The following is a 56,125-nucleotide window of genomic DNA, read 5'->3' on the forward strand; positions in this document are numbered from 1 at the left end:
TCGAGGGCTTCTCCCGCGACGACGTCGACGCCTACGCGCTGCGCAGCCAGCAGAAGGCCGCCGCGGCGTGGTCGGGCGGCTACTTCGCCAAGTCGGTGGTGCCGGTGCGCGACCAGAACGGTCTCGTCATCCTCGACCACGACGAGCACATGCGGCCCGACCACGCCGCGGCGGCCTTCTGCTGGCTGCGCAGCGCGTAGGCGTCGACGTCGTCGCGGGAGAAGCCCTCGATGGTGGCGATCAGGTCGGCGCCGATGCCCTGGGGCACGAAGCCGATCTGATAGTTGGTCTCGGGGTCGGTCGCCCAGGCGCCGCCGTCGGAGCCCATCGGCACCCGGCTCATCGACTCGACACCGCCGGCCAGCACCAGGTCGTCCCAGCCGGACCGGACCTTCTGGGCGGCGGTGTTGACGGCCTCGAGGCCGGAGGCGCAGAACCGGTTGAGCTGCACGCCGCCGGTGGTCTCCGGCAGGCCGGCGGCCAGCACCGCGGTGCGGGCGATGTCGCCGCCCTGGTCACCGACCGGGGACACAACGCCCAGGATCATGTCGCTGATCAGGTTCTCGTCCAGGTCCGGGAACCGCCGGCGCAGCTCGTCCACCAGGCCCACGACCAGGTTGAGCGGCTTGACCTCGTTCAGCGAACCGTTGCGCTGCTTGCCCCGCGGGGTGCGGATGGCCTCATAGATAAAAGCTTCTTCGGACATGACGACTTCCTGTTCTGACGAATAGGGTTCGAATCCGTCTTCGAGATAGATTCCGCCCCACCCTAACAGGGTCCCCGGCCAACCTGTTGGTTGGGCAAGATCGCGCAGCTCAGAGGCACCGAGTGACGCACGCCACGCGTCGGCTCACGGGGTCGGGCGGCCGCCCCGGCCGAACGTGCAACTACGTTCACGCTCGGCGACGAGTGTGCGCCTAACTTCACGCTGGCTGGTGGGCGTCCCGGGCACTGGCCGTGGCCGGCCACGCCTAAGCTCGACCATCATGACGGTGGAGCGACTGCGCCCCTACGCGACCACGGTGTTCGCCGAGATGTCGGCGCTGGCCGCGCGCATCGGAGCGGTGAACCTGGGCCAGGGGTTTCCCGACGAGGACGGCCCCCCGGCCATGCTCAAGGCCGCCCAGGAGGCCATCGCCGACGGCGTCAACCAGTACCCCCCGGGCATCGGCATCGCGCCGCTGCGCCACGCCATCGCCGCCCAGCGCCGGCGCCGCTACGGCATCGACTACGACCCCGACACCGAGGTGCTGGTGACGGTCGGGGCGACCGAGGCCATCGCCTCGGCGGTGATCGGCCTGGTCGAACCGGGCTCCGAGGTCCTGCTGATCGAGCCGTTCTACGACTCCTACTCGCCGGTGGTGGCGATGGCCTCCGCGCAACGGGTGGCCGTGCCCCTGGTTCCCCACGGTCGCGGCTTCGCCCTGGACGCCGACGCGCTGCGCCGGGCGGTCACGCCTCGGACTCGGGCGCTGATCGTCAACTCACCGCACAACCCGACCGGCACGGTGCTGCGTGCCGAAGAGTTGGCGGCCATCGCCGAGGTGGCGGTCGCGGCCGACCTGCTGGTGATCACCGACGAGGTCTACGAGCATCTGGTATTCGACCGCCACCGACACGTGCCGCTGGCTGGCTTCGACGGCATGGCCGAGCGCACCATCACCATCTCCAGCGCGGCCAAGATGTTCAACTGCACCGGCTGGAAGATCGGATGGGCTTGCGGCCCAGCGCATCTGATCGCCGGGATGCGCGCGGCCAAACAGTACCTGAGCTATGTCGGCGGCGCGCCGTTCCAGCCGGCGGTGGCGCTGGCCCTGGACACGGAGGACGCATGGGTGGACGACCTGCGCGCCACGCTGCAGGCCAGACGCGATCGGCTGGCCGCCGGGCTGATCGACGTCGGGTTCGAGGTGCACGACAGCGCCGGCACGTACTTCCTGTGCGCCGATCCGCGTCCGCTGGGATACGACGACAGCAGCGAGTTCTGCGCGGCGTTGCCGGAAAAGGTTGGCGTTGCCGCGATCCCGATGTCGGCGTTCTGTGACCCCGCTGCGGCGAGCGGTCCGGCCGACGTGTGGAATCACTTGGTGCGCTTCACCTTCTGTAAACGTGACGACACGCTCGACGAGGCGATCAAGCGGCTGGCCGCGCTGAAAGACGCCGGTTAGCCGGCCGTTCCCATCACGCGCTTACGCAGACCCTCCAGCGCGGCGTGCAGGATTTTCTTGCGGGCCCGGGCGATCCAGAACTCCGGTAGCGGCGCCCACGGTTCGACGGTGATGGTGAAGCGCACCCTGGTCTTGTCCACGCCCAGCCGGCTCAGGTTGTACTCGCCGTGCTGACCGTGCTGCTGCGCCGTCTTCCGGGCGTCCCACACCATCCAGTCTGGGCCCCAATGGTATTCGAGCAATTCCGTGTCGTGGATGCCGGTCACCGAGATCGTGACCTTCACGTGGTGGGGGCGGCCGTCGGGATGCTTGTCGACGACCTCGACCCGCTTGTGGACCGACGACCACGAGGGCACGGCATCCATATCGGCGAGCGCCTCCATGATGACTTCCGGAGGCGCGTCGATGATGATTTCCGACGATGCTTGAACGGCCACTACTACTAAGTTAACGCCAGCGCAGCCACCGGCGAAGGCTATTCGGTCCCGGGGGACTCCCTGTCGCCCGAGACCAGGTCGCGCAACCCCTTCATGGAGGCGTCGAGAACGCTCTCGGCGGCCCGTCGCACGATGAACGCGGGCATGGGCCGGCCGGGTTCGACGGTGATGTCGAAACGCACCCGAGTCTGGTCGATCCCTTCGGGTTTGAGGGTGTATTCGACGTGCTGCCCATGCTGCTGCGAGGTTCCCGTGGCGTCGTAGACGACCCAATCGGGACCCCAGTGATATTCCAGGACCTCCTTGTCGACCAGCCCGAGAATCTTGATGGTGGTCTTGACATGGTGCGGCCGGCCGTCGGGATAACGGTCGATCACTTCGACGTGTTTGTGCAGCGGCGACCACGATGACAGGACGCCGACATCTGTCAGCGCCTCCATGACCACTTCTGGCGGCGCGTTGACGACGAATTCCCGTGATGCTTTTACGGCCACTGAAGATCAACTTAGCAACGCCGATCCCGCTGCGGACGGATTCGGCGTAACCAGTTCCCTACCAGTTGATTTCGGCAAGCGGCGTGGTTTTCGCCGGCGGCGGTCCGACCGGTCCGGCCGGGGTCCGCGAAAAGCGTGGGGCGGGCGCGGCCTGGTCGGCGCCATGGGCGGTGATCACCGTGGACCGCGCCCGCAAGTGCTCGTCGGTGGCGGCCTCGCTCCACGTCAGCACTGCGGTGACGCACGCGTCGGTGCCGGCGAACGTCTGTGCCCACTCGTCGCGCGTGCGCCCGGCGAACCGCCGGGTGAAGATCTCGCGCATCCGCGGATAGGAAGCTTTGTCGTGTTGGGCCGGCACGTCATCGGGTGACAGGCCAAGCCCATCGAGCAACGCCGCGAAGAATTGCGGCTCGATGGCGCCGACGGCCACGTACTTACCGTCGGCGGTCTCGTAGCAGCCATAGAACGGGGCGCCACCGTCGAGCAGAAACGATTCGCGCCGGTCGCGCAGTGCCCCAGTGGACTTCATGGTCCACATCATCTGGGACAGCAGGCTGACACCGTCGACCATCGCCGCGTCGATCACCTGCCCGGTGCCCGTGCGTTCGCGTTCGTAGAGGGCGGCCGCGATGCCGATCACCACCAGCATCGAGCCGCCGCCGAAGTCGGCGACCAGGTTCAGCGGCGGCATCGGTGGCCGGTCGGCATATCCCAGCGCCGACAGCGCACCGGTCTGCGCCAGGTAGTTGATGTCATGCCCGGCGGTCGCGGCCAGCGGCCCGTCCTGGCCCCAGCCGGTCATCCGGGCGTAGATCAGCCGCGGGTTGAGTGCCGCGCAGTCGTCGGGCCCGATGCCGAGCCGCTCGCAGGTTCCGGGCCGGAAGCAGTCCAGCAGCACGTCGGCCTTGGCGGCCAGGCCCAGCAGCGCCTGCGGCTGCGCCTTGACGTCCAGGTCGACGATCCGCTTGCCGCGATGCAGCAGATCACGACCCTCGGCTGGCATAGCGATCGCCACGCCTGTTTGGTGGCGACCCGCTTCGCCCGGCTTCGCCGCGCTCGCGATCGCCACGCCGCCCGGCCGGCGCACCCGCACCACGTCCGCACCCAGGTCGGCGAGCAGCATTCCCGCGTGCGGCCCGGGACCGATGCCGCCGAGTTCGATGACGCGCACCCCCGCCAGCGGCCCGCCACCGCCCACGGCGGCTAGTTACCCTTCTTCAGCTGGAGCACCCGCTCGCGCAGCGCCTTGGTCGCCGAATCGATGGTTCCCTTCACGGCACGCTTGAGCACGAAGCCCGGCAGCGGCACGTTCGGGTCGGCCAGCAACTCGAACTTGACCAGGGTCCCCTCGCCCTGCGGCACCAGGGTGTACTTTCCGTCCTGCGCCTTCTGCTGCGAGGAGCTGACCAGCTTCCAGCTCACCACGTTGTCGCCCCAGGTGTAGGCCACCACCTGTTCATCGGTGATCCCGGCGACCTTGACCTTCATCCGCACTTGGCGGGGGCGCCCGTCGTCGCCGGTGTCGAGGATCTCCGCACTCTGATGCGGCTCCGACCAGTCGGGCATCGCTTCGAAGTCGGCGATGACGTCCAGAATCTCCTCGGGACTGGCTTCGATGACGATGTCGCGGGATTCTTTGAGTGCCATGGCCCGCACGATACTGGCACCGCGTCTCACCCGGAACGGATTGAACTTCGAGCGTACCGTCGTGCCTGTGACTGATGCCGCGACCGATACCGCATACACCGTCGGTGACTACCTGTTGGACCGTCTCGCCGAGCTCGGCGTCTCGGAGATCTTCGGTGTTCCCGGCGATTACAACCTGGAATTCCTCGACCACATCATCGCCCATCCCCGCATCCGCTGGGTCGGCAACGCCAACGAGCTCAACGCCGGCTACGCCGCCGACGGATACGGTCGCCTGCGCGGAATGTCGGCTTTGGTAACGACATTCGGCGTCGGCGAGCTCTCGGCGGCCAACGCGATCGCGGGCAGCTACGCCGAACAGGTACCTGTCGTGCACATCGTCGGCGGCCCGTCCAAGGACGCCCAGGGCACCCGCCGGGCGCTGCACCATTCGCTCGGCGACGGGGACTTCGAGCACTTCTTCCGGGTCAGCCGCGAAATCACCTGCGCCCAAACTAATCTCATGCCCGCGACGGCCCGCCGCGAGATCGACCGGGTGTTGTCGGAGGTGCGTGAGCAGAAGCGCCCCGGCTACATCCTGCTGTCCACCGACGTGGCGCGCTTCCCCACCGAGCCGCCGGAGGCGCCGTTGACCCGCTACACCGGGGGCACCAGTCCCCGCGCGCTGGCCATGTTCGTCGAGGCGGCGAGCGCACTCATCGGCGACCACCAGGTCACGGTGCTCGCCGACCTGCTGGTGCACCGGCTGCAGGCGATCAAGGAACTCGAGGCGCTGCTGGCCGCCGACGTGGTGCCGCACGCCACGTTGATGTGGGGCAAGAGCCTGCTCGACGAGAGCTCACCCAACTTCCTGGGCATCTACGCCGGGTCGGCCAGCGCGCCGGCGGTGCGCGCCGCGATCGAGGACGCGCCCGTGCTGGTGACCGCCGGCGTCGTGTTCACCGACATGGTCAGCGGCTTCTTCAGCCAGCGCATCGACCCGGCCCGGACCATCGATGTGGGCCAGTATCAGAGCAGCGTGGCCGGGGAAGTCTTCGCGCCGTTGGAAATGGGCGCCGCGCTCGACGCGCTGGCCACCATCGTGGCCCGGCGCGGGGTCTCGTCGCCGCCGGTGGTCTCGCCGCCCGCCGAGCCGCTGCCGCCGCCCCCGCCCCGCGACGAACCGCTGACCCAGAAGATGTTGTGGGACCGCCTGTGTGTGGCCCTCACACCGGGCAACGTGGTGCTCGCCGACCAGGGCACCTCCTTCTACGGCATGGCCGACCACCGGCTGCCGCAGGGCGTGACGTTCATCGGTCAACCACTATGGGGCTCAATCGGTTACACGTTGCCCGCCGCGCTCGGGGCGGCCGTGGCGCACCCGGACCGCAGGACGGTGTTGATTATCGGCGACGGCGCGGCGCAACTGACCGTCCAGGAGCTGGGCGCCTTTTCGCGCGAGGGCCTGACCCCCGTCATCGTGGTGGTCAACAACGACGGCTACACGATCGAGCGGGCGATCCACGGCCAGACCGCGCCCTATAACGACATCGTGAGCTGGCAGTGGACGGACGTTCCCCGGGCGCTGGGCGTCACCGACCACTTGTCGTTCCGGGTGCAGACCTACGGCGAGCTCGACGACGCCCTGACCGCAGCGGCGCAGCACCAGGACCGCATGGTGTTCGTCGAGGTGATATTGCCACGGCTCGAAATCCCCAACCTGCTCGTCGACCTCGTCCGACCGACGTCACCGGACGGCAGCCCCCGGCGCTGACGGCCTAGCGCGACGAGTTCGGCGTTCGCTCCGGGCTGGAGGAGCGCAGGATGGCCTGCACCGTGCGCCGGCAGCGACCGCAGTCGGCGCCCGCCCCACAGGCCTGGGCGACTTCCTTGGTCGTCGACGCCCCGCATTCCACGGCCTCGGTCACGGTTTGGCTGGTGACGCCGTTACACAGGCATACGAACACCGGCGAGCCCTCAGTCCGCCCCGATGCGCATCATGTCGAAGAATCGGCCGACGAACAGCGGCGGGTAGGCACCGATGCCCGCGCCGGACATCCATTGCGCCGCGGCATCGGGGTGGTCGATCCAGCGCCGCGCGCTTTCCTCGTCGGGAAACTCCTGCAGGATCAGCACCTCGTGATCGTCGTCGAAAGCCTGGAATACCCACGTCTTTCGGATTCCGGCGGTGGTGAATCTGTCTATCGCCGTGCCGACTTCGGAGGTCAGCAGGGACACGTCGTTGACCGACGCGATGGCGGCCACCACGACGCCCGGTGCCGCAGGGGTTTTCGGTGGCTGCGCGATGAACCTGTCGACGATCTCGCCGGCGAAGACCGCGGGTATGTCCTCGACGCCGGCCTCGTCGAACCAGTCGAAGAAGACCCGGGAGCGCAACAGCTCCACGATCGGCTCCCTGCTGTGGACGCCGATCATCACCAACACCCGCCCGTGGTCATGTGTCGAGGTGTAGACGAGCACATGGTGTGCACCGATGTCGGCCAGGGCGGCCTTATTGCGTTCCAGCAGCGGCCAGACCCGGGTCGGGTCGGGGACGCGATAATCCGACGCGATCACCATTGAATGAATGTCGCCGTTGTTCACCGCAGTTGGTCCTTCATCACTTTCCCTGTGGCGTTGAGTGGAAGTGAATCAAGGAACTCTACCGCGCGCGGCACTTTGAACCCGGCCATCCGGTCCCGGCACCAGCCGATCAGCTCTTCGGCGCTGACATCGGCATTACGGACCACGAAAGCCTTGCCCACCTGGCCCATCCGCTCATCGGGGACACCGATGACGGCCGCCTGCGCGACGGCCGGGTGGCTGAGCAGGAAGCCCTCGATCTCGGCCGGGTAGGCGTTGAATCCACCGACGATGAACATGTCCTTTTTCCGGCCGACGATGCGCAGCCGACCGGCCTCGGTGAATTCCCCTAGATCCCCGGTGTGCAGCCACCCCTCGCCGTCGATCGCTTGGGCGGTGGCCTCCGGTTCGTCGAGGTACCCCTGCATGACTCCGTAGCCGCGGACCAGCACTTCGCCGTCGTCGGCGATGCGCACCTCGACCCCGTCGCACGGCACGCCCGCGGTGGTGGCCACATCCTCGAAGGAGTCGCCCGGCAGCGAAAGGGTGACGTTGCCGGCTTCGGTCAGGCCGTAACCCGTCATCAACGTCTGGAAGGGCAGCTCGTCGTGGATGCGCCGCACCAGCTCGACGGGAATGTCCGCGGCGCCGGTCACCCCCGCACGCAACGACGACAGCTTGGACTTGTCCCCCACCGTCAGCAACGAGTGATACAGCGTAGGCGGTCCGGGAAGCATTGTAATACGTTCGCGTTCAATGAGGTTCACGACGATGTCGACGTCGAACACCGCGACGGGCAGCATCGTCGCACCGCGCAGGAAAGAGGTCACCAGGCCGGCCTTGAGCCCGAAGGTGTGGAAGTACGGGTTGATCTGGAGATAGCGGTCGCCCGCGCGCAGGTCCGCGAGCGTCGCCCACTCCTCGTACATGCGCAGCGTCTGGCCGTGATTCAGCATTGCGCCCTTCGGGCGCCCGGTGGTGCCCGAGGTGAAGATGATGTCCGAGGTATCGGTGCCGCGCACCGGACGCTCGAACGGTGAACCGCTGGACAGGAAGTCGGACTTCAGGTCGATGACCGGCACCCCGGCGGGGGCGGTGTAATCCTGGTTCAGAAAGCCCTTCTGGACCAGGACCGCCTTCACCTTGCTGCGGCCGATGATGTCACCGGCCTCTTCGGTCTTGAACCGGGTGTTGACCGGGACGAGCACACCGCCCGCGGTGAGCAACCCGAACGCGGCGATGATCCACTCGGCCGAATTCGGTGCCCAGATCGCGACCCGGTCGCCCTTTTCGATGCCGAGGTCAGCGAAAGCGCCTGCGGCGCAACGAATTCGCTTGACGACTTCGGCGAAAGTCAAACGCAGCGGACCGTCGACGACTGCTTCCGCATCGCCGAAGCGGTCCGCTGCGCTCAAGACCATCTCGGGGATGGTCTGCCATGCCTGGTTTGGCCGGTCGGTCACACCGTGACGAGCCGACCGAGGTTGCCGCCCATGATCTTGGCCTGGTCGTCAACGGACAGGTGCGACAGCGCGTTGACGTAGTACGTCGGCTCCGCCAGGCCCTCCGGGTGCGGCCAGTCCGAGCCGTACAAGACCTGATCCACACCGACGAGGCTGATCAGGTCGTCGATGCCGTCCTCGAAGAACGGGCTGACGTGGATCCGGTTCTTGACCGTCTCGACGGGGTCGCTCGGGAAGGCCTCCGGGGCCTTCCGGAAGACCTCGGCCAGGCCGTCGAGCAGCGGGGTCATCCACTTCGAACCGGCCTCGACGATCGCGACCTTCAGCTTCGGGTGGCGGTAGAGCGCGCCGTGGATCACCCACGAGCCCACCGCATCCTGGATCGGGCGCCATTCGTTGAGAATGTTCATCGCATTCGTCTGGAACGGCAGCATTTCCTGTTCGGCGCCGTCCCACTCGGAGGTGTAGCGCGAGTAGCCGCTGTCGCTGGAGTGCATGCCGACCAGCACGTCGTGCTCGACGACCCTTTCCCAGAACGGGTCGAACTCGGGCACCGCGAACGACCGCGGGCCGCGGAAGCCGGGGACGGGAGCCGGGCGGATCAAAATGGCGCGGGCGCCGCGCTTGACCGCCCACTCCAGTTCCTCGATCGCCTTCTCCACGATCGGCAGCGTGATGACCGGCGTGGTGAAGATGCGGTTCTGGTAGTTGAAGCCCCAGACCTCGTCGAGCCACTCGTTCAACGCGTGAACCAGGACGTGGATGGCGACCGGGTCGTCGCGCAGCCGCTCCTCGAGCAGGCTGGCCAGCGTCGGGAACATCAGCGTGCGGTCCAGGCCCAGCTCGTTCATCTTCTCCAGCCGCGGGCCGGGTTCGAAGAACGCCGGTATCGCGCGCATCGGCTCGCCGAACAGTTCGCGCTTGGATTTGCCGTCCGGGTTACCGAACTTGAAGTACTCCTCCCAGGCACCCGGCCGGGCGACGACCTCGAAGGTCGGGTTGGGAATGTAGTTGCTGATTTGGCCGCGGATGGCGATCTTCGTCCGCCCGTTGACCTGCACGTACTGGACATAGTCCTTGTACGCCTTGGGCAAGAACTTGGTCAGCGCTTCCGGCGGCTCGTACAGATGGTTGTCCGCGTCAAAGATCGGAAACGGGACGTCTTCCCGGTGCGACAACTGCCCCATGAAATCCTCCTTCTTGATTTGTGAGAATACTATTCTCTACAGGCGCCTAACCGCAACGTGCCCCCGCCGAACCGCTGTTCGACGAGGTCAGCACGACACGTAGATCTTGTAGGTGGCGGTGGCCGGTTCCCCGGGCTTGTCGGTCTTGTAGCCGTTGGCGGTGCCGCTGACGGTGAATTTGTCGCCCGTCATGCTCATGTCGCCGGTCCCGTCGCCGCCCCGGGAGTACATCCCGGTGAAGCCGCCCACATTCTGGATGTGCACCGACTCGACCGTCGCCGGTTGCGCGCTCTCGTCGACGATGAGCTTGGCGCCGGCAAAATCGCTACCGATGTCGATGGTCCGGGTCCATTCGCGTTGACCGCACTTGACGATATGAAAATTCCGGTCGTTGCCGTTGACGGTGACGGATGCCGTGCCGGCGAGTTGGGTCGGCGGTCGCGACGTGCACGCCGCGACCAAGGTAATGGTCAGGACCGCAGTGGCGGCCGCGATGGGACTCCGCACCGAGTCACCTCAATTCTCGCCGGCGAAAGTTCGTGGGCTGCAGCGATGATGTTATTCTCGCGAAAAGAGAATGCCAATATCGGGTTCTTGCCGAGGAGCGATAACAAGAACATGGTGGACCTGGAGATCGACGACGGGTTGGCCGTGGTCACCATCGACCGCCCGCACGCGCGCAACGCCATTGGCCTGGACACCATGGACCAGCTGGAGAAGGCGCTCGACGCGGCGGCGGATGCGCAGGCGCTGGTGATCAAGGGCGGCGGGGACAAGGCCTTCGTCTCCGGCGGTGACCTCAAGGAACTGAGCGCGCTGCGGACCGAGGAGGACGCCGCGGCGATGGCCCGGCGGATGCGGTCCATCTGCGACCAGCTGGCGGACTTCCCCGCCCCCGTCATCGCCGCGCTCAACGGTCACGCGCTCGGGGGCGGCGCCGAAGTCGCGGTCGCCGCCGACATCCGGGTGGCCGCCGACGACATCAAGATCGCCTTCAACCAGGTGCAGCTGGAGATCATGCCGGCCTGGGGCGGAGCCGAGCGGCTGGCCGCGCTGGTCGGAAAGAGCAAGGCGCTGCTGTTGGCCGGTTCGGGAACCGCCCTCGGCGCGGCCGAGGCCGAGCGGATCGGCCTGGTGGACCGGGTGCTGCCCCGCGCCGTCTTCGACTCACCCGACGAAGGATGGCGAGCGGTCGCGAGGTCGCTGGCCCGCCGCCCGGCGACGGAGATAAAGCGCGTAATCCGCGGAGTTTCTCCTGATGAGGCGATAGCATCCTTTGCGCGACTATGGGTTGCCGACCCACACTGGCAGGCCGCAGAACGGGTCATGAACCGCAACACCAAACCGCGCCCGGCAGCCGGAGGAGCGTCATGACCATGAACTTGAAGACGGTGCTGGGCGTCGGCCCCGCCATCTCGTTGGCCTGTCTGTTGGCCGCGGCGGGAGTGCTGGCGGGAAGCGGGCGGGCACACGCCGATGACCCCGTCATGCATCACGTCAGGTACACCGTCACCGCGCAGAATCCGATTTACACCAGCATCTATTACCTGGACCATCAGCCGGCCAAGTTCTCCGATTACAGCCACAACCCCTATTCGTTCACGCCACACGTCGACGTCGACCTCGCCCCGGGCAAACCGTGGGGCTTCGATCTGGACATGTCGGACCCCGATCATTACGCCATGGTCGTGGCGAGCACGGGCACGGAGCCCGGCACGCCGGGGCTTCACTGTGAGCTGGCGGTAGACGGCGCCGTCGTCGTATCCAAGGACGGCCCCAAAGGCGTGCTCTGCTCGCTGCGTAACTGGTGAACCAGCCAGGTCTCCGGCACACCCTCGATCGGTTGCGGTTCGCCTTCCAGGCGGCGCAGGTAGTTTTCGACCAACTCCACCGTCTCGGCATGGCCGGCGGACATGCCGATCGCCTGCTCGAGCACCAGAAAGCGCGAGAGGCTGCTCATCAGCACCGTCCACACCACCGGGGGGATGTCGATGTCCTGGCCCTCGTCTTGAATCCTGGAGCCGTAGCGCTCCAGCGCCGTCGCCACCGCTTGGCGCTGGTCTTCGCGGAAACGCTCTGCGTAATAAGCGATTTCGGCCCGCATGTCCTTACGGTGGTTGGCCAGCGCCATGAATTCCATGGAAATCCGGGTGAAGGCGGGGTCGGTGCCGAATCGCCACAGCGCCCACAGCGGCTGTGGCAACTTCAGCATTTGCGCGTGCGCCTCAAGGGCCTCTTCGGCCCGGCGGCGGAACACCTCGAGGAACAGCTCTTCCATGGTGCGGAAGTAGTAGTGCACCAGCTGGGGTTTCAATCCCGCCCGGCCCGCCAGCCGGCGCGACGTCACCGCGGCATACCCCTCTTCGAGCATCAGCTGCTCGGCAGCATCGAGCAACAGACCACGGTTTTTCGCGTCCGGCGCCCCGATCCTGCGGGCCGATGTCATGTCCCTGCTCCGTACTGTGTGCCATCCCGTGCCGACCACACGGATCGTATCGTGGCGCGGCGTTGCGATCTTGACCCTGACATTACCGCCATGCTAAGCAGGTGCTCAGCATATTTTCGATCTCGTAATCACGCGGCGATACCGCTTGCCCCGGTACACCACCGGTTAACCCAGCCCAGGGGGACGCACTGAAGATGAGCAACTTCGAGACGATTGACTTCTTCACCGATCCGACTTTGGTCCCGGATCCGCATCCGTACTTCGACTACCTGCGGAGCCAAAACCCCGTGCTGCGGCTGCCGCACTACGGCGTCGTCGCCGTCACCGGCTATGACGAGGCCTGCGAGATCTACAAGGACCCCGACACCTTCTCCAACATCGTCGCGCTCGGGGGGCCGTTCCCGCCGCTGCCCTTCACGCCCGAAGGCGACGACATCAGCGCCCAGATCGATGCGCACCGCAGCTCCTTCCCGATGAACGAGCACATGGTCACGATGGACCCGCCGGACCACACCAAGGCCCGGTCGGTGCTCGCCAAGCTGCTGACCCCGAGCCGGCTCAAGCAGAACGAGGAGTTCATGTGGCGCCTCGCCGACCGTCAGCTCGACGAGTTCCTCGGCATCGGTGAGTGCGAGTTCATCGCCGAATACTCCAAGCCGTTCGCCACTTTGGTGATCGCCGACCTGCTCGGGGTGCCGGAGGAAGACCACAAGGAGTTCCGCACCGTCCTGGGCGCCGACCGGCCGGGCGCGCGGGTGGGCGCGCTGGACCACGAATCGGTGGGCATCAACCCCCTCGAGTGGCTCGACGACAAGTTCTGTCACTACATCGAGGATCGGCGCCGTGAGCCGCGCGGCGACGTGCTGACCTTCCTGGCCGAAGCGAAGTACCCGGACGGGTCGACGCCCCCGGTGATAGAGGTGGTCCGCTCGGCGACCTTCCTCTTCGCCGCGGGGCAGGAAACCACGGCCAAGCTGCTCAGCGCCGCCCTGCAGGTGCTCGGTGACCGGCCCGACATCCAGCAACAGTTGCGGGACGACCGCAGCCTGATTCCCGGGTTCATCGAGGAGTCGCTGCGCATGGACAGCCCGGTGAAGAGCGACTCACGCCTGGCCCGCAAGGCCACCAGCATCGGCGGTGTCGACATCCCCGCCGGCACCGTGGTCATGATCCTGCCGGGCGCCGCCAACCGCGACCCGCGCCGCTTCGACAACCCGCACGAATTCGACCTGCGCCGCAAGAACGTTCGCGAACACATGGCGTTCGCCCGCGGTGTGCACTCGTGTCCCGGCGGTCCGCTCGCCCGCGTCGAGGGCCGTGTCTCGATCGAGCGGATCCTGGACCGCATGCCGCACATCGAAATCAACGAAGCCCATCACGGGCCGGCCACCGAGCGCCGCTACAGCTACGAGCCGACGTACATCCTGCGGGGCCTCAGCGAACTGCACCTGACGTTCACCACCGCCGACGCGGTCGCGCCGGTCGCCTAGGGGTTCGACGCTCGCGAGCGCTACCGGACCTGCAGTCCCACGAAGTAACTGCCGAGCAAGACCACCGCGATCAGCACCACCCACGCGTCGGTGAGTCGGCACAGCAGGACCGGGGCGTCTCGCACCTCCATGAACTCGCGAAAGATGATGCGCACCTTGACCAGTGCGATGACGATGACGCTCGACGTGACCACGGCGCTGGACTTCAGCAATCCGCCGGCGGAGTGGTCGATCCCCAGATAGGCCAGCGTCAACGCGGCCAGGATCACCCAGACCAACAACAGCCTCTTGTTGAGTTTCACTGGGCTCACCTCACCACGTAGAGCAGCGCAAAGATCAGCACCCACAGGAAATCGATGGTGTGCCAATAGGTTGCGCAGGTTTCGACAAGGTTTTGGTCCCGCCGCGCCGGGCTCAGAAGTTGGTAGACGATGACGCCGAGCACGACGAAGCCGATCAGCAGGTGCACGAAGTGGATGCCGGTGAGGAAGAAATAGAACATGAAGAAGTCGTTGCTGTCGATGCCGTTTCCGGCGTGGACCAGTCGCGCCCACTCGAGCACCTTGAACGACAGGAAGACTGCGCCGAATGCGGCCGTGATGAAGACATCCCGGAGCGCCGGCCGGTAGGCGCCGGCGCGCGCCGACTGCACACACCGCGCCACCGACCATGAGCTGAGCAACAACACCAATGTGTTCAAGACCCCGACGCGCAGGTCGAGCTGAGCCTGTGAATGCAGGAACAGCTCGGGGTTGCGGCCGCGGGAGAACAGGTAGAAGCCGAAATACGCGGTGAACACCAGGGTTTCGAACAGGACGAACGCCCACATGTCGGGCTGGCCCGGCACAGCCCTCGCGCGCGCCGGCTTGCCGGCCAGGCCGGTCACTGCGCCACCGGACCCTTGGCCGGCAGGTCCGGCAGCACGCCGGTCCCGAAGTCTTCGCGGCGGATCATCTGGAACAGCATGACGATGAACGTGACCTGGTAGATGCCGAACACCACCATGTCGAGCCACCACGCGATCTCGCCATCCCACGCGAACACGCCGCGCCGGAAGATCCAGCACGGCGCCACGACCACCTCGGTCAGCGCGTTGCACAGGTTGAGATAGCCGAACCACTTGGGAAATACCCGATTCTTGTCGAGCAGGATCGCCACCATCCAGATGAGCGAGCCGATCAGAAACACCCCCATCGTTCCGTCAAAAGACAGGAACGCGAAGTCATACAGCCAGCCGATCACCCGGGGATCGCGGTCCGGTCGCAGCGTGCCGACGATCAGCGCGATGTTGAGCAGCAGCATGCCGGGTACCGCGCTGAGCGAGTAGATGAGCAGATACGAGTAAGCGAACGCCCGGCTGACCGACATGCGCCGCATCGAATAGGCGATGAGGGCGTTGTTGACCGCGATCATGCCGCTGATGGCGAAGATGACGCCGAAGCCGACGGGTATGCCGAGGCGACGTTCGGCGAACCAGTGGACCTGTGTCGCGAGATCCCAGGTGGGTTCCGGCGGCGGCTGGACCTGCGCCACGATGAAGAACATGGGGAAGAAGAGGCCGTAGAACACCATGAGCACCCCCCACGCCAGCCACAGCTCTCGCTTGGGGTCGCGGCGCAGGTGCCAGCCGATCCGGTGATGCAGCGGGCCCGGGGGCGGCGTGGCCGGGGACGGCGGCGGTGTGATCACCGCGCTCATGCGGTAGCCAATTCCGTTGGGCGATCACGGCTGTCGGCCCGCTCGCGGTAAACGGCTCGACCCAGGACAACACCCATCACGATGATCCACAGGGCAATGGCGGCGTTTTTCACCCAGAACGACAGCAAGCCGTCCCACGCCAGCGGGCCGGTCAACGCCACGCCGACGAAGGACGCCGGCGCCAGCGCGGCCGCCACCAGCAGGTTGAAGTGGGCCACCCAGCGGTTGAACACCGGGCGCGACTTGTCATCGAAATAGATTGCCAGGGCCAGGATTACGCACTGCCCGATGAAGAACGGGACCAGAATGGTGAAGGTGATCCAGCCGAGATCGTTGAGCAGCTGGGTCAACTCGGGGCTGCGCTCCGGTCGAAAGGCGGCCAGCAGCCAGCAGACGTTGGCAACGAGAAACAACGTCGGACCACCGGCCGCGCACCCGAGCATCGCGTAGGAGAAGATCGGCGTCCGATGCGCCATGCGGCGAATCTGCAGCACGATCAGGGCCAGGATCGGCACGAGGCACACGCCGAACCAATTGAACAGGATCATGCTGGAACGGATCTGGGGAATATGCGCCGGATCGCGGTAGAACGCGGCCACCTGTTCGGCCGACATGGTGGGTGACATCGGCGGGTTGAACCCTGGAAACAGGAAGAAGGACGCGATCCACAGGATCAGCGCCGCCGGCAACGTCCAGAGCAGAATCAGCTCGCCATCGGTCCGCCGCGCGGCGGTTCGCACCGATTGGCTACCGCCCCCGTCGTTTCCGCCGACGTCGGACATCGGCACTCCTTCCCCGCACGAAATCGCCGCCGAAACCCGGCTAGTGAGCGAAGCTAGCCGATCGGCTAGCCAGGGTCAATAGCGTCGTCTAGTCTCGGTGCGTGGGAACAGCGCGGCAGCCGGACACCGGTGAGCAATTCTGGCTCATCGAGCACAGTCCTGCCCGGACACGGGTACTCGATGCCGCGCTGGATCTGATCGCCAACCACGGCGTGAGCGGTACGTCACTGCAGATGATCGCCGACGCCGTCGGTATCACGAAAGCTGCTGTCTACCATCAATTCCGGACCAAAGAGCAGATCGTGATCGCCGTGACCGAGCGCGAACTCGGCCGGCTCGAGCCCGCGCTGGAGGCGGCCGAAGCGTACGACGACGGGCCGCAGGCTCGAGATGCGTTGCTGGTGGGCGTGATCGAGATGGCCGTTCGGGACCGCCGGCTGGTGCGCACGCTGCAATTCGATCCCGTCGTCGTCCGGCTGCTGGCCGAGCACAAGCCGTTTCAACATTTCATGGACCGCCTGTATCGGGTGCTGCTGAGCGATGCGGGCCTGGACGGGCGGATCGAGGCCGCCATGTTCTCCGGCGCGCTGAGCACCGCGGTCATGCATCCGTTGGTGGCCGACATCGACGACGAGACCTTGCTCGAACGGGTTACCGATTTGAGCCGGCGCCTGCTCGGTCTGCCTCGACCATCCCGCGACTGACCGCGACGCGGCTACGTGTCGGCGCGGACCCAGCTCGAGATGCCGTCGTGCGCGATACAGATCAGGAACAGACCATCGGGCGCCTGCGCGACGTAGTTCAGATAGTTCGTGCAGTCGGAGTTTTCGTCCTTGACACCCGCCATCGGCGGTGAGCGGAACCATCGCGGCTGGTATCGCCTCGGCGAGCCGCAGAACATCAGCCGGCCCGGCTCCGAGGCGAAGGAGACGTATCCGTCGGCGACACCGAAGGCGTAGTAGGTGGTGTTGTCACACGGTGCGCCGAGAACCTGATGGGGCATGATGCCCGGGGTGCAGGCTGGGTAGTCGCAGACGGTGGGCCCGGCCGAGGCTGGCGGCGCCGCCACCACCCCGGCGCCGAGCAACGCGGCAACCATAGCCACGATTGATCGCACCCGATTACTCTGCCACACCTGAAAAGAAAATTCTCCTGGTTGGAGAAGATCACCTGGGCCGAACGGTGTTCGGCGACGCGCCATGCCGAAACACCGCGGTGGCCGCTCCCCGGCGAGCCGGCATTTCCGCATGTAAGGCCTCAGGTGGGCGGCCGACCGACGACGGCATTGAGCCCGCGCGGCGGTGATAAGCTGCTTCTCCGTGCACGATCCGGAGGGGCCTGACGCCGACCCACGTGAGGACGCGGCGCCAGACGAAGTTGCCCGGGCCGAAGCGCGGGCCGAGGCGGCGCGGGCACGCCTGTCGCAACTGCGCCGGGCCGCCGAAACCGGGGGCGTGGACGACGAGGACGATGCTTCCCAAGACGCCGAGCAGCGCCCCGCGAAGACCCGCAAGCGGCTACGCCTGCGGCGTCCGGGACGGCCTCGGTGGCTGCGGCGTCCCAAGCGGAAAACGGTAGCGGTCGGCGTCGGCTCCGTGCTCTTCTCGGCCTCTGTCGCCGCGACCGGTCACATGCTGTGGCAGCACCACATCGGCGTGCATAATCGCCAACTCGCCGCGGAGTTCAGTGCGGCCGCCCGGCAAGGGATCACGGCTTTCATGTCAATCGACCCCGCTCATGCCAAGGAGGATGTCCAGCGCGCGATCGATGCCTCCACCGGCGACCAGAAGAACCAGCTGGCTGTGCTGTCGACCCTGATCGTCAATAAGGCCGAGGAGACGAAGGTCGGCAGCACGGTCACCGTCGAAGCGGTCGCCGTCCAATCGTTGAGCGACAATTCGGGAGTCGTGCTGGTGGCGGCGAAGACCACTCCCACTGGGCCGGATAACGCCAAACCGCCGCCGGCCTTGTTTCGGCTCAGCGTCAACATGGACCGCGACGGCGGCCAGCTCAAAATGTCGAAAATCGAATTCCTGCGATGACTGTCGAGCATGGCTCGTCGCCGGACGACACCGAAAAGATTGACGGAGTCCAGACTTCATCCGCCGAGGAGAACGACGGGCCGCCCGCTGGCGAGGACCCGGCACGCACGGGCCGGCTGGCGGTGATTCGGCGCCGAGCCCGCCCGTATTTGGCACGGTGGCGTGCGATCGTCGCGACGGCGTTGGTGGTTGCCGCCGTGGGAGTCGCCGCAGGCGTGTACTTCTTCGTGTACCGGCCGGACCAGCAGGTCAATGACGCGGCGGCGGGCCGGGCAATCCGGGCGGCGTCAGACGGTGCGGTGGCGGCGCTGTCGTATTCCTACGACCATTTGAACCGCGATTTCGACAACGCGAAATCACATCTCACCGGCGACTTTCTGGCCTATTACAGCAAATTCGCCGACGAGGTCGTCGCGCCGGTGGCGGAGAAGGGACAATTGACGGCGTCCGCCAAGGTGATTCGGGCCGCGGTCTCGGAATTGCATCCCGATTCGGCAGTCGTGCTGATTTTCGTCGACCAGACGACGGCAAGCGTGCACAAGAAGGATCCCGAGAAAACGCAGAGCAGCGTCCTTGTCACGCTGAAAAAAGTCAATGGGTCCTGGCTGATTGCAAAATTCGACCCGTCCGGATAAGCGGGGTAGATCTTGTCCCAACCGTTACCTGGCAGGCCGAAGCGGTGTAACGTCATCGGTCGAGAACGCCGCAACCGACGGCGAAAAGGCGCCTATAGGCACTCTCGGATTACGCGCTTCGAGGAGCACCTGATGCGTTCAGTCAAAACACTCACCACCGCAACGCTGGTTGCTGCCACCGCATTCGGCGGTTTGAGCGCTGCGCCCACTGCCCAGGCGATAACCAAGGAAGACGTGGCCCTCAACGGAACCTACCGCGCCACGTCCATCGGCGATTGGGCCCAGCGAAATGACCAGTACTTCGGCGAACCGACGGTCTACCAGGTATGGACCATCAGCTCGACGTGTGACTCGACCTTGGAATGCCATGGCACGGTGACGAGCGACCAGGGATGGACCGCGCCCCTATATATGAAAGATGGGGAGATGTGGAAGGTGAGGCGCGAAGTTCCGAACTGGGAGCGGTGCGAGGACGGTACGGCGTTCCCCGGGCAGCAGCAATACTTCTTCTTCCCGGTCAATGACAATGGTGGATTCCAGATCGGCTCGCGGGTCCTCTCGGGCAAGGACAAGACGGTCGGTCCGAGCGGTGCGTGCGGGCAAAACAATTGGCTCGATATCACGATGCCGTTGCGGTTAGACCAGCTCTCCTGACCGGCCGGGCGTAGCTTCGTCGCCTCGCCCCCTGGGCCGCTTCGGCTGGCGAATTCAGGTGGGCAGCATGTCCTTCCACGTCTTGGGCGCTTTCGGAGCGACGAGATCCGACTGCTGATACAACTTCCCGTCCGGACCGACGTAACGACCGGTGTGCGGATCGTACTTTGCCACCACGACCGAGGGCGCGGGCTTAGATGCGTTGGCTCCGAACGAGCTTGGCGCGGCCTGGGGTCCGCCGCCGCCAGCCGTGTCGGCCGGTGCGGGATCGGCCGGTGCAGAGTCGGCCGGCGCGGGACCGGGAGCAACGAGCGGGGCTAACGGCAGTGCCGGCGGCGCGGCCGGCGGCGGGGGAAGTTCTCCCGCCGCAGGGACGTCGAGTGGCGCAATGGGCGGAAGGTCCGCCGACATTCGCGACATCGGCGCCAGCGCTGGTCCCGACGACGGCAACGGGGGGACGGCGGCCCCCACCGTGCCCGGCGGCGGATTTTCTCCCCGCGGCCCCGCAGGGGCACCGCGCGGCACCGCCCCCGGCGGCAGCGGCGTTCCCTCGACCGGTCCGAAGATCCTGTCATTGGTGGTGATTCGGTCATCGGGCGGCACACCCTGGGCGATCAGGTTGGGATCCAGCGGGTAGGGACCGAGGGTGTGCTGGCGCATCGCCAGCGGCATGTACGGCTTGTCGCTGTTGCAGATTTCGACGGTCGGGGCGCGCTTACCCGGGTGACCCATGCAGGGATAGTTGCGGGCACCGCGCACCGCGATCGGTGAATCCTGCGGCAGTTTGCAATACAACCCGTCCGGTGTGTCGATGTCGGTCAGATCGTCCGGGGACCGCCAGGTGTTGGGTGGCATGAAGCCGACCGTACAAATAGGTGGGTCGTCGACCGTGGCCGCGAAGTCGCCGTAAGCCCTACCGTCCGGGTGGTTTTCACCCTGAGCGGCCTGCTCGATGGCAACGCCCGACGGCAGCAGGACCAGCAGCTGCTCGATGGAAGGGTGATAGGTGACGCCGATCTGCCCGATGGTGGTCAGGTTGGCAAGCAGCACCGGCAGCGTCGGTTTGATCTGTTCGAGAAGCCGCGACGCTTCATTCGCGGCGTCAGGGCCCTTCTCCAGGATGGTGCGGAAGTGAGAATCGTTGTTCACCAACGTATCCGAGATGCCGGCGAAGCTGTGCGCCCACGTTCGGATCGAATCGGTGGTTCGCGCCTGGGTGTCCAGCAGCGGTCCGGTGTCCTCGGTGAGGGCTCGGGTGCGGTCGACGACCCCGTTGGCGTCGCGGGACAGCGTCTTCGAGGAATCGATCAGTGACCCCAGGTCGTAACCGGAACCGTTGAAGCCCTGAAAGGACTCGTCCAGCAATTGGCCGAGCTTGGTCTTCGGGATGCTTTGGACCAACGCGTTGACCTGCTCGAGCATCGGGCCGACCGGCTGCGGAATTGTCGTGTCGCGCACGGCGATAACCGACCCGTCGTGCAGATATGGCGGCGAATTCGTCTTGGGCCGTAGGTCCACGTACTGCTCACCCACGGCGGAGACACTGAGCACCTGCGCGGTCAGGTCCGACGGGACCTTGGGTGAAGTGCTAAGCGACAGCGTCGCTTTCGCGCCGGTCGGCGTCAAACCCACCGAGGTGACCTTGCCGAGCTGAACCCCGCGGTAGGTCACATTGGAAAACCGGTACAGGCCGCCGGTGGCCGGTAGCTCCAGCGTCACCGTCATCCGGCCGATGCCCAGCAGTGTCGGCGCTTGGATGTAGAACAGGACCATCGAGATCACGCCGATGGTTCCGGCGATCACGAACACCGCCAGCTGGATCCGAACGAAGCGCGTCAGCATCTATCCACCCGCTCCCGTTCCGGGCGCCTCCGCGGGCACCGGCGATTGACCAAGACCCGCGTCGGGCACCGGCGGCGGCCCGGGCAGCGGGCCCGCGTTCGGCGGCGGCCCGGGCAGCGGGCCCGCGTTCGGCGGCGGCCCGGGCAGCGGGCCGTAAGCCGACGACGGTCCGGGCACCGCACCCGGCGGTGGTGGCGGCAACGGCAATGCGTTGGGATCGATCCACGGCGGCCTCAGCGGGTTATGCAACGGATCGAGTGTGTAATTCAAGCGATACGGGTCCCCGGGCACCGGTGGTACGGGCATATCCAGCTGCCCCCAGTGGGTTCCCAGGAACAATCCCTTCTTGAGCCGCGGGATCGTGAGGTCGAAATCGAAATGCAGGTTGAAGAAGTCACCTCGGACCGCGCGGTCGACGAAGTTCTGGGTGAACGGGAACACGAACGATGCCGCGATGGCCGCGCCGAAGTCCGGTCCGACGTCGGCGAGCGCCTTGATGGTCGGCTCCAGGTTTTTGAGGTTCGTGACCAGGTCGGCCTGGGAGTCGTTGATCAGCCGGGTGGCGGTGTTGCTGAACACGCGAAGATGATCCAGGGCGGCCGTCAGGCGCGGCCGCTCCTTGATCAACACCTCCAGCGCCGGCGGTATCTTGCGCAGCGCGTCGGTGACCACGTCGCGTTGGTCGGCGAAGGTGGCGGCCAGCCGATTCAACGCCTGGATGGAGGCGACGAGGTTGTCGCGCTGGTCGTCCAGCGTGCCCACGAACGTGTCCAGGCGGGTGATCAGATCGCGCACCGCGCCCTCGCGCCCGGACAGGGCGGCAGAGAAATTGTGGATGACCTCGCCGATCTGTCCCAATCCGCCGCCGTTGACGACCGCGCCCAACGACGACAGCGTCTGCTCCGTCGACGGGTAGGCCGACGACCGGCTGAGTGGGATGGTGGCGCCGGGCTGCAGCCGTCCGCTGCCCTGCTGACCGAGCGGTGTGTTGAGCTCCACATGCATCGAGCCCAGCAGGCTGGTCTGACCGACGGTGGCTACCACGTTGGCGGGGACCACGACATCGCGCTTGACCGAGATCTCGACGTCGGCGTGCCAGCCTTGCACCCGCATCGTGCCGACGCTGCCGACGACGACGTCATCGATCATCACGGGCGAATTCGATTCCATCGTCCCGACATTCGGAAGTTCGACGTGGTAGATGTTGGCTCCGGGACCGCGTCCGACCGCACCGGGCAGCGGTAGCGAATTCAGGCCGTGGAATGCGCAACCCGTCGTCGTCAACGCCACGCAACAGCCGACGGTGAACACCCGCCGAGCGACCACTCGAGCGATCATTGTTGTGGCCCCTCGTCTGGGAGCAGCATGCCCGACACGGTCGGCGCCGGTGGTGGCGGCACCGGTGTCGACGGCGGCGGTGGCAGCGGCATCGCCGCGCCCGGTATCCGCTCCGGCGGCACCGCCCCCGGCGGTCCCACCGGATCACCCGGCAGGCCGGTATAGGCCGACACCTCAGGCGGGATCTCGGGCGGTCCGGGTTTCGGGCCCTCGCCGCCGGGCGCCAAGCGCGGTTCGGTGTAGAGAACCCTGGCCGGGTCGACCGACTTCGATATGAACGGGTTGATGGGAATTGGCGAATTGTTCCAGCTCGTCTGCCGCAGCCCCGGCCCCAGGAACAGGGAGCACAGCTTGCCCGATTCGACCGCGGTGATGTTCTCGATGGCACCGATCTGCGTGCAGCCCGGAGTGGACAGCAGAACCTGACCGCCCCACGTGGGATTCGACATATTCATCAGCCCGAACCCGCCGACGATGGTTCCGGTGTCCGCGTTGTAGTCGTTGAAGAAGTTGCCGAACGCGTTCGGCGCGCCGTGCAGAATGTTTTCCAGGGCCATGTGGTGATCGACCAGGTTCTGCGTGACATCGGCCAACCGGGCGATCTGCTCGCTGGTCTGGTTGCGCGTCCCGGCGATGAAACGCCGCACCTCGCCGACCGCCGTCGACAGATCGGTCAGCGCCGCATCCAGATCGGATTTGCTGTCGTTGACCACGCTGGTGAGCGTTGCGAGGCGACCGTTGAACTGCTCGATCTGCACGTTGCTGTCGCGCAGCGCGCCGACGAAGGTCTGCAGGTTCTTGATGATGTCGACGATGTTGCCGCTGCCGTTGGCGAGGATCCGGCCCACCCCGGACAGTTGAGCGAGCGTTTGCCGCAGCTTGTCGCCGTTGCCGTCGAGCGCGTCGGCGGCACTGTCGATGAACCGGCCCACCGATGTGCCCGAGACCCCGCTCTTGGGTCCCAAATCCGTTGCCAGGCGCATCAACTGGGTTTTGACTTCATCCCACTCGACCGGCACCGCGGTCCGTTCGACGGGGATGACCGCCCCGTCGCGCATGACCGGCCCACTGTCGCGATATGCCGGCGAGAGCTGGACGTAGCGAGCTGCCACCAGATTCGGCGCGACGATCACCGCCTTGGCGTCCGCCGGAATGGGCACGCCGCGGTCGACCTTGAGGACCATCTTGGCCTGGGTGCCCTGCGGCTGAATGGATTTGATGTTGCCGACCTTGACACCGGACACCCGCACCTCGTCATGGGGATAGATCGCGGTGGCGGTGGTGAAATACGCGGTGATCGTGCGTGGCCCGAAGAACGTGTTCCGGACGACCATGGCGGCGCCGGCAATGATCAGCCCGACCAGGACGGCCGCCGTCACGGCCGCCAGCCGCTTGCGCGGAATCCGGGAGATCCGGGAGCTCACTGTGATCCTCCGATCCGTCCGCCCAACGTGCAGCCAGGGCACTGTGGAATGAGGTTGTACGGCCAGGGGGTCAGGGCCCGAGGTACCGGTGACGGGAAGCCGGGGCCCTTGGAGGTATCGAAGGTGCGGAATCCCCAGAGGTAGTCGAACAACTCCTGGAAGAGTTGCGGAACAAGGAAGTTCGGGGCGAACGCCTGGTAGGCGTACATACCGGAGATTGCCTCGCCGACTGTGATCTGGAATTTGGCGAGGCCCGGCAGCGCTTTGCCGATGTTGTCGCGGTTCTTCTCCAGGACGCCGGTCACCCGGTTCAGCCGCTCCAGAGTAGGTGCGAGTGTGGCTTCGTTGTCGTGCACCAACCCCGTGAGCTGCTTGGCCACCACCGAGGTGTTGGCCAGCAGGTCGACGATCTCTTGCCGGCGTGCGACCAGCACTTGGAGCAGGGAATCGGAGTTGAGGATGAGCTTGTTGACCTGCATGCTGCGTTCCGAAAGTATCCCGGTGACGTCGCCAGCGCTCTTGAACAACTCGCCCAGGTTCTTGTTGCGGCTGTTGAGGGTTCGCGATAGCCGGGTGAGCGCGTCGAAGGCCGGCCCCATCTGGGGTGCGATCTGGTCGAGCGTCGCCGCCAGCGTGTCCAGCGACTGATTCAGCGCGGTGGTGTTGGTGCCGGCCGTGTCCGACGTCAGGTCACTGACCGCTTCGCTCAGCGAATAGGGAGAAGACGTGCGCGAGACGGGGATCAGCGTCATCGGGTGCATCGTGCCGCTGCCGGCGGACTCCACCGTCAGCATTCGCTCGCCCAGCAGCGTGCCGGTGCGGATGTGCGCGGAAGTCTCGGAGCCGAGCAGGATGTTGCCCTTCATCGCGAACGTCACCAGAGCGTCGCCATGGCTGAGCTTCACATCCGAGACGGAGCCGACCTTCATGCCCGACACGATCACGGGGTTGCCTACCGCCAGGCCGCCGGCTTCGGTGAACAGCGCCTGGTAGCGCACCATCGTCGCCCATTGGATGAATCGGTCGGGCGACAGTCCGACCAGGATGACCATCACCGCCAGGACGACGCCGATGAGTCCGGGCTTGACGAGCCCAGCTCCGCGATACTTGAGCATTAGGGTTCCGTGCACCTTCCTGCATCTGACCTGAAGATGTTGGCGCGCACGGTCTTACCTGAAAGATCCGTGCCGCGGAGCCCGAACTGGCAGAGGTAGTACGGGATGGTGGCGCCGTTCACGCCGAGCCGGACGAGCTTTCGGTAGTTCTGCGGTGCCTTCGCGATCGCGGCGTCGAGGCGGTCCCTGTCGCCATCGAGGATCGGCGCCAGCCGGTTCAACTGGGCGATGGTGCCCGACAGCGGCGGGCGGGCCTCGGCCAGCAGATCCGCCAGCGAGGCTGTCCCCTTGTCCAGGGCGTCAATTGCGGACCCGATCGTGTCCCGGTCACCCGACAGGCCGCTGACAAGCTGCTCGAGGCGATCGATCGCGCCGGAGAACTGCTTGCCGTCCTTGGCAACCGTGCCGATCACGATGTTGAGGTTGTCGATCAGTTGCTGCACGGTTTGGTCGTTGTCGGCCAGGGCATTTGAAAACGAGGTCGTTTTGGAGAACAGCGACTCGAGTGTTCCGCCCTGACCCTGGAAGACCTGCAACAACCCAGACGTCAGCTCGTTGACATCGCGCGCATTCAGGCCCTGCGTAACGGGTTTCAGCCCGCCGAGCAGCAGATCGAGGTCGAGCGCTGGAGCGGTGCGGCTGACCGGAATCTGACCCCCTGCCGGCAGCCGCTTGGGCGAGCCGGGACCGTCGACGAGTTCGAGGTAGCGATCACCCACCAGGTTGAGGTAGCGGACCGCCGCCCTGCTGCCCTCGGTGAGGACGACGTTGCGGTCGGCGTCGAACTTCACCACAACCTTCTTGTCCGGCTGCAGCGACACACTGTTGACGGTGCCCACCCGGATCCCGGCGACCCGCACCGATTGGCCCGGCTTGAGACGCGAGACGTCGGTGAACACCGCCGAATACTCGGTCACAGAACCCGTCCGGTACTGGCCGAAGATGAAGAACAGGAAGGCGGTAAGCATCGCCATCACGACCGCAAAGATCGTGAACTTGATCAGCGTTGCGCGCGTTCTCATCCGGGCTGTCCGATCTGCGCGGAGTTACGTGGCGGTCCGGCGATCGGCCCGTACAACAGCTGCTTGAGGAGATCGGAGTTGATCAACAGCTGCGGGTTTCCGTAGTTCACGGGATTCGCGCCGGTATCGGCAATCAGCTGCGGTGGGGCCGTGTTGAACGGCAGCTTCGGCAAACCGACGCACTGCGGGCCGCCCGTCGCCGCAACCTTGGGCAGGTTCGTCGGATAGCGGTAACGCTCGGCGCCCCACGTGAGGCTCGCCGAGATGTTGATGCTCGGTTCCGACAACGGCGCCCCATGCGATATCTGTACGAGCCCCGCGAAAGCGCAGTTGAGCGCCGGAGCGTACTCATTGGTCAGATCGGTCGTCGGCACCAGCAGATGCAAGACATTTGTCAGCGGTTGGCGGTTCGTCGACAACACGTCATTGCCGATGTCGGCCAAGCCGATCGCGCTGATCAGCAACGCATCCAGGTTGTGCTGTTCATCGACAAGTGTCTTGCTGATCCGGGTCGCATTGGCGGCGGTCTTAATGAGGTCGGGTGCCGCGTCGGCATAGGCGTTGGACACCGCCGGCAAGACAGCGAGGTCGTGCCGGAACGCGGGCAGGCTCGGCTCCAGCCTGGCCAGGAACGAATCCAGGTCGCTCAGCGACTGGCCAAGCTGTGGACCCCGCCCGCTGAACGCCTGTGCCAGCGCACCAAGCGACTCGTTGAGCTTGGGCGGGTCGATGTGGCTCAGCACCGACACCAATTGCTGGAATACGGTGTTGATTTCGACCATGACGTGCTGGCCCCGCAGCGTCTGGCCGCTGCGTAGCCGTTGGGCCGAGGGCTGGTCGGGCGGGACCAGCTCGACGGACTTCGCGCCGAATACCGTCGACGAGGCGATATTGACGAGCACGTTGCCGGGGATGAAGTGCATCTGCGACGGGTCCATCGCCAAGTGAATGGCGGCCTCACCGTTGGGCAGCGGCTGGATTGAGGACACCTTGCCCACCTGCACGCCGCGCATCTTGACCTTGGCGTCGGGGTTCATGACCAGGCCGGCTCGTTGCGAGATGACCGTCACCGGCACGGTGGTGGTGAAGGAGCCCTGAAACAGACCCACCGCGACGGCGAAGATCAGACCGATGATGAGGACGGTGGCCAGTCCGAGCAAGGGTGGCAGGTAGTTGCGCCCGGCCGGCGGCCGCGCATGGCCGGTGCGCGCCGGTCGCCCCCCGACCGCGCCGCGACCGGCCGGAACATTCTGCGTCATTGCTGTTTCACCTCCTCTGCTAACCGGACAGGTTGAAGTTGCCGTTCGTACCGTAGATAGAAAGCGAGACCAACAGGGTCACCGAAACCACGACGATGAGCGAGGTGCGCACCGCGTTGCCGGTCGCGTTGCCGACGCCGGCCGGTCCCCCCGAGGCGAAATAGCCGTAGTAGGTGTGGATCAGCAGGATGGTGAGCGCCATCAGAATCGCCTGCAGGAACGACCACAACAAGTCGATCGGATTCAGGAACGTGTTGAAGTAGTGCTGATACAAACCCTGCGACTGTCCCAGTAGGAACGTGGTGGTGAACTGGCTGGCCACGAACGACAGGATGACGGCGATGCTGTACAGCGGCGTGATCGCCATCATTCCCGCCAGGATCCTGGTGCTGACCAGGTAGGCGACCGGCCGAATGGCCATGCTCTCCAAGGCATCCACTTCTTCGTTGATCCGCATGGCACCCAGCTGAGCGGTCACGCCGGCGCCGAAGGTGGCCGCCAGACCGATCCCGGCGACCACCGGTGCCGCGATGCGCACGTTGATGAACGCGGCCAGAAAGCCCGTCAGCGCCTCGATGCCGATATTGCCCAGCGAGGTGTACCCCTGGATGGCTAGGGTGCCGCCCGCCGCCAGCGTCAAGAAGCCGACGATCACCACGGTTCCGCCGATCATCGCCAAAGTGCCCGCGCCCATGCTGATCTCGGCGACCAGTCGAATGACTTCGCGCGTGTAGTGGGTGGCAGCGAAGGGCACCCCGGCGAGCGCCTTGCCATAGAACAGGGTGTGATCGCCGATCCGCCCCATCAGGGCGACCGGCCTCTCGAGTTGACGGGTCAGACGCGGATATGCGGCCCTCAGTGCCATGGCAGCCCTACTTCGCCGTCATCTTGATGCCGATCGCGGTGACCACCACGTTGACGACGAACAGCGACATGAAGGCGTAGACGACGGTTTCGTTCACCGCGTTGCCAACGGCCTTGGCGCCACCGCCGGTGATCGACAGGCCCCGGTAGCAGGCGACCAGGCCGGCGATGAGGCCGAAAAGCGCTGCCTTGACGCACGAAATGATCACCTCGGGAACACCGGTGAGCAACGTGATGCCCGCGGCGAACGCGCCGGGGTTGACGTCTTGGACAAATACCGAAAAGACGTAACCGCCAAGGACGCCGATGATGACCACCAGGCTGTTGAGCAGGAAGGCGACCAATCCCGATGCCAGCATGCGCGGTGTGACCAGACGTTGCACCGGGTTGATGCCCAGCACCTCCATCGCGTCGATTTCCTCGCGGATCGTCCGCGCCCCCAGATCCGCGCACATTGCCGTAGCGCCGGCACCCGCAACGATCAAAACCGTGACCAGCGGGCCGAGCTGGGTGACAGCACCGAACGCGGCGCCCGCACCGGAGAGATCCGCCGCGCCCAGTTCGCGCAAAAGGATGTTGAGCGTGAAGCTGACCAGGACGGTGAACGGGATGGCGACCAACAAGGTGGGAGCCAGCGACACCCGCGCGACAAACCAGGACTGCTCCAAGAACTCCCGCCACTGGAAGGGCCGGCGGAACAGGTACTTGACCGCGTCGGCGGACATCGCGAACAGGGCGCCGACGGCGTGCATGGGCCCGGTGAAGTCGAATTTCAGTTTCAGCTGCGGTAATCCCGCTGACCAGTGGTCGGCGCCCTTAGTTGCCATCGGCGTCAGGCCCTTTCCACGCTACGAGACCGGCAGTCTTGTTCTGGCGCAACGGCTGCGGTAAGTTCAGCAGAATTGACGGCCGTAAACGCCCGCTGACGAGGGCGAAATGCTCAGCGGGCAGCCAATTTCCGGCATCGACCTTGGAAGTGACAGCCGCGACCTCGCTCACGCCAGACCTCCGTTCTGTTGCGTGAGTTGGCGCTGCAAAACGAGGGGCCCCACGTCTTGAAGCGTCCGGCGATTATGACTCATGCCGCGTCCGGGCGGAGCGAAAAATGCATAACCGTTATCGCGCATTCCGCGATTGGTGCACGGGCGCAAGGCGACTGCGTCCCAACGCAAGCGACGGTCGGCTCAAGCATGTCGCTGCTGACTCCAGTCCAAATAGTGCTCACGTGACGGCGCCGGCCGTCTTGAGTTCGATGATGCGGTCCCAGTCGAGGCCGAGCTCCATCAGGATCTCGTCGGTCTGCTCTGCGAATCCGGGGGCTGGCCCGGTCTGTGGCGCTGCGACGTCGAACTGTACCGGGTTGGCCACCAGCTCGAGTTCGCCCGCCCGCACCAGGTACTCGTTCGAGCGGATCTGCGCATCCTCGGCCGCTTGCAGGGTGTCCTGCACGGGCGCCCACGGCCCGGAGAGCGTGGCGAAGCGCTCGCTCCACTCGGCCAGCGTGCGGCCGGCGATGGCCTTGGTCAGCAGCTCGACCGCGTCCGCGGTGTTGGCGGCGATGTTCTCCACGGTGTCGAAGCGCGGATCATCGGCCAACTCGGGCAGGTCGACGTGGCGGCACACGTCGGCCCAGAACTTGGTGGGCTGCATCATCACGAAGGAGATGTAGCGGCCGTCGGATGTCGTGTACAAACCCACCAGCGGGTTGTTGGGCGCGCCGTGCACGCCCGGCGGCGGCGATTCCAGCCGCTGGTTCAGATGCTTTGTCAGCGCGACCGTGTGCCCCAGCGACCACAGCCCGCTGCCCAGCAACGACACGTCGACCACCGACGGTTCGCCGGTGCGCTCGCGCTTGAGCAGCGCCGCCGCGATGCCGCCGGCCAGGTTGGTACCCGAGATGGTGTCGCCGTACGCCGGTCCGGGCGGCGCGATCATGCCCGGCATGCCGGCCGGAGTGATGGTGGCGGCCGTACCGGCCCGGCACCAGAAGGCGGTCATGTCGTAGCCGCCTTTGGTCGACTCTTCGCCGCGCGGGCCGAGCGCACTGCCGCGCGCGTAGACGATCTTCGGGTTCACCGCCCGGATGTCATCGACGTCGATGCCGAACTTGCGCCGGTGGTCGGGCAGGAAGCTGGTGAGGAACACATCCGAGCGGCGGGCCAGCTCATAGAGCACCTCCTTACCCTCGGGCACCGACATGTCCAGCCCGATGCTGCGCTTGCCGCGGTTGGCGTGCTCGATGTTGGGGTTGGGATCGCCCTCGACGCGCAGCATCCCGGTCTGTCGCAGTCCACGTTGCGGATCACCGGTCACCGCGTGCTCGACCTTGACCACGTCGGCACCCCATTCGGCGAGCACCGCACCCGCCGAGGGCACGAACCCATACATAGCGACTTCGAGGACGCGGATGCCTTCGAGCGGCCTCATGCGCCGGCTCCTTTCGCTGAGACGGCGGGCACGGCGAAGGTCTTGCGCTCGAGGAACTCCTCGAGCCCGGCGACGCCCATCTCCCGGCCCACGCCCGACTGCTTGAAACCCCCGAACGGGCTATCCGCGCCGAAATAGTTGCCGCCGTTGATGGAGAAGGATCCGGTCCGGATCCGGCGCGCCACGGCCAGCGCGCGGTCCTGATCGCGGCTGAACACCGCGCCCGCGAGCCCGTAGATCGAGTTGTTGGCGATGCGCACGGCGTCATCGTCATCGTCGAACGCGATCACCACGAGCACCGGCCCGAAGATCTCGTCCTGGGCGACCTCGCTGTCGGGATCGACGTTGGTCAGCAGCGTCGGCGCATAGAAGTAGCCCGGGTCGAGTCGCTTGCCCCCGGTGACCAGGGTCGCCCCGGCGGCCACGGCGCGCTGCACCATGCCGTCGACCTTGTCCCGCTGTTGCTCGTTGATCAGCGGTCCCATATAGGTTTTGGGATCGGCCGGGTCGCCGTGGCGCACCTTGGCGAAGTTCTGCGCGATCAGTTCGACGATTTCGTCGTGGTGCGACCTGGGCACCAACAGCCGGGACGTGAGCGCACAGCCCTGGCCCGCATGGGTGACCATGCTGAACGCCGCGAACAGGGCCGCGTTGGCGAAGTCGGCGTCATCGAGAATGATCGCCGCCGACTTGCCGCCCAGCTCCAGAAAGACCCGCTTCACGGTGTCGCTCGCCGCGGCCATGATCTTGCGCCCGACCGCAGTCGACCCGGTGAAGGTGATGACGTCGACGTCCGGGCTGGTGGTCAGGGCTACCCCGGGAGCCGGGTCCGACGAGCTCAGCACGTTCACGACCCCGGCCGGAATGTCGGTGTGATTGGCGATCAGCTCGCCGAGCGCCAGCGTGACCAGCGGTGTGTCCGGGGCGCCCTTGAGCACCACCGTGCATCCGGCGGCCAGCGCCGGGGCGAGCTTCGCCAGCGCGAGCTGGTTGGGGTAGTTGTAAGCGATGATGGCGCCGACCACCCCGGCGGCTTCCTTTTCCACCCAGCGGTGGTGGAACATGCCTCGCGATTCTTTTTCGCCCAGGTCCTCGGTGAACTGATAGGTGCGCAGCAGGTCCGCGTAGAAGCGCACGATGCCAATCGGCTCGTCGAGCTGAGCGCCCTGGGTCAGCGCGCGGGTGGCGCCCACTTCGGCGATGGTGAGGTCGCGCAACTCCTCGGCGTGGTCGACGAGCGCCTGGTGCAACTGGTCGAGGCAGCGGATCCGCAACTCGACGTCGGTGGGCCAGCTGGTCTCGTCGAACGCCCGCCGGGCGGCCGCGATCGCCGCTTGAGCTTCCTCGCCACCGGCGTCCGGCGCATGCCCGATCACAGCACCCGTTGCGGGGTTGATCGAGGGGAACGTCCTGTCGGCGCTGACCAGCCGGCCATCGATCAACAGACGGCGGTCGACGTGGGACTCAGGCGCGGCATCCGCGACGGTCACTGTGGTTCCAGTGGCGGGCTCTGCCGTGTCCTGGGCAGGCATTCCGTACCCCCTAGTGTGGTGGCGATCACGATAATTTCATTCTCTTCCCCGGCGAATCTTACATTCGACTTTCGATAATTCAAGAAAGTCTCAGGAATGAGATCGGGGGTGCTGACCAGGGCCGCAACCGGCCGTACACTGCCGGCCAGGGTCTTTCCCGCAGGCCGGACGCGGTGTTAGGCGCATGTTGCACGGCGCTCCGCGCGGAGAGTAGGGTTCTCATAATTGTAAGGGAGATTCTTTGTGACTGAAATGGCCCCCTCCGGAGCAGAGGCCTCTACATGAAGACTGCGGTAGTCACCGGCGGCGGATCCGGCATCGGCCTCGCCGTCGCGCAACGCCTGCGGGCCGACGGTTTGAACGTTGCCTCCATCGACCTGCGGCCGTCCGAAGCCGATTTCGCCTTCACCGCCGACGTCACCGATCGCTCGCAAGTGGACGCGGCGCTGGCGGCCGTCCGCGCGCAACTCGGGCCGGTGACGGTTCTGGTCAACGCCGCCGGCCTCGACGGGTTCAAGAAGTTCAACAACATCACCTTCGAGGATTGGCAGCGGGTGATCGACGTCAACCTCAACGGCGTCTTCCACACCGTCCAGGCGGTGCTCCCCGACATGGTCGAGGCGGGATGGGGACGCATCGTCAACATCTCGTCGTCGAGCACGCATTCCGGTGCGCCCTACATGAGTCATTACGTGGCGGCCAAGTCGGCGGTCAACGGCCTGACGAAGTCGCTCGCACTCGAGTACGGGCCCAAGGGCATCACGGTCAACGCGGTGCCGCCCGGCTTCATCGACACCCCGATGCTGCGCGCCGCCGAGAAGAACGGATTCCTCGGTGACATCGACGAGACCATCGCGCGGACGCCGGTGCGCCGGATGGGCACGCCGCAAGACATCGCGGCGGCGTGCGCGTTCCTGGTGTCCGAGGAGGCCGGCTACATCACCGGTCAGATCTTGGGCGTCAACGGCGGTCGCAACACCTGAGCGGTGGCGATTCGTCGGCGGCGCCCGGTAACCAGTGTGAGAGGAGACAACCCGTGAAGGTCTGGGTGGATTCACAGCGGTGCCAGGGCCACACCCTGTGCGCCATGATCGCGCCGGAATCGTTTCAGCTCAGCGACATCGACGGCAGCTCGTCGGCGGTCGACGAGGTGGTGCCCACCGACCGCGAGGACCAGGTCCGTGAGGCCGCGCAGTCCTGTCCGGAGCAGGCCATCATGATCACCGACGACGCCTGAGCCGCTATCGGATCCGTAGCTACGGCAAACACATAGGGAGACAGAGCTTTGAGCGTCGACGACGTCGTCAATGACAGCGACCGCAAGAAGAACCGGTACCACTTCGACCGGCATTCCGCGGAATACCGGTCGAAGTTCAAAGCGATCACCGAAGAGATGCACGCCAAGTGCCCGATGGCCTGGACGGATACCTATGGCGGCCACTGGGTTGCGGCCGGCAGCCACGAGGTGTTCGAGCTGGCCCGCTGCCCCGCCGTCTCCAACGATCACGACATCCACGGCGAACGCCGCGGCTACAAAGGCATTTCGATCCCCACGGCCAGCCGGGTCAGCGCGGTGCGCGGCGGGATCCTGGAGATGGACGACCCCGAGCACCGCATCTACCGAACCGTGCTCAACCCGTACCTGTCGCCCGCGGCGATCAAGCGCTGGGAACCGTTCATCGACGACGTGACGCGCGCCTGCCTGGACGAGAAGATCGAAAGTGGCCGCATCGACTTCGTAGACGACCTGGCCAACATCGTGCCCGCCGTCTTCACGCTGGCGATGCTGGGCATCCCGCTGAAGAAGTGGAACCTGTACAGCGAGCCGGTTCATGCCGCGGTGTACACGCCCGAACACTCCCCCGACATCGAGCGTGTCACCGCGATGCACCGCGAGATGGGCCTCGACATGGTCAACAATATGATCGAGATCCGCGCGAACCCGCGGCCCGGAATCGTCAACGGCCTACTCCAGATGCGCATCGACGGTGAGCCGGCCCCGGAGCTGGAAATCTTGGGGAACCTCGGCCTGGTCATCGGCGGGGGCTTCGACACCACGACCGCGCTGACCGCCCACTCGCTGGAATGGCTTTCGGAACACCCGGAGCAACGACAGCTGCTCAGCGACGAGCGCAAGACCCTGCTCGACCCCGCGACCGAGGAGTTCTTGCGCTACTTCACCCCGGCGCCCGGAGATGGCCGGACCTTCTCCGAGGACACCGAGCTCGACGGCACCCAGTTCAAAGAGGGTGAGCGGCTGTGGATTTCGTGGGCGATGGCCAACCGCGACCCCTCGGTGTTCCACGACCCGGACCAGATCATCCTCGACCGTAAAGGTAACCGGCACTTCAGCTTCGGGCTGGGCGTGCACCGCTGCATCGGCTCGAACGTGGCGCGCACCGTGTTCAAATCCATGCTCACCGCGGTCCTCGACCGGATGCCCGACTACAAATGCGATCCGGAGGGCACCGTTCACTACGAGACCATCGGCGTCATCCAGGGCATGCGCAAGCTGCCGGCCACCTTCACGCCCGGCCGCAAGATCGGGGCCGGCCTCGACGAAACACTGGAGAAGCTTCAGCGCATCTGCGACGAACAGGAACTCGCCCGGCCGATCACCGAACGCAAGGAAGTCGCGGTCATCGACTGAGCCGTTCAGAATTTCGCGAGTCGGCCTGTTCAGCGTGACCGCGTCTTATATTTGAGCCAAACGCGTGCGCAGAGAGGGAGACGCATCGGTGAAGACTTTCGCAATGAGCCTTGCGCTTGCCATGGCCGCGCTGACTCTCACGCCGAGCGCCCACGCGGACATGCTGTATTCCAATTACCGGGTGGACACGAACCGGGATCCCGGCCACAGCTGGATCTGGTCGATCAACCCGTGCGTTAATTCAGCGCCTGGATGCCTGCAGGTGTACGCAACGCCGCAGCCCAACGGGCAGGCGGCGCCCTGGCGAGGAGAGGCCCATCTGACCGATGGCCGCTATGTCATGGCCGCTGACGACCCCTTCGGTGTGCGTTGCGTGGTCCAGTTCTTTCCCTCGCATGACGTCTACTCGTGGGATCCGGTGACGCTGGCGGGTCAGGTCGACTCGACGTTCGACACCGGCTGCGGCGGCGGACCGGGGGGCGCCAACAGCTGGCCGTTCTCGCTCGTGCGATGGTAGCCGCGTGAGAGATACAGGAGTCGGTCGATCATGACGGCGACGGGCAGCAGGCACGATGGCTGACGAGAAGAAGGCGCCGGTGGATTCGGCCACCTCGAAAGCCGACGTGCAGGCGTTGCTCGAGGAGGCCGAGGCCGAGGCCGCCGAAGCCGAGGCGCTGGCCGCCGCGGCCCGCGCCCGCGCTCGCGCCGCCCGCCTCCGGCGCGAAGCGCTGGCCCAGACCGAGACCGAGACAGCGACCGCGGCCACAACCGAGCCCGAGACCGCCCAAGAGGCGCCGGCCGCCGAAGAGGACGGAACCGACACCGCCGAGCCGGAGACCGACGACGACGTCACCGAAACCGTCGAGGCAACCGGCACCGAAGCAGCCGAGAACGAGGGCGAAGCCTCCGACGAAACCGCCGAAGGGACAGAAGCGCAAGCCAAGTCGGCCCGCTCTCGGCGGCGTCTGCGGCTGCCCTCGTGGTCCGTGGTGTGGAAGGCGGCGGTCATCCTGCTCATCTGCGCCTTCCTCGGCGCCAGCGGATACATGGTGTGGAACCACAATGAAACGATCGAGCGCAACCACCGCGCCGCGAACATTCTCGCGGGAGCCCGACAAGGTGTCGTCAACCTGACTTCCATGGACTTCAACAAGGCCAAGGAGGACGTCCAACGGGTGATCGACAGCTCGACCGGCCCGTTCCGGGACGACTTCCAAGCGCGCGCAAAGGATTTCACGACCGTCGTCGAACAGTCCAAAGTGGTCACGCAGGGAAGCGTGAACGCGGCGGCCGTGCAAACCATCAACGGGGATTTTGCGTTGGTTCTCGTCGCGGCCACCTCGCACGTCACCAACGCCGCGGGCGCCAAGGACGCACCACGCAATTGGCGGCTGAAGGTGACCGTGAAAAACGACGGCGGGCAATACAAGATGTCCAACGTGGAGTTCATTCCGTGAGCGAGGACCAGCCCGGCATCGACACGGCCGTCGACACTGCCGACGACTCTGTCGACCACGACTCTGTCGACCAAACCGACCGCGACGAAAGTAGCGCTCCACCTGCGCGGCGCAGGGTGAAAGTCGTTCCCGTGATTCTGATTGTGCTGCTGCTGCTTTCCGGCGGCACGGCGACCTGGCTGTACTTCAAGCAGTACCGGCCCGACAAACAGACCGACGCCAGCGTCGCGAGCGCGGTCGCCAATGCGGCGTCCGACGGAACCGTCGCGTTGCTGTCGTACTCGCCGGAGTCACTCGACAAGGACTTCGCCAACGCCAAGACCCACCTGTCCGGGGACTTCTTGTCGTACTACAACCAGTTCACCGAACAGATCGTCGCGCCGGCAGCCAAGCAGAAGTCGCTGAAAACCAACGCCCGGGTGTTGGGGGCCGCGGTTCAGGAATTGCACCCGAATTCGGCGGTCGTGCTGGTGCTGGTCGACCAGAGCACCACGAGCAAGGACACTCCCGACCCCGCGATGGCTTCCAGCAGCGTGCTGGTGAGTTTGACCCGAGTCAACGGCGCCTGGCTGATCACCAAGTTCGATCCGGTCTAGGCCGTTTCAGCTAGTTCGACCGTTGCGTGTGAACCCATGGCTTTCACTGTGAGCTGAGGGCGCCGACACGCCGGCGGCGGCCGCCATGGAATCACACTCGACGCCGTGGATTCACACTCGACGCAGCGAACCTGCGCCGCCGGGCTCCGGCCGCCAGGACTGTGCCCAAGGATTCACCAAGGATCCGCCGAGGCCGGCAGTCGATCCTTTTCTCATGCCGCTCAATCGCCGGCACCCGGGAGGAGGAATCGCCATGTCGCTACTGGGCAACCACATATCTCTGATGCACGGTTGGGTCCCGATCACGGCCCAGATCGTCACCCCGCTCACCCTGGCGGTTGCCGCCGGCTGGCGATCGCGTCGTTGGCGCCTGCTCTGGCTGCCCGCCGCTGCCGTCGCCGGGGTCGGCACGGCGCTCGGGGCGCGCCGCTGCATCAGCGCGGCGGCACCGGACGCGCTATACGTCTGGATCGCGTTGGTCGGCGTGGCCATGGCGGTGCTGATCCTGGGCTGGCGCGGTGCGCGGTGGTGGCGGCGCGGACTATCCATCCTGGCCGTGCCGCTGTGCCTGCTCTGCTCGCTGCTCGTGCTCAACCAATGGGTCGGTTACTTCCAGACCGTCCAGAGCGCGTGGAATCAGTTCACCTCGGTTCCGCTGCCCGACCAGGTCGACAAGGCCACGGTCACCACGCTGGCGGCGAAGGGCTCCAAGCCGCCGCACGGCAGCCTGGTGCCGGTCGTGATCCCCGAAGACGCTTCGCAATTCAAGCACCGTGAGGAACTTGTCTACCTGCCGCCGGCCTGGTTCGCCAGCTACCCGCCGCCGCAGTTGCCGACGGTGATGATGATCGGCGGCATGGTCAACACGCCCGCCGACTGGGTGCGCGTCGGCGGCGCCGTGGACGCCGTCGACGCCTTCGCGGCCGCGCACGGCGGCAACGCGCCGGTTTTGGTGTTCGTCGACCCGGGCGGCGCGTTCGACAACGACACCGAATGCGTCAACGGAAGCCACGGCAACGCGGCCGATCACCTGACCAAAGACGTTGTGCCCTACCTGGTCTCGAACTTCGGTGTCAGCCCCGACCCGTCCCGCTGGGGTGTCGTCGGCTGGTCGATGGGCGGAACCTGCGCGGTGGACCTGACCGTCATGCACCCCAACATGTTCAGCTCGTTCGTCGACATCGAGGGCGACCTGACCCCCAACACCGGGACCAAGGAGCAAACCATCGCCAACCTGTTCGACGGCGATGCCGACGCGTGGGCGAGATTCGACCCGACCACGGTGATCAACCGCCACGGACGCTACACCGGGGTATCCGGTTGGTTCGCCATCTCGTCGGGTGATTCACCGCGCCGCGACGTCACCACCGTGGACACCGCCGCAATGGCCGTCGCCGGTCGCGCCGCCGCCGCCGACCCGGGCAACCAGGCCGCGGCCGCCTCGTCCCTGTGCGGGCTGGGCCGAGCCAACGGCATCGACTGCGCGGTGGTGGCCCAGACCGGAAAGCACGACTGGCCGACCGCCGGCATGGCGTTCTCCACCGCGCTGCCGTGGCTGGCCGGCCAGCTGCACACCCCGGGTGTGAGTCGGATCGCCTTGCCCAGCAACGGCTCTCAGCAAGCCCTATGACCGCGCTAGCCGCGCGGCAGGCCGAGTACCCGCTGGGCGATGATGTTGCGCTGGATCTCCGACGTGCCGCCGGCGATGGTCCCGGAGAAGCTGCGGGCGTAGCGCTCGAACCAGCTGGCGAAGTAGTGGTCGAGGTTCATGTGCGCGTACGGGCCCGTCAGGCCCGGGTGCACCAGTCCGTCGGATCCCGCGGACGTCAGCGCCAGTTCCATGCCACGCAACTCAGCCTCGGAGCCGAGCAGCTTGAGCACCGAGATCGCGGCCACATCATCTTCGCCACGCGCGGCGCGCGCCAGAGCCGCCGAACCCAGCAGCCGTAGGGCCTGCTTGTCCATGATGGTGCTGGCGTATTGGTCACGCTCGACGTCGGTGCTCGGATGGAAATCGTCGATCATGTTCTCCAGGCGATCGGCGAAACCCAGCCACATCATCGTGCGTTCATGGCCCAGCGAGCCGTTGGCCACCCGCCACCCCTGGTCGAGCTCCCCGACCAGGTTCTCGGCCGGCACCCGAACGTCGGTGAAGAACACCTCGTTGAAATCGAGATCGTCGGCACCGCAGATCGACGGGAACGGCCGGCGCACCAGCCCCGGGGTATCGGTGGGGATGATGAGCGCGCTGATTCCCTTGTGCTTCGGCACATCCGGATTGGTCCGCACGAACGTCAGCAGGATGTCGGCGTCGTGGGCCCCCGAGGTCCACACCTTCTGGCCATTGACCACGAAGTGACCGCCGTCCAGCACCGCGCGAGTGCGCAGCGACGCCAGGTCGGAACCCGCGCTCGGTTCGCTCATGCCGAGCGAAGCGGTGATCTCGGCCCGCAAAATCGGCACCGCCCAACGCCGCTTCTGCTCGTCGCTGCCGAACGACAACAGCGATGCCCCAACAATATTCACGCCCTGCGGGTTGAAGCTGTGGTAGATCCGCCGGCGGCTCAGTTCCTCGAGATAGACGAACTGCTGAATGACCGTGGCGTTGCGCCCGCCGAATTCCGGCGGCTGGCTGGGCAGCAGCCAGCCGTTGTCGAACAACAGCCGCTGCCAGTCGCGGGCCCACTGCGGCATGTGTGAGACCGACCGGGGGCGTTCGAGCGTTTCGCTTGCGGGAGGCAGGTTTTCGTCCAGGAACGCCGAGAACTCCGCCCGGAACTCCTCGACGTCGGAATCAAAAGTCAGCTGCACGGTATTCCTCCGCGATCCGCGCCCGGTGCTCCGCCGCGCCGCCGAGCATCAACTCGCCCGCCTTGGCTCGTTTCAGCGCGAACTGCAGGTCGTTCTCCCACGTGAATCCCATTGCGCCATGCAGCTGTAGGCCGTGCCGGAACACCAGCGACTGGCATTCGCCGGCCGACGCCTTGGCCATCGCGGCCGCCAGCCGGCGGCGCGGATCGTCGGCCGCGATCGTCAACGCGGCGAAGTAGGCCAGCGCGCGCGCCCGTTGCACGGCGACGTGCATGTCGGCGGCCTTGTGCTGCACGGCCTGGAACGAGCCGATCGCCACGCCGAACTGCTGGCGGCTACTCACGTGCTCGAGCACCAGGTCGAGGATGCGTTGGCAGGCGCCCACCATCGTGATCGCCATGCCGGTCAACGCGAAATGGTGAGCGCGTTCCGCGTCGACGGTCAGCCGGTCACTGTCGGGCACCCGAACCTCGGCGAACGACAGGTCGGCGACGTGCAGTACCGGATCGAACACCGCCGCGCGCCGGGCCGACACCTGACCGGACGCGACCAGGAACACCCCGGCGTCGGTCACCACCGCCAGCCGATCCGCGCGATCTCCGTCGAGCACGTGCCGCGCGGTGCCTTCCAGGACCCAACCCTCGGCGTCGCGGTGCGCGGCGACCCCGCTATAGACGGCGGTGCCCGACTGGTGTGGGTCGAAGCGGTCCGCGGCGAGCGGCGCGAACTGGCTCATCGTCGCCAGGTAAGGGGTGGGGTCGGTGGCGTGGCCGAGCTGCTCGAGCACGATGGCCAACTCGACGGCGCTGTCCGCATCGCTGAGCTCGGTCCAGCCCTGGTCAACATACGATTTCCACAACGGGCTCGGGTCGACGCCCTCTTCGGCCACGCTGCGCACCAACGACGGCGGGCACTGCTTCGCGACGGCGTCGCGCACCGTGTCCTGCCACAGTCGCTGGTCAGCATCGAACTCCAACAGCATCCGCGCCGCCTCTCGTCGTGACTGTCACGGCGAGAATACCATTCTCGGTTGCGGAAGTAATAATCTCTGAATCCGGGCATGGGGTATCAAACAGGCCATCCCGCCGCGCGCCCGGTTCGCCGGGCCAATGGCTTCGAGCGCCCAGCTAGCCGGGGGCTCGGGCACCGTCGAGGACGCCGTCGGCGGCTTGGTCCCAGCGGTCGAGGTTGACGAATTCGGCCAGCGGACGCCGGCGCAGCGGGCCATGTTTGCCCTTCGGCCACCCCACCACGATGTGGCCGGCGATCATCCAGCCCTCGGGTACCCCGACGGCTTCCCGCAGCAGCTGCTCACCGCCGTACGAGGCCCAGCTGGTCAGGCAGGCACCCAGGCCCTGGGCCCTGGCGGCCAGTAGGAAGTTCTGCATGGCGGGAAAGATCGAACCGCCGAGCAGCAGTTCGGACGCCGTCGGGTAATGCGCCTGGGCGAACAGGACCGAAGTGAATTCACCGGCGCGGTCGTGCAATTCGTATGTCGCACGGTAGGTGCGGGCTCGACGGCTGTTGTCGTCGTCGGCGGGCCGGTTCATGCCGTAGACCGGCTCGATCACTTCCAGCGCGTGGGCCGCGGCCTTGGCCACCACCGCCCGCTGCTCGGGCGATCGCAGCACCACGAATCGCCAGCCTTGCGCATTGGCGCCCGAGGGGGCCCACCTGGCCGCCTCGAGACACCGCGCCAGGGTCGCATCGTCCACCGGCTCGTCGGTGAAGCGCCGGATGGTCCGGGCCGTCGACATCACTTCCCAGATGTCAGCGCTTGCTCCGGTCACTGCTTCTCCTCTACGTCCAGAGTCGCCCAGGTCCGCACCGTCAGTTCGTATTCCTTGCGGCGCAAGACTTTGGTTACCGCGACGTTGAAGCAGCCGTCCGGCGGCAATGAGAACAGAAAGTGGACAGCTTCATTAGAACCTCGACTGTAGACCCCGCCGAGCGACCACGGTGCAAGACTGCGCTCAGGCAATCGGAACCTCGCCAGCGCACGCGCGACTACATCGAGGGCCGCTGCCCCGAATTGAAGGGAGATGTGCATTGGATCGCGAAACCTACCAGCGGGGGCTTGACATCCGCTCCGAGGTGCTGGGCGAGGAGTATGTCAACCGCGCGTTGGCCAACGCGGACGACTTCACCGGGCCCCTGCAAGACCTCGTCACCGAATACTGCTGGGGTGCCGTCTGGGGCCGCGAGGAACTCCCGCGCAAGACCCGCAGCATGCTCAACCTGGCGATGATCTCGGTGCTCAACCGGCCCAACGAATTACGCACACACATCAAGGCGGCGCTGACCAACGGTGTCACCCGTGAGGAAATCCGCGAGGTCTTCCTGCAGGTGGCCATCTACGCCGGCGTGCCGGCCGCCGTCGACAGCTTTCGCATCGCGGGTGAGGCGTTCGGCGAACTGGACCGGGATAGTGGCGACCGCTAGCGCGGCGGAGCCGGGCGCCGGGGGCACCTCCCGCTTGCGGGGGCCGGGTCGCCACCATCGGGGTAAGGGACCCAACATGAAGATCGGGTTCATCGGACTCGGAAATATGGGCCTTCCCATGGCATCCCGCCTCCTCCGGGAAAATCACGACGTCGTCGCCTTCGACACGAGCGGCGAGGCACTCGAGCGCGTCGTCGCCCTTGGCGCCCGCCCGGCGTCGTCGGCCAAGGAGGTCGCCGACCGCGCCGAAACGGTGCTGGCCAGCCTGCCCACCCCGAGTGTGTCGCTGGAGGTGGCGACCGGCCCGGCGGGCGTGATCGAGGGGGCGCGGGTGCGGCGCTACGTCGACTTGTCCACTGTCGGTAGCCAAATGGCGGTGCAGATCCACGCGATGCTGGCCCGGCGCGACATCGTGGCGATGGACAGCCCGGTCAGCGGCGGTGTCAGCGGGGCCGAGAAAGGGACGCTGGCGCTCATGGTTTCGGGCCCGCGCGACGAATTCGACCTCGTGCGAACCGCGCTCGAAGCGCTCGGCCGGCCGATGTATGTCGGCGACAAGCCCGGCGCGGCGCAGACGATGAAGCTGGCGAACAACATCTTGGCGGCCAACGTCTTGGCCGCCACCGCGGAAGTCGTCGTGATGGGCGTCAAGGCCGGCCTCGACCCCGCCGTGATGATCGAGGTGCTCAACGCGGGATCGGGTGCGACGAGCGCGAGCCGCGACAAGTTCCCCCGCGCGATCCTGCCGCGCACCTTCGACTACGGCTTCGCCACCGGGCTGATGCTCAAGGACGTGCGGCTCTACCTCGATGAAGCGCGGGCGCTTGGCGTTCCCGCCGAGGTCGCCGAGACGATCGGCCGGCTGTGGGAGGCCCTTGCCCGCGACGAGGGGCCCGAATCCGACTTCACGACGGTGATCAAACCGTTCGAGCGGGCCGCGGGCGTGACGGTGGGCGGGGCATCGGACTAGCCCATCGCCCCGGCCGCCGCGGCGACGAGCCCGCGATCGCGTCCCTCCCCACCTCGGAGAATGGTATTATCCGCAAAGAAGAACCATACTTGCTCCGACGACCACAAAACGCGTGCCACCAGCGACGATGAATAAACGAAATGCTTACCGGAAACCCGTTGATGGACCACCGAACGAAATGTTAGATTGGCTATCATCTGACCTCGCGCGGCCGGCTTTCGCCGCCGCAGCCGAAGGGTGGCTCTTGTGATCACACACGCCGACGGAACCAGCACCCCGTTGATCGACGCCAGCGTGCACATCTTCTTCCCGTCCAACAAGGCCCTGCGCAAGACCCTGCGCGAGCCGTTCAAGAGCCGCGGCTTCCCCGATTACGAGATGGACTGGTACGGCGCCCCAGGCGGTGAGTACGCGCCCAACACCGAGGGCCCGGACCGCCAGTACCCGGGTTCGGACCCGGATTTCGTTGCCAATGAACTGTTTTCGAAGCGCGGCGTCGATGTGGCGGTGCTGCACCCGATGGCGCGCGGCATCATGCCGGACCGGCACCTGGGCAGCGCCCTGCACGCCGCGCACAACGAGATGATGGTGTCGAACTGGCTGGAGTCCAGCCAGTTCGGCGAGCGGTTCCGCGGCACCATCCGGGTGAACCCCGACGACATCCCCGGCGCGCTGCGCGAGATCGAGCGGTGGCGTGCGCACCCGCGGGTGGTCCAGATCGGCGTCCCGCTGCAATCCCGCGAGCTGTACGGCAAACCGCAGTTCTGGCCGATCTGGGAGGCCGCCGTCGACGCCGGACTACCCGTCGCCGCGCACATCGAGGTCGGGTCGGGCATCGCATTCCCGCCGACGCCGAACGGCAACACCCGCACCTACGAGCAGTACGTCAGCTTCATGGCGCTGAACTACCTGTATCACCTGATGAACATGATCGCCGAGGGAGTGTTCGAGCGGTTCGACGGCCTCAAGTTCGTCTGGGGCGACGGTGCCGCCGACTTCATCACGCCGTTCATCTGGCGGATGGACACCTTCGGCCGTCCGCACCTGGAGCAGACGCCGTGGGCACCGCGGATTCCCAGCGACTACCTGCCCGGTCACGTGTTCTTCGTGCAGGGCAGTCTCGACGGCCCCGGCGACGCCGAATTCGCCGGCGAGTGGTTTGGCTTCACCGGTAAGGACGACATGGTGATGTTCGGCTCGAGTTATCCACACTGGCAATGCGGCGATGTCAGCAAACTGCCCAGCGCGTTGTCGGCCGAACAGCGCGAGAAGCTGTGCTGGCGCAACGCGGCGCAGCTCTACGGCATAGACATTCCCGCCGGGGTGGGCGCACAGTAGAAGTATCGCGAAAACTGAGGAGAGCCAGATGACGTTGACCCATTCGCAGGAGCGGGTTCCCGCTACCGAGCGCATAGCCGTCCGCTGCGTCGACTCGGATGTCCACCCGGCCCCCAAGCGCGGAGAGCTGCTCCCGTACATCCCCGAGCCGTGGCGCAGCAAGTACTTTCTCACTCGCACCGTTGGTGAGCAGATCTACTACGACGCACCGGACTACGCGCACTCCTACGCGATGCGCGTGGACTCGTTTCCGGCCAACGGCGAGTTCCCCTGCAGCGACCCGGATTTGGCGTTTCGCCAGCTGATCATGGAGGCCGGGTCCGACATCGCGATCCTGGAGCCCGCGGCCTACCCGGCGCGCATTCCTGAAGCGCAGCATGCGATGTCGGCCGCGTTGAACGACTGGCAGGCCAATCACTGGCTGGACAGCCACAACAACTGGCACGAGCGGTGGCGCGGCTCGATTTGCATCGCGATCGAGGAGCCGGAAGAGTCGGTGCGCGAGATCGAGCGCTGGGCCGGGCACCCCTTCATGGCCCAGATCCTGATCAAGGCAGAGCCTCGGCCGTCCTGGGGACACCCCAAGTACGACCCGATCTGGGCGGCCGCCACCAAGAATGACATCACCGTGAGCTGCCACCTATCGCGCAGCCAGTTCGACGAGCTGCCGATCCCGCCGGTGGGATTCCCCAGCTACAACCACGACTTCATGGTGACTTACTCCCTGCTGGCGGCCAACCAAGTGATGAGCCTGATCTTCGACGGCGTCTTCGACCGGTTCCCGACGCTGCGGATCGTGTTCGTCGAGCATGCCTTCAGCTGGATCCTGCCGCTGATGTGGCGCATGGACGCGATCTATGACGCCCGCAAGTCGTGGCTCGACATCAAGCGCAAGCCGTCCGAATACGTCAAGGACCACATCAAGTTCACCACCCAACCGCTGGATTATCCCGAGGACAAGACCGAGCTGACCCGCGCGCTGGAATGGATGGAGTGCGAAAAGATCCTGCTGTTCTCCTCGGACTACCCGCACTGGACGTTCGATGACCCGCGCTGGTTGGTCAAGCACCTGCCCAAGCACGCCCGCGACGCCGTGATGTACAAGAACGGCATCGCGACCTATCACCTGCCCGAGACCGTGCCGGTCCTCGAGGGTCAGACCCGGGTGCTCTGAGTTGACGGAAGAAACCAAACGGCCCGAGCCCCGTCTCGCCCAGGGCCGCGAGCACGTCGTCGCCACCGTAGACGAAATCCCGCCGGGCACACACAAACTGGTACCGATCGGGCGCCACGGCGTCGGCGTCTACAACGTCAACGGCACCTTCTACGCCATCGCGAACTACTGCCCCCACCAAGGCGGCCCGCTGTGTTCGGGACGGGCCCGGGGGCGCACCATCGTCGACGAGACCGCGCCGGGCGACTCGGTCATGGTGCGCGACCTGGAATACATCTACTGCCCTTGGCACCAATGGGGTTTCGAGCTGGCGACCGGTACGACGGCGGTCAAGCCGGAATGGAGTATTCGCACCTATCCGGTGCGCGTCGTGGGCAACGACGTTTTGGTTCAGGCCTAACCACAGGAGAATCGGGTGCCTTCTATCGAGATCAACGGGGGAAATGTCGTCTACGAAATCCTCGGTGACTCTGGCGATCTCATTGCGCTGACGCCGGGCGGCCGGTTCAGCAAGGAGATCCCCGGCCTGCGTCCGCTGGCCGACGCCCTGGCCGCGGGCGGTTACCGGGTGCTGCTGTGGGACCGCCCCAACTGCGGGGCCTCGGACGTGCAGTTCTACGGGCAGAGCGAGTCCCACATGCGCGCCGAGACGCTGCACAAGCTGGTGACCGGCCTGGGCTTCGAGCGCTGCATTCTGGCCGGAGGTTCCGGCGGGGCAAGGGATTCCATGCTGACCACGATGCTCTATCCCGAGATGGTCACCAAGCTCGTGGTGTGGAACATCGTCGGCGGCACTTACGGCACCTTCGTGCTCGGTTCGTTCTACATCATTCCCAGCATCCTCGCGGTGCGCGGCACCGGCATGGACGGCGTGATGAAGGTGGCCGAATGGCGTGAGCGCATCGAGGAGAACCCGAACAACAAGCAGCGGTTCCTCGACTTCGACAAGGATGAGTTCCTCAAGCTGATGCTGCGCTGGCTCAACGCCTTCGTCTCCAAGCCGGGACAGACGATTCCGGGCGTCGAGGACGAGATGTTCGACCGAATCAAGGTGCCCACGTTGATCATTCGTGGCGGTGAGAACGACATGGATCACCCGAAGCGGACGTCGCTGGAAGTCAGCTGCCTGATCAAGGGATCGAAGCTCATCGACCCGCCGTGGCCCGAGGATGCCTGGGAGCGGGCGTCGGAGGACCGCGCCGCGGGTCGGGTGCAGCACTTCAACATGTTCGACACCTGGGTGCAGGCGGCGCCCGCCATTCTGGAATTCCTGGGTTCGTGATGGCGCGAACCGGTGCACTACCTGGTGTGGATGTGGACCTCGCAATTCAGCGACGCCTCCAGCGCCGTGTGCACGCGGCTTTCCGGGATCCGTTCGAGATCGGACTCGCGCAGGGTCACCTGGACGATGTCGAATCCGTCCGCACCGGGGGTGCGCTCGATGTCACCGGTGAGCCCGAACGCGGACAGCACGCCGTGCGCGTCGTCGTCGGTTCCCCGGCTGACGAAGGTGACCACTCCCGCAGCGGGATCAACGCCGAATGCTCTGGTGCACAATCCGATTGCGGTGGCTTTGGCCGTGTCGCCGTCTTCGGCCGCGATGAGCAGCTCCACTTCGCGGCGGGTCGCGGGCCGGGATGCGAGGTCATTGGCGACCACGTCCGCGCCGGCCGCGGCTACCAGCTCGAGGAGAGCCGCCATGCCGTCGCGTAGTCGTGCGGGTGTGAGCACGCTTTCCGGGTCGACATTGACACGCACCACCGCAGTTCGCATGTGCGCAAGCCTAACTAACACGATGGCAGGCCAGCCTTGAACACCACTCAGTCCACCACCATCGCCACCGCGACGTTGCCCGGATGCACGCCGCGGCTGCTGAGCGAGCACGCCCGCGAGGACCTAGCGTCCTATCGCAAGGTCGGTGGCTACCGCCCGCTTGGCGACCCCGATGAATTCTTGACCGAAGTCGAATCGAGCGGCCTGGTCGGGCGCGGCGGTGCGGCGTTCCCACTGTCGGTGAAGCTGCGGTCGGTGCGCGACAACGGACGACTGCTGGGCGTGCCCGTCGTCGTGGCGAATGGCGAAGAGGGAGAACCGGCTTCGGTCAAGGACCGTTGGCTGTTGCGCAATCGCCCTCACCTCGTCCTGGACGGACTGCGGCTGGCCGCGACGATCGTTGCCGCCGACCGCGCCTACGTCTACGTGTCCGATCAGGAATCGGCACACAGCATCGAATCCGCGCTGGGCGAATTGGACCCCGGAGCGCTCGGTGTCGCCGTCGACCTGCGCACCGTGGCGCCGGGGTACGTGGCGGGCGAGGAGACGGCCGCGGTGCGCGCGATCAACGGCGGCCCGGCCAAGCCGACGGACAAGCCGCCGCGTCCCTTCGAGGCCGGCGTCGATGACCGGCCCACGCTGGTGAGCAACGTCGAGACCCTGGCCAACCTGCCCTACCTGCAGGGCCACGGATCGACCGATTTTCGGTCGCAGGGCACGACGCTGTCGTCGGGCACCTTCCTGGCCACCATCACCGGGGGCGGGCGACCTCCCGTCCTGTATGAACTGCCGCTTGGGCTGCCGTTCACGGAACTGCTTGCCCTGCACGGTGTTCCGGCCGACCGGGTGCGCGGAGCGCTGATGGGCGGTTACTTCGCCGGTCTGCTCAACCGCTCCGTGTTGGAGACCACCCTGGACCACGAGACGATGCGCCGCGTCGGCAGCGGGCTGGGCTGCGGTGCGATTTCGATCATCACCGAGGACTGCCCCGTCGCGGTGGCCGCATCCGTGCTCGCGTACTTCGATCGCGAAAACGCGGGTCAATGCGGATCGTGCTTCAACGGGACGGCGGCGATGGCCGCGGCCGCCGGCGCGCTGCGCGACGGCGCCGCGACGGCAGAAGACGTCGAACGGTTGCGCCGCTGGTCGGTGCTGCTGCGTGGACGCGGTGCGTGCGCAACGCTGGATGCCGCGACCAACGTCGCTGCCAGCCTGCTCGATCAGTTCCCGGACGACGTCGGTGCCCATCTCGACGGCACCTGCCCGGACTGCACCCGCGGTGCGTTCCGCGCGGACCGTCCCTACGAGGCGGAACCTGTGAGGCAAGCATGAAAATCCGGCTGGATCGCACCATCTGCGACGGCTTCGGCATCTGCGCCAAACACGCGCCCGGATACTTCTCGCTGGACGATTGGGGGTACGCATCGCTCATCGGGGACGGCACGGTGGCGGAGGCGGATCGCGACGCAGTCATGCGGGCGCTGCTCGACTGCCCGGTGCACGCCATCACCGAAATCGGCCAGCGCACCTCCCGCGCGTCGCAGCCGCCGTTGGCCGACGCCGAGGACCCGGCCGAGCACCTCAAAACCGAAGAGAACGAGGCGGAGTGGGGATTCACGCGCTGAGCCGTCCGCGCCCCGAGGAGTAGTGTCGTGCAGCTCACCTTTGACGCCGACGTAGAAGCCTTTCGCGCGGAGTTCGTCGGCTTCCTCACCGAACACCTGCCGACGCAGGCCCAAGCCGCGGAGCGCCCGTCGTCGACCTCGCACGTGCCCGAATGGTCGCGCCGCTGGCAGCGACTCCAGTTCGACCACGGATGGCTACTACCCGGCAACCCACCGGAATTCGGTGGTCGCAACGCGAACATCCTGCAGCAGTTCGTACATCGCGAGGAGCTGTCGCGACGCCGGATCTACCACTGCTTCAATCCCCAGGGCGTCGGCATCATCGCCGCGTCGCTGTTGTCCTTCGGCACCGAAGAGCAGAAGCGGCGCTGGGCCGTCCCGATCCTGCGCGCCGACAAGACCGCGTCCCTCGGCATGAGCGAGCCGGGAGCCGGCTCCGACCTGGCCGGGCTGCGGACGAAGGCCGAATTGGTCGGCGATGAGTTCGTGGTCAACGGGCAGAAGGTGTGGACTTCCGGCGCCCACGATGCCGACGTGATCCTGACGTTCGTTCGCACGGACCCGAACGCTCCGCGGCACAAGGGAATCAGCGCGCTGCTCATCCCGACCGATAGTCCCGGTCTGGTGCGTCGCCCCTTCCCCTCGGTCTATGACCGTGACGAGCTGGACTTCAACGAGGTGTTCTTCAACGACGTCCAGGTGCCCGCGGATAACCTGGTCGGGCCGCTCAATGGCGGGTGGCGGGTCGCCAACGGCTCGCTCGGCCACGAGCGCACTTTGATGTGGATGGCGTTCGCCAACCGGCTCGAGCAACTCCTCGAGGACTACCGGCCCAGCGACGAGGTGAATGCGGACCACTACGCCACCATCGTGATGGACTACTACGCGCTGCGGCTGCTCGGTTCGGCCGCGCTGGGTAAAGCGGCTCGCGGCGAGGTGGACGTGGCGGCGTTGTCCGTGCTGAAGGTGTTCGGCTCGGAGGCCGAACAGAGCGCGCTACGACACGCTCTGGACGCCGCCGGGGCCGATGGGCTGCGGGACAAAATGCTGACGGCCCCGTACAACCCTTACGCCCCGGATCTTTTCACCGCCAGCTGGTTCGCGCGCTACATCAGCAGCTACGCGGGCACCATCGCGGGCGGCACGTCGGAGATCCAGCGCAACATCATCGCGCAGCGCGTCCTCGGTCTGCCCTCGCGGTGATCACAACGCCGGACACAGCGACGACAGAAACTGCTGAGTTCGGCGTCGCGACTTGGTTCGCTGGTCAATGTCCTTGCCCAACGGCACGATTCGCACCGCGAGGTCGGTGACACCGGCATCGCGGTAGCGGCGCAACCGCTCCAGGACGGTCGCCTCGTCGCCTGCCGCCATGGTGTCACCGACGTCTTCGGCGTCGCCGTGCTGCAGCAGTCGCACATAGTTCGGCGAGAAGTCCGCGTGTCCGAGCACCTCGCTGGCGTAGCCGCGAGCCTCGTCCGCCTCGCTATTGGAGCAGAGCGCGACGGGAACACCGGCGACGATCCGGGGCGCGGGCCGCCCGGCCCGGGCGGCCGCCGCGGTGAGGCGTGGAACGACGTGGTCGGCGATGGCGCGCTCGTCGGCCATCCACAGCACGGTGCCCCCGGCCCGCTCGCCGGCGAGTTGCAGCATCGTCGGCCCGAGCGCCGACAGCAGCAGCGGCATCTCGAAGGCGTCGGTGACATCGACCGGCGAATGGACGCAATAGTTTTCGTTGTCGACATCCACGGTGCCCGGACCGGCGAAGGAAGCGAGCAGCACGTCGAGATAGTCGCCCATCAGGCGCGCCGGGCGGTCATAGGACAAGCCCAGCTGTGAGTTGACGATCCAATGATGCGAGGGTCCGATGCCGAGCGTGAACCGCCCGCCGCACGCGACCTGGGTGGTCAGGGCTTGTTGCGCCATGATCATCGGATGGCGAGTCTGAATCGGCACGACCGCCGTTCCGATCTCGATGGCCTCGGTGGCCTGCCCGATCAGCGCCACGGCGGTCAACGCGTCGAGGTAGCCGGGGACCTGGGGCATCCAAAACGCGGTGAAACCGTCGCTTTCGGCGGCGACCCCGTCGTCGATCAGGCCGGCAAGCCGATCGGCACGCGAACGCTCCTTGTCGGAGCCGACCATCAAGCCGATGCGCATGCGGCCCCTTTCCTACGGCACATAACGATCCCACTCGTACGGAACAATTGCGAAAAATGGTGCGGCAAACAATGCTTCGATGCCCGATTCGGCCCAGCGGGCCTCGAGCACCGGCCGCAACCGCTCCGCGGTGGCAACCGGATCGTCGTCGAGGAAGCAATACGTGATCGTCTGGTTCTCCGGTGCGCTGGCCAAGCTGGCGTCGACCCGGCGCGATACCGCGGACCAGACACCGGCGACGCCGTCGACGTCGGCCAGCGGGTCCGGGGACGACGGTCCCCGCTCGACCAACACGAACGCGCCGCGCACCGGTAGCCAGGGCAACACGTCTGACCCGATTCGGACGCGCGGCGCTGCGGCTTTGCGTTGCACGTCGTATACGCCGCGCTCCACCGGCGGCAGCAGCGGGAGTTTACGGCCGGCGTTCCCCAGCGCCGTGGACAGTTCGTTGAAATCGTGCAATCCGGCCGTGTCGGTGAAGAAGTACGTCATCACGTGGTCGACCGCGTCCAACGGCCCGCCGCTCACCGCGCGAGCCGAGCGGCAGGCCGGCGTGGACACCAACCGCAACGAGGCGCGCACCGCGCGCAGGCGGTGTTGTTCCGGGCGGTGATCCAGGCTGTGCCAGCGCAGATACTCGGCGTCTTTCCCGTCGGGGTGGCGGATCGCCATCGAGACGAACAGGGTGGTGATCTCGCCACCACCGGCGGCAAGGATCTCGGGCACCTCGTCCGATGGCGTGCCGGGAAGATGCATGGCGTTGAACCTCAGGCTCTCGTCGAATCGTGTTGATGCAGCTGGATTTCTGGATGGCGGGCCGCGACCATGCGCCGAAATCCCTCGCGCCAGGGCACTTTCGTGCGGCCGAGCACGTCGTGCATGTGGGTGACGTCCGGCCACAGCGGGGTGTGCGCCTGGGGCGTGTACTCGAAGATCGGCTCGACACCGACCAGCTCACCCATGAAGCCGCAGTACTCCTCCACGCTGACGGTTTCGCTGCCGGCCCAGTTCACCACGACGGGCGGTGTCGCAGCGACTTCCATCGCGCGGACGCCCAGCTCCACATAGTCGTCTTCATAGATGGGGTTGTAGTTGTTCGGCTTGTCGGGATGCAACCGAATGGGCTTGCCCGCCAATATCGCATCGAGACGGTCGGCGGGCGCACCGCCCTGGGGGCCGTACGTCGAACAGATCCGGATGATGGTCAGCGGGATGTGAAAGCGCCTGGCGATCCAGGTGCACACCGCCTCGGCGGCCACCTTGGAGAAGCTGTAGTTCGCCCGCAGTGGTGCCCCCGGCGGATCGGTTTCGGTGAGCGGTCGCCGGCCCTGATAGGCGTAGATCGAGCCGGTGGAGCAGAAGACGAAACCCTTTGCGGCGCGGCAATGGTAGAGCAGTTCGCCGGACGCCTGCGCGTTCGTTTCGACGCACTGGCTCCAATCGTCGACGCCCGGGTCCACGGCGGCGTGGAAGACGTAGGTGAAATCGTCTGGGAGACCGGAGAAGTCGCTGGCGCCGACGTCCAGCGCGACCGGTCTGATCCCGGCGTCCACCAGTTTTTGCCGGGCCGCGGGATCTTTCAGGCGCGCGGCACCCCACACCTCGTTGCCCGCTGCGGCCAGGGCACGCGCGATCGGAAACGCGATCTTGCCCGTCGCCCCGGTGATGAGAATCTTCTCTGCGTCGAGCAACCCGTCCTCCGAATGTTAAGTACTTGATACCGCGTGGCGAGCATAACTCCCGGTCGACGGGAAACGCCACGAGACGCCGCGAAAGTCACCTAGTCGTGGCGGTAGCAACGGAATAAGCTGGAGCGGGCCAGGCTCGAATTGGCCCCACCGGGAGGCCCACCATGAGGTGGTTATTTGGTCGCCTGACCGCCGTTGTCGCGGTCGCCTTCATGACGATGGTCGTTGCGGCGATCGCGACGCCGGCGATCAGCTCGGCGCAGTGCGATCGCAACCTGTCGTTCAACGTGTCGACGTTCGAATGCAAACCGCGACCGGCTCCCCCGCCGTGGTACGCCGTGCCGCCGGCGTATTCGCCGGAATTCGCATCGGACGTGCCGCCCCCGCCGCCACGGCCGGCGTGGTCGCCGAACGAACCGATGTGGAGCGTCGGCTTTCACCAATGGGGCGCCTATTTCGACGGCGTCTGGGTGCCGTACTGACCGGGGCCCCACCTCACCTGACCCGCAACGCGTCTGGATCGCGTGTGCGCAGAGTGATAACGTAATTCTCCGATTTGCATAATGGCCCTACCAGGCCGGCCGTGCGGACCCCCGGAGGTGACGTGTCAGCAGCACCCGGACGGCCGCTGCCCCTGATCACGCAGGACAACGAATTCTTCTGGACGTCGGGTGCCGACGGGAAGCTGCGCCTGCAGGAATGCCAGAGCTGTGAATCGCTGATCCATCCACCCGCGCCGGTCTGCCGGTACTGCCGGTCCCGCGACATCGGTGTGCGGGCGGTCTCGGGCCGGGCGACGCTCGCCGGATTCACCATCAACGAGCGGTTCAGCCTGCCCGGGCTGGCGGCGCCCTACGTGATCGCGCAGGTGGCTATCGCGGAGGACCCGCGGGTCCGGTTGACCACCAACATCGTCGAAAGCGATGTCGATCGGCTGGAACTCGGACAGCAGGTCGAGGTTGTCTTCGAGCAGGTCGAGGACGTGTGGTTTCCGCTGTTTCGGATCGTGCGGGCGGGAGGGGCCGATGCCGACGAACCCGGTGAGCTGCCGGTCGACGAGATCGCGCCGGAACGTTTCGGCGAGCACGTCCGCCCGATGCTCACGGTGGACAAGTTCGAAGACAAGGTCGCGCTCACCGGGATCGGCGCGTCCCCGATCGGCCGCCGGCTGATGCAGCCGCCGCTGGCGTTGACCGTGCAGGCATGCGAGGCGGCCATCGCCGACGCCGGCCTGACCTACGCCGACATCGACGGCCTGTCCACCTACCCCGGCGCGATCAATGTCGGCGGCTTCGGGGAGGGCGGCACCACCGCCCTCGAGGGCGCGCTCGGCATCCGGCCGACGTGGCACAACGGCGCCATGGAGACGTTCGGGCCGGGCGGCTCGGTGATCGCCGCGATGCTCGCGGTCGCCTGCGGGCTGGCGCGCCACGTGCTGTGCTTCCGCACCCTGTGGGAAGCCACCAACGGCGAGCTGATGAAGCAGGGCAAGATCACCCCGGCCCACGGTTCAGCGGGCCGAATGTCGGGCTGGCAGATGCCATTTGGTGCCACGTCAGCGGCACACACACTGGCGATGAACGCGCAGCGGCACTTTCACCGGTACGGCACCACCAAGGAAACGCTGGGCTGGATCGCGTTGAACCAGCGCGCCAATGCCGAACTCAACCCGACCGCCATCTACCGGTCGCCCATGACGATGGACGACTACCTGGGCGCGCGGCCCATCACCACGCCGTTCGGCCTATACGACTGCGACGTGCCGTGCGACGGCGCCATCGCCGTCATCGTCTCGGCGGTCGACGCCGCCCGCGACCTGGCCAAGCCGCCGGTACTGGTGGAAGCGGTGGGAACGCAGATCGTCGAGCGACTCGACTGGGACCAAAGCACCCTCACCCACGAGCCGCAGGTGCTGGGCCAGGCGGCGCACGTGTGGACGCGTACCTCGCTGCGACCCGCCGACGTCGACGTGGCAGAGCTGTACGACGGGTTTTCCTTCAACTGTCTGTCCTGGATCGAGGCGCTGGGCTTCTGCGGAATCGGTGAGGCCAAAGACTTTCTGGACGGCGGCAAGAACATCGCGCGCGACGGGCAGTTGCCGCTCAATACGCACGGCGGCCAACTCTCGCACGGCCGCACCCACGGCATGGGTCTGCTGCACGAGGCCATCACTCAGCTGCGCGGCGAGGCCGGTGACCGCCAGGTCGTCGGTGCCCGCGTCGGTGTGGTCAGCAGCGGCGGCCTGACTCCTAGCGGCGTGCTCCTGCTGCGGGCGCCGGAATGAGACGAGCATGAACCCCGCGGCGCCGCGGCCAAGGCTGGTAATCGTCGACGGGGTGCCGATGTCGGCGCTGGTCACCGAAGTCGAAGACCCGCAGGCCGTGATCGTGGCCATCCACGGCGGTGGCACCACCGCGATGTATTTCGACTGCCCGGGCCACCCCTCGTATTCGCTGTTGCGGACCGGCGCGGCGGCCGGGTTCACCGTGGTGGCCCTTGATCGGCCCGGCTATGGCAGCTCGGCGCCCTATCCCGAAGCGATGGTCTCCGGCGAGCAGCGCGTCAACCTGGCTTACAGTGCCGTCGACCGCATTCTCGGCGAACGACCACGGGGCGCAGGCATATTCGTGTGGGGCCACTCGGGCGGCTGCGAGCTGACGCTGCGGTTGGCCGCCGACGCGCGAGGTGCCGACCTCCTCGGTATCGAACTGGCCGGCACCGGCCGGCACTACCACCCCGCCGCCAAGGAAATACTGAAAACGGCCACCCGCGAACGCCGCCCGTCGGGCATGCGCGAACTGCTGTGGAGCCCAGAGCAGTCTTACCCACCCGAGGTCCTCAACGGCGCCACGGTGTCGCCGTCCGCACCGGCCTACGAGGACCAGATGGTGTCGGACTGGGCGCGACAGACTT

Annotated in this window: 62 protein-coding genes and 1 pseudogene (1 of these 63 cut by a window edge); 29 read left to right on the top strand and 34 right to left on the bottom strand. The window is 66.3% G+C overall.

The window, feature by feature from the left end; genetic code table 11:
• Positions 1-38 precede the first annotated feature (38 nt).
• A complete protein-coding gene (locus tag A5659_RS26920; protein ID WP_369829370.1) occupies positions 39-200 on the top strand; it encodes a hypothetical protein in 162 nt (53 codons plus the stop codon).
• Here A5659_RS26920 and A5659_RS10895 read toward each other — a convergent pair.
• Positions 155-706: pseudogene (locus A5659_RS10895) on the bottom strand (beta-ketoacyl synthase N-terminal-like domain-containing protein); the annotation flags it as partial. The gene A5659_RS26920 and the pseudogene A5659_RS10895 sit on opposite strands and share 46 nt — an antisense overlap.
• A gap of 280 nt (positions 707-986) precedes the next feature.
• Here A5659_RS10895 and A5659_RS10900 point away from each other — a divergent pair.
• Positions 987-2,168: a pyridoxal phosphate-dependent aminotransferase gene (locus A5659_RS10900; protein ID WP_067180985.1), complete on the top strand. Its 1,182-nt coding sequence runs from the start codon at positions 987-989 to the stop codon at positions 2,166-2,168.
• Here the strand turns inward: A5659_RS10900 and A5659_RS10905 are convergent.
• From A5659_RS10905 to A5659_RS10920, 4 genes are read right to left on the bottom strand one after another with little or no spacing between them, the layout of a single operon-like run.
• Entirely contained in the window at positions 2,165-2,605 is a 441-nt protein-coding gene (locus A5659_RS10905) for an SRPBCC family protein (protein ID WP_066864249.1), read from the bottom strand. The genes A5659_RS10900 and A5659_RS10905 overlap by 4 nt on opposite strands.
• Positions 2,606-2,643: 38 nt before the next feature.
• Positions 2,644-3,099, bottom strand: a complete 456-nt coding sequence (locus tag A5659_RS10910) for an SRPBCC family protein (protein WP_067180988.1) — start codon at positions 3,097-3,099, stop codon at positions 2,644-2,646.
• Positions 3,100-3,157: 58 nt separating this feature from the next.
• On the bottom strand, positions 3,158-4,297 hold the full coding sequence (locus A5659_RS10915; protein WP_067180990.1) for a CaiB/BaiF CoA-transferase family protein: 1,140 nt from the start codon (positions 4,295-4,297) through the stop codon (positions 3,158-3,160).
• A gap of 5 nt (positions 4,298-4,302) precedes the next feature.
• Positions 4,303-4,746: an SRPBCC family protein gene (locus A5659_RS10920; protein ID WP_067180993.1), complete on the bottom strand. Its 444-nt coding sequence runs from the start codon at positions 4,744-4,746 to the stop codon at positions 4,303-4,305.
• Between the two features lie 67 nt (positions 4,747-4,813).
• On the opposite strand from A5659_RS10920, the gene A5659_RS10925 reads away from it, so the two are divergent.
• Positions 4,814-6,499 (top strand): alpha-keto acid decarboxylase family protein, encoded by a 1,686-nt coding sequence (locus tag A5659_RS10925; protein WP_067181069.1) that lies wholly within the window; start codon positions 4,814-4,816, stop codon positions 6,497-6,499.
• A 4-nt stretch (positions 6,500-6,503) separates the two neighbouring features.
• Here the strand turns inward: A5659_RS10925 and A5659_RS10930 are convergent, their stop codons facing one another.
• The 5 genes from A5659_RS10930 to A5659_RS10950 form a co-directional block, all read right to left on the bottom strand.
• Positions 6,504-6,692, bottom strand: coding sequence for a bacterioferritin-associated ferredoxin (locus tag A5659_RS10930; protein WP_067143839.1), 189 nt, complete (start codon positions 6,690-6,692; stop codon positions 6,504-6,506).
• Positions 6,693-6,702: 10 nt separating this feature from the next.
• Entirely contained in the window at positions 6,703-7,329 is a 627-nt protein-coding gene (locus tag A5659_RS10935) for a fatty-acid--CoA ligase (RefSeq protein WP_066864258.1), read from the bottom strand.
• On the bottom strand, positions 7,326-8,729 hold the full coding sequence (locus A5659_RS10940) for a FadD3 family acyl-CoA ligase (protein WP_067181072.1): 1,404 nt from the start codon (positions 8,727-8,729) through the stop codon (positions 7,326-7,328). The genes A5659_RS10935 and A5659_RS10940 overlap by 4 nt, the downstream gene beginning before the upstream one ends.
• A 38-nt stretch (positions 8,730-8,767) precedes the next feature.
• Positions 8,768-9,958 carry an amidohydrolase family protein gene (locus tag A5659_RS10945; RefSeq protein WP_066864260.1) on the bottom strand — a complete coding sequence of 397 codons (1,191 nt, stop codon included), beginning with the start codon at positions 9,956-9,958 and terminating at the stop codon, positions 8,768-8,770.
• An 87-nt stretch (positions 9,959-10,045) separates the two neighbouring features.
• Positions 10,046-10,465, bottom strand: a complete 420-nt coding sequence (locus A5659_RS10950) for a lipoprotein LpqH (protein WP_066864263.1) — start codon at positions 10,463-10,465, stop codon at positions 10,046-10,048.
• Positions 10,466-10,576: 111 nt separating this feature from the next.
• On the opposite strand from A5659_RS10950, the gene A5659_RS10955 reads away from it, so the two are divergent.
• Both A5659_RS10955 and A5659_RS10960 read left to right on the top strand, forming a co-directional pair.
• Positions 10,577-11,332 carry an enoyl-CoA hydratase/isomerase family protein gene (locus A5659_RS10955; RefSeq protein ID WP_067180996.1) on the top strand — a complete coding sequence of 252 codons (756 nt, stop codon included), beginning with the start codon at positions 10,577-10,579 and terminating at the stop codon, positions 11,330-11,332.
• Between the two features lie 71 nt (positions 11,333-11,403).
• On the top strand, positions 11,404-11,769 hold the full coding sequence (locus A5659_RS10960; protein WP_066880532.1) for a hypothetical protein: 366 nt from the start codon (positions 11,404-11,406) through the stop codon (positions 11,767-11,769).
• On the opposite strand, the gene A5659_RS10965 is transcribed toward A5659_RS10960, so the two are convergent.
• Positions 11,685-12,404 (bottom strand): TetR/AcrR family transcriptional regulator, encoded by a 720-nt coding sequence (locus tag A5659_RS10965; RefSeq protein ID WP_067181001.1) that lies wholly within the window; start codon positions 12,402-12,404, stop codon positions 11,685-11,687. The genes A5659_RS10960 and A5659_RS10965 overlap by 85 nt on opposite strands.
• Before the next feature lie 194 nt (positions 12,405-12,598).
• Between A5659_RS10965 and A5659_RS10970 the strand changes: the two genes are divergently transcribed.
• Positions 12,599-13,894, top strand: coding sequence for a cytochrome P450 (locus A5659_RS10970; protein ID WP_066864275.1), 1,296 nt, complete (start codon positions 12,599-12,601; stop codon positions 13,892-13,894).
• A 20-nt stretch (positions 13,895-13,914) separates the two neighbouring features.
• Here the strand turns inward: A5659_RS10970 and A5659_RS10975 are convergent, their stop codons facing one another.
• The 4 genes from A5659_RS10975 to A5659_RS10990 are packed head-to-tail and all read right to left on the bottom strand — an operon-like array spanning position 13,915 to position 16,374.
• The gene (locus A5659_RS10975) at positions 13,915-14,196 is read right to left on the bottom strand and encodes a cytochrome C oxidase subunit IV family protein (RefSeq protein WP_066864277.1); all 282 of its coding nucleotides are present in this window, start codon (positions 14,194-14,196) and stop codon (positions 13,915-13,917) included.
• Between the two features lie 5 nt (positions 14,197-14,201).
• Positions 14,202-14,780: a cytochrome c oxidase subunit 3 family protein gene (locus A5659_RS10980; protein ID WP_066864279.1), complete on the bottom strand. Its 579-nt coding sequence runs from the start codon at positions 14,778-14,780 to the stop codon at positions 14,202-14,204.
• Positions 14,777-15,592, bottom strand: a complete 816-nt coding sequence (locus A5659_RS10985) for a hypothetical protein (RefSeq protein WP_066864282.1) — start codon at positions 15,590-15,592, stop codon at positions 14,777-14,779. Before A5659_RS10985 ends, A5659_RS10980 begins: the two co-directional genes overlap by 4 nt.
• On the bottom strand, positions 15,589-16,374 hold the full coding sequence (locus A5659_RS10990; RefSeq protein WP_067181004.1) for a hypothetical protein: 786 nt from the start codon (positions 16,372-16,374) through the stop codon (positions 15,589-15,591). Before A5659_RS10990 ends, A5659_RS10985 begins: the two co-directional genes overlap by 4 nt.
• A gap of 101 nt (positions 16,375-16,475) precedes the next feature.
• Here A5659_RS10990 and A5659_RS10995 point away from each other — a divergent pair, with 101 nt between their 5' ends.
• Positions 16,476-17,078 (top strand): TetR/AcrR family transcriptional regulator, encoded by a 603-nt coding sequence (locus A5659_RS10995; RefSeq protein ID WP_066864287.1) that lies wholly within the window; start codon positions 16,476-16,478, stop codon positions 17,076-17,078.
• 11 nt (positions 17,079-17,089) lie between these two features.
• On the opposite strand, the gene A5659_RS11000 is transcribed toward A5659_RS10995, so the two are convergent.
• Complete coding sequence (locus tag A5659_RS11000) at positions 17,090-17,473, bottom strand: hypothetical protein (protein WP_197497979.1); 384 nt, start codon at positions 17,471-17,473, stop codon at positions 17,090-17,092.
• 220 nt (positions 17,474-17,693) lie between these two features.
• Here A5659_RS11000 and A5659_RS11005 point away from each other — a divergent pair, with 220 nt between their 5' ends.
• The 3 genes from A5659_RS11005 to A5659_RS11015 all read left to right on the top strand — a co-directional run bounded on the left by A5659_RS11005 (position 17,694) and on the right by A5659_RS11015 (position 19,705).
• Positions 17,694-18,416, top strand: coding sequence for a hypothetical protein (locus tag A5659_RS11005; RefSeq protein WP_067181007.1), 723 nt, complete (start codon positions 17,694-17,696; stop codon positions 18,414-18,416).
• On the top strand, positions 18,413-19,051 hold the full coding sequence (locus A5659_RS11010) for a hypothetical protein (RefSeq protein WP_066864296.1): 639 nt from the start codon (positions 18,413-18,415) through the stop codon (positions 19,049-19,051). Before A5659_RS11005 ends, A5659_RS11010 begins: the two co-directional genes overlap by 4 nt.
• Before the next feature lie 132 nt (positions 19,052-19,183).
• Entirely contained in the window at positions 19,184-19,705 is a 522-nt protein-coding gene (locus tag A5659_RS11015) for a hypothetical protein (RefSeq protein ID WP_066864299.1), read from the top strand.
• Positions 19,706-19,759: 54 nt separating this feature from the next.
• Here the strand turns inward: A5659_RS11015 and A5659_RS11020 are convergent, their stop codons facing one another.
• The 11 genes from A5659_RS11020 to A5659_RS11065 all read right to left on the bottom strand — a co-directional run bounded on the left by A5659_RS11020 (position 19,760) and on the right by A5659_RS11065 (position 32,528).
• Positions 19,760-21,547 carry an MCE family protein gene (locus A5659_RS11020; RefSeq protein ID WP_066864303.1) on the bottom strand — a complete coding sequence of 596 codons (1,788 nt, stop codon included), beginning with the start codon at positions 21,545-21,547 and terminating at the stop codon, positions 19,760-19,762.
• Positions 21,548-22,885, bottom strand: coding sequence for an MCE family protein (locus tag A5659_RS11025; protein WP_067181010.1), 1,338 nt, complete (start codon positions 22,883-22,885; stop codon positions 21,548-21,550).
• Positions 22,882-24,309 (bottom strand): MCE family protein, encoded by a 1,428-nt coding sequence (locus tag A5659_RS11030; RefSeq protein ID WP_067139888.1) that lies wholly within the window; start codon positions 24,307-24,309, stop codon positions 22,882-22,884. The genes A5659_RS11025 and A5659_RS11030 overlap by 4 nt, the downstream gene beginning before the upstream one ends.
• Entirely contained in the window at positions 24,306-25,424 is a 1,119-nt protein-coding gene (locus A5659_RS11035) for an MCE family protein (RefSeq protein WP_066864312.1), read from the bottom strand. The genes A5659_RS11030 and A5659_RS11035 overlap by 4 nt, the downstream gene beginning before the upstream one ends.
• A complete protein-coding gene (locus A5659_RS11040) occupies positions 25,424-26,446 on the bottom strand; it encodes an MCE family protein (RefSeq protein WP_066864316.1) in 1,023 nt (340 codons plus the stop codon). The genes A5659_RS11035 and A5659_RS11040 overlap by 1 nt, the downstream gene beginning before the upstream one ends.
• Entirely contained in the window at positions 26,443-27,705 is a 1,263-nt protein-coding gene (locus A5659_RS11045) for an MCE family protein (protein ID WP_066880503.1), read from the bottom strand. The genes A5659_RS11040 and A5659_RS11045 overlap by 4 nt, the downstream gene beginning before the upstream one ends.
• A 19-nt stretch (positions 27,706-27,724) precedes the next feature.
• Positions 27,725-28,570: an ABC transporter permease gene (locus A5659_RS11050; protein ID WP_066864323.1), complete on the bottom strand. Its 846-nt coding sequence runs from the start codon at positions 28,568-28,570 to the stop codon at positions 27,725-27,727.
• A gap of 7 nt (positions 28,571-28,577) precedes the next feature.
• A complete protein-coding gene (locus A5659_RS11055; RefSeq protein ID WP_066864326.1) occupies positions 28,578-29,396 on the bottom strand; it encodes an ABC transporter permease in 819 nt (272 codons plus the stop codon).
• Positions 29,386-29,568: a hypothetical protein gene (locus A5659_RS27685; protein ID WP_156748926.1), complete on the bottom strand. Its 183-nt coding sequence runs from the start codon at positions 29,566-29,568 to the stop codon at positions 29,386-29,388. The genes A5659_RS11055 and A5659_RS27685 overlap by 11 nt, the downstream gene beginning before the upstream one ends.
• Positions 29,569-29,790: 222 nt before the next feature.
• Positions 29,791-30,996 (bottom strand): CaiB/BaiF CoA-transferase family protein, encoded by a 1,206-nt coding sequence (locus A5659_RS11060; protein WP_066864329.1) that lies wholly within the window; start codon positions 30,994-30,996, stop codon positions 29,791-29,793.
• Complete coding sequence (locus tag A5659_RS11065; protein WP_066864332.1) at positions 30,993-32,528, bottom strand: aldehyde dehydrogenase family protein; 1,536 nt, start codon at positions 32,526-32,528, stop codon at positions 30,993-30,995. The genes A5659_RS11060 and A5659_RS11065 overlap by 4 nt, the downstream gene beginning before the upstream one ends.
• A gap of 281 nt (positions 32,529-32,809) precedes the next feature.
• Here A5659_RS11065 and A5659_RS11070 point away from each other — a divergent pair, with 281 nt between their 5' ends.
• The 7 genes from A5659_RS11070 to A5659_RS11100 all read left to right on the top strand — a co-directional run bounded on the left by A5659_RS11070 (position 32,810) and on the right by A5659_RS11100 (position 38,861).
• Positions 32,810-33,511 (top strand): SDR family NAD(P)-dependent oxidoreductase, encoded by a 702-nt coding sequence (locus A5659_RS11070; protein WP_066864335.1) that lies wholly within the window; start codon positions 32,810-32,812, stop codon positions 33,509-33,511.
• 53 nt (positions 33,512-33,564) lie between these two features.
• Positions 33,565-33,765, top strand: coding sequence for a ferredoxin (locus A5659_RS11075; protein WP_066864338.1), 201 nt, complete (start codon positions 33,565-33,567; stop codon positions 33,763-33,765).
• A 48-nt stretch (positions 33,766-33,813) separates the two neighbouring features.
• Positions 33,814-35,178 carry a cytochrome P450 gene (locus A5659_RS11080; RefSeq protein WP_067142768.1) on the top strand — a complete coding sequence of 455 codons (1,365 nt, stop codon included), beginning with the start codon at positions 33,814-33,816 and terminating at the stop codon, positions 35,176-35,178.
• Between the two features lie 103 nt (positions 35,179-35,281).
• Positions 35,282-35,695 (top strand): hypothetical protein, encoded by a 414-nt coding sequence (locus tag A5659_RS11085; RefSeq protein WP_231997805.1) that lies wholly within the window; start codon positions 35,282-35,284, stop codon positions 35,693-35,695.
• A 55-nt stretch (positions 35,696-35,750) separates the two neighbouring features.
• Positions 35,751-36,635, top strand: a complete 885-nt coding sequence (locus A5659_RS11090) for a hypothetical protein (RefSeq protein ID WP_067142770.1) — start codon at positions 35,751-35,753, stop codon at positions 36,633-36,635.
• Between the two features lie 17 nt (positions 36,636-36,652).
• Entirely contained in the window at positions 36,653-37,231 is a 579-nt protein-coding gene (locus A5659_RS11095; protein WP_369829371.1) for a hypothetical protein, read from the top strand.
• A gap of 214 nt (positions 37,232-37,445) precedes the next feature.
• The gene (locus A5659_RS11100; RefSeq protein ID WP_369829369.1) at positions 37,446-38,861 is read left to right on the top strand and encodes an alpha/beta hydrolase; all 1,416 of its coding nucleotides are present in this window, start codon (positions 37,446-37,448) and stop codon (positions 38,859-38,861) included.
• Between the two features lie 5 nt (positions 38,862-38,866).
• On the opposite strand, the gene A5659_RS11105 is transcribed toward A5659_RS11100, so the two are convergent.
• From A5659_RS11105 to A5659_RS11115, 3 genes are all read right to left on the bottom strand, one after another.
• Positions 38,867-40,042, bottom strand: a complete 1,176-nt coding sequence (locus A5659_RS11105) for an acyl-CoA dehydrogenase family protein (protein WP_066880492.1) — start codon at positions 40,040-40,042, stop codon at positions 38,867-38,869.
• On the bottom strand, positions 40,026-41,024 hold the full coding sequence (locus A5659_RS11110; RefSeq protein WP_066864359.1) for an acyl-CoA dehydrogenase family protein: 999 nt from the start codon (positions 41,022-41,024) through the stop codon (positions 40,026-40,028). The genes A5659_RS11105 and A5659_RS11110 overlap by 17 nt, the downstream gene beginning before the upstream one ends.
• A 145-nt stretch (positions 41,025-41,169) precedes the next feature.
• A complete protein-coding gene (locus A5659_RS11115) occupies positions 41,170-41,799 on the bottom strand; it encodes a nitroreductase family protein (RefSeq protein ID WP_066880490.1) in 630 nt (209 codons plus the stop codon).
• A gap of 292 nt (positions 41,800-42,091) precedes the next feature.
• Here A5659_RS11115 and A5659_RS11120 point away from each other — a divergent pair, with 292 nt between their 5' ends.
• The 6 genes from A5659_RS11120 to A5659_RS11145 all read left to right on the top strand — a co-directional run bounded on the left by A5659_RS11120 (position 42,092) and on the right by A5659_RS11145 (position 47,248).
• Positions 42,092-42,484 carry a carboxymuconolactone decarboxylase family protein gene (locus A5659_RS11120; RefSeq protein ID WP_008253716.1) on the top strand — a complete coding sequence of 131 codons (393 nt, stop codon included), beginning with the start codon at positions 42,092-42,094 and terminating at the stop codon, positions 42,482-42,484.
• A gap of 76 nt (positions 42,485-42,560) precedes the next feature.
• Positions 42,561-43,454 (top strand): NAD(P)-dependent oxidoreductase, encoded by an 894-nt coding sequence (locus A5659_RS11125; RefSeq protein WP_066864362.1) that lies wholly within the window; start codon positions 42,561-42,563, stop codon positions 43,452-43,454.
• A 246-nt stretch (positions 43,455-43,700) separates the two neighbouring features.
• Positions 43,701-44,792, top strand: coding sequence for an amidohydrolase family protein (locus A5659_RS11130; RefSeq protein ID WP_066864365.1), 1,092 nt, complete (start codon positions 43,701-43,703; stop codon positions 44,790-44,792).
• A 28-nt stretch (positions 44,793-44,820) separates the two neighbouring features.
• Entirely contained in the window at positions 44,821-45,966 is a 1,146-nt protein-coding gene (locus A5659_RS11135) for an amidohydrolase family protein (protein ID WP_066864369.1), read from the top strand.
• A 1-nt stretch (position 45,967) separates the two neighbouring features.
• The gene (locus A5659_RS11140; RefSeq protein WP_064882584.1) at positions 45,968-46,366 is read left to right on the top strand and encodes a Rieske (2Fe-2S) protein; all 399 of its coding nucleotides are present in this window, start codon (positions 45,968-45,970) and stop codon (positions 46,364-46,366) included.
• A 15-nt stretch (positions 46,367-46,381) separates the two neighbouring features.
• Complete coding sequence (locus tag A5659_RS11145) at positions 46,382-47,248, top strand: alpha/beta fold hydrolase (protein WP_067140712.1); 867 nt, start codon at positions 46,382-46,384, stop codon at positions 47,246-47,248.
• Positions 47,249-47,265: 17 nt separating this feature from the next.
• Here the strand turns inward: A5659_RS11145 and A5659_RS11150 are convergent, their stop codons facing one another.
• Positions 47,266-47,739 carry a hypothetical protein gene (locus A5659_RS11150; RefSeq protein ID WP_066864375.1) on the bottom strand — a complete coding sequence of 158 codons (474 nt, stop codon included), beginning with the start codon at positions 47,737-47,739 and terminating at the stop codon, positions 47,266-47,268.
• Between the two features lie 36 nt (positions 47,740-47,775).
• Here A5659_RS11150 and A5659_RS11155 point away from each other — a divergent pair, with 36 nt between their 5' ends.
• The 3 genes from A5659_RS11155 to A5659_RS11165 are packed head-to-tail and all read left to right on the top strand — an operon-like array spanning position 47,776 to position 50,567.
• Positions 47,776-49,071, top strand: a complete 1,296-nt coding sequence (locus tag A5659_RS11155) for an NADH-ubiquinone oxidoreductase-F iron-sulfur binding region domain-containing protein (RefSeq protein ID WP_067181017.1) — start codon at positions 47,776-47,778, stop codon at positions 49,069-49,071.
• A complete protein-coding gene (locus A5659_RS11160) occupies positions 49,068-49,364 on the top strand; it encodes a ferredoxin (protein WP_066864380.1) in 297 nt (98 codons plus the stop codon). Before A5659_RS11155 ends, A5659_RS11160 begins: the two co-directional genes overlap by 4 nt.
• 27 nt (positions 49,365-49,391) lie before the next feature.
• Positions 49,392-50,567, top strand: a complete 1,176-nt coding sequence (locus A5659_RS11165; protein ID WP_067181019.1) for an acyl-CoA dehydrogenase family protein — start codon at positions 49,392-49,394, stop codon at positions 50,565-50,567.
• Here the strand turns inward: A5659_RS11165 and A5659_RS11170 are convergent, their stop codons facing one another.
• From A5659_RS11170 to A5659_RS11180, 3 genes are read right to left on the bottom strand one after another with little or no spacing between them, the layout of a single operon-like run.
• Complete coding sequence (locus tag A5659_RS11170) at positions 50,568-51,524, bottom strand: TIGR03564 family F420-dependent LLM class oxidoreductase (protein ID WP_067181022.1); 957 nt, start codon at positions 51,522-51,524, stop codon at positions 50,568-50,570.
• A 12-nt stretch (positions 51,525-51,536) separates the two neighbouring features.
• Positions 51,537-52,280 carry a hypothetical protein gene (locus tag A5659_RS11175; RefSeq protein WP_066865832.1) on the bottom strand — a complete coding sequence of 248 codons (744 nt, stop codon included), beginning with the start codon at positions 52,278-52,280 and terminating at the stop codon, positions 51,537-51,539.
• An 11-nt stretch (positions 52,281-52,291) separates the two neighbouring features.
• The gene (locus A5659_RS11180; protein WP_067181025.1) at positions 52,292-53,215 is read right to left on the bottom strand and encodes an NAD(P)-dependent oxidoreductase; all 924 of its coding nucleotides are present in this window, start codon (positions 53,213-53,215) and stop codon (positions 52,292-52,294) included.
• Between the two features lie 161 nt (positions 53,216-53,376).
• On the opposite strand from A5659_RS11180, the gene A5659_RS11185 reads away from it, so the two are divergent.
• The 3 genes from A5659_RS11185 to A5659_RS11195 form a co-directional block, all read left to right on the top strand.
• Positions 53,377-53,694, top strand: a complete 318-nt coding sequence (locus tag A5659_RS11185; protein WP_066865826.1) for a hypothetical protein — start codon at positions 53,377-53,379, stop codon at positions 53,692-53,694.
• A 122-nt stretch (positions 53,695-53,816) separates the two neighbouring features.
• Positions 53,817-55,496, top strand: coding sequence for an OB-fold domain-containing protein (locus tag A5659_RS11190; RefSeq protein ID WP_067181076.1), 1,680 nt, complete (start codon positions 53,817-53,819; stop codon positions 55,494-55,496).
• A 7-nt stretch (positions 55,497-55,503) separates the two neighbouring features.
• Positions 55,504-56,125: the 5' portion of an alpha/beta hydrolase gene (locus A5659_RS11195; protein ID WP_067181028.1), read on the top strand. 272 nt of this gene lie beyond the right edge of the window; the window shows 622 of its 894 coding nt (coding positions 1-622); the start codon lies at positions 55,504-55,506; its stop codon lies beyond the right edge, outside the window.

The sequence above is a fragment of the Mycobacterium sp. 1165196.3 genome, from assembly GCF_001673415.1.
GTDB classification, from domain to species: domain Bacteria; phylum Actinomycetota; class Actinomycetes; order Mycobacteriales; family Mycobacteriaceae; genus Mycobacterium; species Mycobacterium europaeum_A.

Coding starts and splice junctions, on each gene's coding strand:
- A5659_RS10900 (WP_067180985.1), top strand. CDS start 987: ATGACGGTGGAGCGACTGCGCCCCTACGCGACCACGGTGTTCGCCGAG.
- A5659_RS10920 (WP_067180993.1), bottom strand. CDS start 4,746: ATGGCACTCAAAGAATCCCGCGACATCGTCATCGAAGCCAGTCCCGAG.
- A5659_RS10940 (WP_067181072.1), bottom strand. CDS start 8,729: ATGGTCTTGAGCGCAGCGGACCGCTTCGGCGATGCGGAAGCAGTCGTC.
- A5659_RS10945 (WP_066864260.1), bottom strand. CDS start 9,958: ATGGGGCAGTTGTCGCACCGGGAAGACGTCCCGTTTCCGATCTTTGAC.
- A5659_RS10955 (WP_067180996.1), top strand. CDS start 10,577: ATGGTGGACCTGGAGATCGACGACGGGTTGGCCGTGGTCACCATCGAC.
- A5659_RS10965 (WP_067181001.1), bottom strand. CDS start 12,404: ATGACATCGGCCCGCAGGATCGGGGCGCCGGACGCGAAAAACCGTGGT.
- A5659_RS10970 (WP_066864275.1), top strand. CDS start 12,599: ATGAGCAACTTCGAGACGATTGACTTCTTCACCGATCCGACTTTGGTC.
- A5659_RS10985 (WP_066864282.1), bottom strand. CDS start 15,592: ATGAGCGCGGTGATCACACCGCCGCCGTCCCCGGCCACGCCGCCCCCG.
- A5659_RS10990 (WP_067181004.1), bottom strand. CDS start 16,374: ATGTCCGACGTCGGCGGAAACGACGGGGGCGGTAGCCAATCGGTGCGA.
- A5659_RS11000 (WP_197497979.1), bottom strand. CDS start 17,473: ATGGTTGCCGCGTTGCTCGGCGCCGGGGTGGTGGCGGCGCCGCCAGCC.
- A5659_RS11010 (WP_066864296.1), top strand. CDS start 18,413: ATGACTGTCGAGCATGGCTCGTCGCCGGACGACACCGAAAAGATTGAC.
- A5659_RS11015 (WP_066864299.1), top strand. CDS start 19,184: ATGCGTTCAGTCAAAACACTCACCACCGCAACGCTGGTTGCTGCCACC.
- A5659_RS11020 (WP_066864303.1), bottom strand. CDS start 21,547: ATGCTGACGCGCTTCGTTCGGATCCAGCTGGCGGTGTTCGTGATCGCC.
- A5659_RS11025 (WP_067181010.1), bottom strand. CDS start 22,885: ATGATCGCTCGAGTGGTCGCTCGGCGGGTGTTCACCGTCGGCTGTTGC.
- A5659_RS11035 (WP_066864312.1), bottom strand. CDS start 25,424: ATGCTCAAGTATCGCGGAGCTGGGCTCGTCAAGCCCGGACTCATCGGC.
- A5659_RS11040 (WP_066864316.1), bottom strand. CDS start 26,446: ATGAGAACGCGCGCAACGCTGATCAAGTTCACGATCTTTGCGGTCGTG.
- A5659_RS11045 (WP_066880503.1), bottom strand. CDS start 27,705: ATGACGCAGAATGTTCCGGCCGGTCGCGGCGCGGTCGGGGGGCGACCG.
- A5659_RS11050 (WP_066864323.1), bottom strand. CDS start 28,570: ATGGCACTGAGGGCCGCATATCCGCGTCTGACCCGTCAACTCGAGAGG.
- A5659_RS11055 (WP_066864326.1), bottom strand. CDS start 29,396: ATGGCAACTAAGGGCGCCGACCACTGGTCAGCGGGATTACCGCAGCTG.
- A5659_RS11060 (WP_066864329.1), bottom strand. CDS start 30,996: ATGAGGCCGCTCGAAGGCATCCGCGTCCTCGAAGTCGCTATGTATGGG.
- A5659_RS11065 (WP_066864332.1), bottom strand. CDS start 32,528: ATGCCTGCCCAGGACACGGCAGAGCCCGCCACTGGAACCACAGTGACC.
- A5659_RS11070 (WP_066864335.1), top strand. CDS start 32,810: ATGAAGACTGCGGTAGTCACCGGCGGCGGATCCGGCATCGGCCTCGCC.
- A5659_RS11085 (WP_231997805.1), top strand. CDS start 35,282: ATGAGCCTTGCGCTTGCCATGGCCGCGCTGACTCTCACGCCGAGCGCC.
- A5659_RS11090 (WP_067142770.1), top strand. CDS start 35,751: ATGGCTGACGAGAAGAAGGCGCCGGTGGATTCGGCCACCTCGAAAGCC.
- A5659_RS11100 (WP_369829369.1), top strand. CDS start 37,446: ATGCCGCTCAATCGCCGGCACCCGGGAGGAGGAATCGCCATGTCGCTA.
- A5659_RS11110 (WP_066864359.1), bottom strand. CDS start 41,024: ATGCTGTTGGAGTTCGATGCTGACCAGCGACTGTGGCAGGACACGGTG.
- A5659_RS11115 (WP_066880490.1), bottom strand. CDS start 41,799: ATGTCGACGGCCCGGACCATCCGGCGCTTCACCGACGAGCCGGTGGAC.
- A5659_RS11125 (WP_066864362.1), top strand. CDS start 42,561: ATGAAGATCGGGTTCATCGGACTCGGAAATATGGGCCTTCCCATGGCA.
- A5659_RS11135 (WP_066864369.1), top strand. CDS start 44,821: ATGACGTTGACCCATTCGCAGGAGCGGGTTCCCGCTACCGAGCGCATA.
- A5659_RS11150 (WP_066864375.1), bottom strand. CDS start 47,739: ATGCGAACTGCGGTGGTGCGTGTCAATGTCGACCCGGAAAGCGTGCTC.
- A5659_RS11160 (WP_066864380.1), top strand. CDS start 49,068: ATGAAAATCCGGCTGGATCGCACCATCTGCGACGGCTTCGGCATCTGC.
- A5659_RS11170 (WP_067181022.1), bottom strand. CDS start 51,524: ATGCGCATCGGCTTGATGGTCGGCTCCGACAAGGAGCGTTCGCGTGCC.
- A5659_RS11175 (WP_066865832.1), bottom strand. CDS start 52,280: ATGCATCTTCCCGGCACGCCATCGGACGAGGTGCCCGAGATCCTTGCC.
- A5659_RS11185 (WP_066865826.1), top strand. CDS start 53,377: ATGAGGTGGTTATTTGGTCGCCTGACCGCCGTTGTCGCGGTCGCCTTC.